Here is a 53,739-nt window from a genome sequence, read left to right as displayed (position 1 = left end):
CGCGCGGGGGGGGGCCGCCGTTTTTTTTTTCCCCCCCCGCCGCCGCCGGCCCCCCCCCCCCCCCCCCCCCCCCCCCCCGGCGGGGGGGGGGCGCCCCCCGCGGGGGGGGGGGGCCCCCCCGGCGCCGCACCCCCACCCCGCTGCTTCGCAGCGACCCTCCCCACAAGGGGGAGGGTAAGGTTCGGCGCCACCCGCTCGCATATCATCGAACTCATGGAGGGTCGGCAGTCATGACCTCCAGCCAATCCCACCGTCTCCCTTCCGGCGGTCTTGTCGACCGCTCGGCGCCACTGAACTTCCGCTTCGACGGCAAGGCTTTCTCCGGCTTCCAGGGCGACACGCTGGCCTCGGCGCTGATCGCCAATGGCGTCAAGCTGGTCGGCCGCTCGTTCAAGTACCATCGCCCGCGCGGCATCCTCACCGCCGGTTCGGAAGAGCCAAACGCGCTGGTCGAACTGCGCACGGGCGCTAGGCGCGAGCCTAACACCAAGGCGACGACGGCCGAGCTCTATGACGGGCTGGAAGCCGCGAGCCAGAACCGCTGGCCGTCGCTGCGCCACGATGTGATGTCGGTGAACCAGCTGTTCGCGCCGATCTTCGTTGCCGGCTTCTACTACAAGACCTTCATGTGGCCGGCGAAGTTTTGGGAAGCGATCTATGAGCCGGCGATCCGCCGTGCCGCCGGCCTTGGCCGCGCCGCCGGTGTTGCCGATCCGGACCACTACGACAAGGCATGGGCGCATTGCGATGTGCTGATCGCCGGTTCCGGTCCGGCCGGTTTGGCCGCGGCATTGGCGGCCGGCCGCTGTGGTGCCCGCGTCATCCTGTGCGAGGAAGATTTCACGCTCGGCGGCCGCTTGCTGTCGGACGGCGGCACGATCGACGGCCTGCCGGCAGCCGAGTGGCTGTCGCGGACGCTAGCCGAACTGGCAGATATGCCCGACGTTCGCATCATGAACCGCACAACGCTGTTTGGCGTCTATGATGGCGGCACCTATGGCGCGGTCGAGCGGGTCAACGATCATTTGCCCTCACCGCCCGAGCATCACGTGCGCCAGCGGCTGTGGCGGATCGTGGCCAAACGCTGCATCGTCGCGGCCGGCGCCATCGAACGGCCGATCGTTTTTGCCGGCAACGACACGCCCGGTGTGATGATGGCCTCCGCCGTGCGAACCTACATCGCTCGCTATGCCGCGACGCCGGCCAAACGCATCGCGCTGTTCACCAACAATGAGGATGGCTGGCGCACGGTCGAGACCGCGCTCGGTGCTGGACTTCAGATCGCAGCGGTCATCGACGCACGGCCTGATGTATCTCCAGCCCATCGTTCGCTGGCCTCCAAGGGTGGCTTCGCGGTGCTGCACGGCTCGGTCAGCGGCGTCGATGGCGGCAAGGGCGGTGTCCGGAAAATCGCGGTGTCGCTGACCGGCGGCGCGCGCGCGGAAGTCGAAGCCGACGGCCTCGCCGTTTCCGGCGGCTGGAACCCGGCGGTCGGATTGACCTCATACCATCGCGGCCGGCCGACATGGCGTGACGACATATCAGCCTTCGTGCCGGATGGCGCCCCTCCGGGCATGGTTGCCGCCGGCGCCGCCAATGGCGATTTCGGGCTCGGCGCCTGCCTGAGCCAGGGATTTGCCGCCGGCGCGGCGGCAGCACGTGATGCAGGGCACAGCGGCACGACGGGCATTGCGCCTGTCGCCGACGACGAGGCGTTTTCGCTGACGCCGCTCTGGCATGTCGCCGGCAGGGGAAAAGCCTTTGTCGATTACCAGCACGATGTCACCGCTTCCGACATCGAACTGGCGCAGCGCGAGGGCTTTGAATCGGTCGAGCACCTGAAGCGCTATACGACGCTCGGCATGGCCACCGACCAGGGCAAGACCTCGAATGTCGCCGGCCTCGCCATCATGGCTGCAGTGAGCGGCCGTTCCATTCCCGAGACCGGGACGACGATCTACCGGCCTCCTTACGTGCCGGTCGCCATCGGCGCCTTCGCCGGTCATCATCGCGACGAGACATTCCATGCCACAAGGCTGACGCCGTCGCATCACTGGGCCGTGGAACAGGGTGCGATCTTCGTCGACACCGGGCTGTGGAAGCGGGCACAGTGGTACCCCCGCGCGGGCGAGAAGGACTGGCTGGAATCGGTGACCCGCGAGGTCAAGGCGGTGCGCGGCGGCGTCGGCTTCTGCGATGTCTCGACGCTCGGCAAGATCGACGTGCACGGTCGCGATGCCGGCGCCTTCCTCGACCGCGTCTACATCAACACCTTCTCCAATCTTGCGGTGGGAAAAGCACGCTACGGGCTGATGCTGCGCGAGGACGGCATCGTCTATGACGACGGCACCACGTCGCGGCTGGCCGAGGATCATTATTTCCTGACCACCACCACCGCCAAGGCCGGGCTGGTGATGCAGCATCTCGAATTCTGCCGCCAGGTGCTGTTCCCCGAACTCGACGTACAACTGACCTCGGTCTCCGACCAGTGGGCGCAATTCTCGATTGCCGGTCCCAGGACACGCGATCTGCTCAAGGAGATCGTCGATCCGTCTGAAGACCTGTCGAACGAAGGCTTTCCGTTCATGGGCGCGCGGGAAGTCAGCTTGCGCGGCGGACTCAAGGCGCGGCTGTTCCGCATCTCGTTTTCCGGCGAAATGGCCTTCGAGATCTCCGTGCCGGCACGCTTCGGCGACGCCATGGCACGCAATCTGATGCTGGCCGGCGCGCCGTTCGGTGTGACGCCTTACGGCACCGAGGCGCTCGGCGTCATGCGCGTTGAAAAAGGTCACGTCGCCGGACCGGAACTGAGCGGCACGACGACAGCCGCCGATCTTGGCCTCGGCAAAATGATGTCGACCAAGAAGGATTTCATCGGCCGCGTGATGGCCGGACGCGAGGCACTGATCGCCCCGGATCGCCAGGTCGTGGTCGGCATCAAGCCGACCGACAAGGGCCGCCGCTTGCGCTCTGGCGCGCACATCATCCCGAAGGGTCAGACGCCCGGCCCCGGCAACGACCAGGGCTATATCACCTCGGTCTGCTTCTCGCCGACGTTGGATCAGTGGATCGGGTTGGCCTTGGTCGAGCGCGGCCGCGAGCGGATCGGCGAAATCGTTCACGCGCATGATCCGTTGCGCGGTGAGGATTATGATGTCGAACTGTGCAATCCCGTCTTCTACGATCCGGATGGAGGGCGCCAGCGTGGCTGAGTTTTCCTGGGTTCCCCGCAGTCCGCTCGAGCATGCGCTTGTCGCCGGCGCGCATGGTGCAAACAGCACCGACGCCGGCGTTTCGCTGACCGAGATTCGCAATTTTGACCTGATCCAGGTGATGGCGCGACGCGGCCGAGCGGCTGAGCTGGCGAAAGCCGCCAAGGCCCGTTTTGGCGTGGCGGCCCCTGATGCGCCCAATGCGATACAGGCCAAGGACGCCACGCTGATCTGGTCGGGACCGGATCAGTTCTTCGTGCTGTCGAAGGGCGGCAAGCACACGATGCAGACGCTGGCGCCGGCATTGTCCGGTGCCGCCTCGCTGTCCGACCAGTCGCATGCGCGGGTCCTGATCAGCATTTCCGGAGCCAATGCGCGCGCCATGCTGGCCAAGCTGTCGTCGATCGATCTGCACGCTGGAGCGTTCCCGATTGGCGCTGCTGCCGCGACGTCGATGGATCACACCAGCGCCACGCTCTGGCGCGGGGGCGATCGTCCGGATGGGCTGGCGGTGTTCAATCTTCTGGTGTTTGCGACTTTTGCCGAAAGCCTGTGGGGCACGATGCTTGATGCGGCAGCGGAATATGACGTCGACGTCAGCCATTCCGAGGAACTTTAGATCTCGGCGCTGCCCCTCATTGCCCTGCCGGGCATTTCTCCCCGTAAACGGGGAGAAAGAGGCTGGCCGCAATGCCGCGCCATCTCTTTGGCGTTGGCACTTGGCGAAATCGGAGACGATAGCGTCCTTCGCCCCGTTTACGGGAGAAGATGGCGGCAGCCAGATGAGGGGCAGCGCTGACGTTTGGAAGACAAGGCTGATCTGTGAAATTCAACCTGAACCGATCGCGTCCCGACGCCACCTTCGCCTTGCCAAACGCAACCGCACTGCTATTCTTGCTGCTAAAATAATTTCACACACAGGCAAACTTGTTTCTCGAACCGCAGGGCTGAGATGAGCCAGTCGCCCTACCCCGCAATTGCAGCCGGACCGCCCTGGCCGAGCCTGATCCTGAGGCCTGGCCAGATCGCGCTGCCGCCGGGCATGGAGCGTTATACGATCCAGGGCAACGGCGCGGTGCTGATCGACATCGAGGCCGGAGACACGATCGCTGTGCACAATGTCGAGGGTGGCCAGGCCTGCGAGTTGCTGGCCTGGGACAAGACCGGCGCAACCGACCCCGGCATTTTTGGCGCGACATCGAACAGCAATGCCACCGGCATCAAGGCCGTGTTGACTGAAGGCGACGACAGTCTGGCATCCCTGCGCCGCGGGCTTGCGCGCCGGCAGGTACAGTTGGATCAAGCCAAGGCGGTGTGCGTGTTCGGTGGCGCCACGCCGGCCGGCACCGAGCAGGCTTTCACCGTCGCACGCGACGGCGCGATGATCATCGCCGCCCCGGGTGGGCCGATGCTGGTCGACGGTCACGACACGGCGACGCCACTGACCGTCATCGTCCGGCGCGCCACGATCCGCCCGGCCGCGAAATCGCAATTGGCCGATCCGCTGGCCGATCCGGTGCTCGATTTGCGGGTCCATTCGGCGACGGCGGAATCCTATTTCGTCAAGGCGGGCGACTATCTGCAGATCATCGATGTCGACGGGCGCCAGTGCACCGACTTCCAGTGCTTTTCGGCGCGCAAGCTGGACAAGGGTCTCGACCATCCGCTCGACGTGACGACGACCCGCACGCTGATGGGGTCGAGCTACCCGATGCCCGGCCTGCATTCGAAATACTACGACCAGGACATGGAGCCGCTGGTCGAGGTGGTTCGGGACACATGCGGCCGGCACGATGCGTTCGCGCTCGCTTGCGCGGCCAAATATTACGACGACATCGGTTACCCCGGCCACACCAACTGCTCGGAGAACTTTAATCGCGCGCTGGCCGACAAGGGCGTCACGCCCCGCGCCGGCTGGATGGCGATCAACTTCTTCTTCAACACCGCGATCGACGCGCATGGCGTCATGGTGTCCGACGAGCCGTGGTCGCGACCGGGCGACTATGTGCTGTTGCGCGCGCTCACCGACATCGTCTGCGTTTCCTCCGCCTGTCCCGACGACACGACGCCGGCCAATGGCTGGAACCCGACCGACATCCATGTGCGCACCTATTCCGGCCAGCACAAATTCTCGCGAGCGATCGCCAGACGCATGACGCCCGATTCGGAACCGAAAATGACCCGCGAGACATCCTTTCATTCGAGCTTTGCCAAGCACACCCGTAACTTTCAGGAGTACAGGGGCTATTGGCTGGCCAATTCCTTCGCCAAGGACGGGCCGATCGCCGAATACTGGGCCTGCCGGCAGGATGCCGTGATCATGGACCTGTCACCGCTGCGCAAGTTCGAGGTCACCGGCCCGGATTCCGAGGCTCTGTTACAGTACACGCTGACCCGCGACGTGAAGAAGCTTGGCGTCGGCCAGGTCGTCTATTCCGCCATGTGCTACGAGCACGGCGGCATGATCGACGACGGCACGCTGCTGCGGCTCGGCAAGGACAATTTCCGCTGGGTCGGCGGCGATGATCTGTCCGGCGAATGGCTGCGCGAGACAGCGGCAAAGCTGGGGCTCAACGTGCTGGTGCGTTCCTCCACCGACCAGATGCACAATGTCGCCGTGCAGGGACCGAAGAGCCGCGACATCCTCCGAGAAGTCATCTGGACCTCGCCGCTGCAGCCGTCGATCGATGAACTCGAATGGTTCCGCTTTGCGGTGGCGCGCATCGGTGGCGGCAACGGCATTCCCGTCGTCGTCTCGCGCACCGGCTACACCGGCGAACTCGGCTACGAGATCTGGTGCCATCCGCGCGATGCCGAAAAGGTGTTCGACGCCATCTGGGAGGCCGGCCAGCCGCACGGACTGAAACCGATGGGGCTGCAGGCGCTCGACATGGTGCGCATCGAGGCCGGGCTGATCTTCGCCGGCTATGAATTTTCCGACCAGACCGACCCCTTCGAGGCCGGCATCGGCTTCACCGTGCCGCTGAAGAGCAAGACCGACGATTTCATCGGCCGCGAGGCGCTGATCCGTCGAAAAGAGCACCCGCAGACAAAACTGGTCGGGCTCGACATCGATGCCAATGTCGCTGTCCGTCACGGCGACTGCGTCCATGTCGGCCGCGCCCAGATCGGTGTGGTCACGTCAGGCATGCGCTCGCCAGTGCTGAACAAGAACATCGCGCTTGCCAGGCTCGACGTCACCCACGCCGCGATCGGTACCGAAGTCGAGATCGGCAAGCTCGACAGCCATGCCAAGCGGCTGCCAGCGCGTGTCGTCGCCTTTGCGCATTACGATCCGCAGAAGACCAAACCGCGCTCCTGAGGACCGTTTTCACGACAAACAGGTCGGCCGGTCTGTAATTTCACCGGTCACGTGGATCCTACGCTCACAAGCGTGATGTGCATGGCTTCACAAAACGCTTGACCTGAAAGCGCGCCGGATCAATCTTCACTGTTAAGAAAAAAATACGACTGAGTGGAAACACCGGCAGTCGCTCAATGCATGCGTCGATGATGAAGCCTCGCGAAGTCGCGGCCGTCACGAACGGGGAACATCAAAAAAGGGGAACCAAGACACATGAGCACAATAGTAACTGCCCTGGAGCCGCTTGCGGAAGGCAAGCTGCACCGGAATATCGACTGGCGCGGCGCCTTCTGGGTGGCGAGCGGCGTCCCTGCCCTCGTCCTGTTTTCGATCGGCGGCATTGCCGGCACGACCGGCACGCTGGCCTTCGCGATCTGGATCTTCTCCATGATCATGGGCTTCCTGCAATCCTTCACCTATGCGGAGATCGCCGGCCTGTTCCCGAACAAATCCGGCGGTGCCTCGATCTACGGCGCCACCGCCTGGCTGCGCTATTCCAAGTTCATCGCGCCGCTATCGGTGTGGTGCAACTGGTTCGCCTGGTCGCCGGTGCTTTCGCTCGGTTGCTCGATCGCCGCCGCCTATATCCTCAACGCGCTGGCGCCGGTGCCGCTGTTCACCGACGCCTCGCCGGATGTCGTCGCCTATATCGCCGCGCATGCCGGGACGAGTGCCGCCGACGCCATCACGGCGGTGACCGCCGCGGCAACCCCGGCCATCCGCAACTGGACGCTTTACAGCCACACGCTGGGACCAGTCTCGTTCACGTTCAACGCGACCTTCTTCATCGGCGCGGTGCTGATGCTGATCATCTTCGCCATCCAGCATCGCGGCATCCTCGGCACGGCCAATGTGCAGAAATATATCGGCCTGCTGGTCATCATCCCGATGCTGATCGTCGGTGTCGTGCCGATCGTCACCAGCCAGATCAACTGGGCGAATTTCTCGCCGCTGGTACCTCTGGCGGCTGCCTATGCACCTGAACCCGGCGCCTGGAACATCGCCGGCTGGACGCTGGTGCTCGGCGGCATGTTCATCGCCGCCTGGTCGACCTACGGCTTCGAGACCGCCGTCTGCTACACCTCGGAGTTCAAGAACCCCGGTACCGACACGTTCAAGGCGATCTTCTATTCCGGCCTTTTGTGCATGCTGCTGTTCATCCTGGTGCCCTTCACCTTCCAGGGCGTGCTCGGCCTCAACGGCATGCTGGCAACGCCGATCGTCGATGGTTCTGGCGTCGCCGACGCATTGGCCGGCATGGTCGGTGGCGGTGCGCTGATCCACAGCCTGCTGGTGATGCTGATGATCCTGGCGCTGGTGCTGTGCATCATGACGGCGATGGCCGGCTCCTCGCGCACGCTCTACCAGGGCTCGGTCGACGGCTGGCTGCCGCGCTATCTCAGCCACGTCAACGAGCACGGCGCGCCGACCCGCGCCATGTGGACCGATCTCGTCTTCAACCTGATCGTGCTGGCCATCGCCTCGGCCGACGCAACGAGCTTCTTCTTCATCCTCGCCGTGTCGAACTGCGGCTATATCATCTTCAACTTCCTCAACCTCAATGCCGGCTGGATCCACCGCATCGACAACGGCCATATCGCGCGGCCTTGGAAGGCACCGAGCTGGCTGCTCGGGATCGGGGCGATCTTCGCCTATGTCAACGCCATCTTCATGGGCGCCGGCGCCAAGGTGTGGAACCCGATGGCGCTGTGGGCAGGACTGATCACAGCGGCGCTGATCATCCCGGTGTTCTGCTTCCGTCACTACGTCCAGGACAAGGGCAAGTTCCCCGACCACATGCTGGCCGACCTCGGCATGACGGGAGCCGACCTCGCGGTCAAAAAGGCGGGCATGCTGCCCTATCTGACGCTGGTCGCCGGCGTGGTGGTGATGCTGCTAGCCAACTGGTTCTTCGTCATCTGACGTTCCTGAAAAGTCGGCAGCCCGCCGTAACAAAGTGGACAATCGGCCGGTCGAAACTCGACCGGCCGATTGTCGTTTACTCTGCCGCCAGAGCCAGTTGGGGCCTTTCGGCTTTTTCGCTGGCCGCCAGATCGTCTTCCTTCTCGGCAACCCTCTTGGGCTCGCGGCCGAAGAACAGCGCGTAGCCAGCCGGCAGAACCAGGATGGTCAACACGGTGGCGACGAGGATGCCGCCCATCATGGCGTAGGCGAGCGGCCCCCAGAACACGCCGCGCGAGATCGGGATCAGTGCCAGCACCGCCGTCATCGCCGTCAGCACGATCGGCCGGAAGCGGCGCACGGCCGAGCCGATGATCGCTTCGGAGCGTTCCATGCCTCTCGCGATATCCTGGTCGATCTGATCGACCAGGATGATCGAGTTGCGCATGATGATGCCGAGCAGCGCGATGACACCGAGGATGGCGACGAAGCCGAACGGCGCGCCGCTGATCAAAAGGGCGGCCGCGGCACCGATGATGCCGAGAGGACCGGTTGCCAGAACCAGCATCGCCTTGCCGAAATGCTGCAGCTGGATCATCAACAGCACGACGATGACGGCCAGCATGATCGGCGCCTTGGCTGCGATCGAGGCCTGGCTTTCCGCCGAATCCTCCGCACCGCCCTGGATTTCGATCTTGTAGCCGGGCGCCAGCCCGTTACGCAGGCCCTGCATATCCTTGTACATCTTGGTGATGACGTCGTTGGACTGCACGCCGTCGGGCAACGTCGCCCGCACGCTGATGGTCGGCAAGCGGTCGCGGCGCCATTCGATGCCTTGCTCCAGCACCGGCACAACCTTGGCCACCTGCGACAGCGGCACGGACCCGCCGAAATCGGTCGGAATATAGACGGAGTCGACCGAGGACAGCAGGCTGCGGCTGGCATCCGGCTCGCGGGCGACGATCGACACCGTCTCCTCGCCGTCGCGGAAGTCGTCGAGCGGCACGCCGGACATAGCCGCCCGCAGCGTCTGGCGGATGCGCTGCGAGGTGACGCCGAGCGCACGGGCGCGATCCTGGTCGATGTCCAGCTTCATGGCCGGCACCGGTTCGAGCCAGTCGTCATGGACTGCGCCAAGAAGCGGATCCTCACGGAACTTCGCCTTCACCTGGTCGGCGATGCGGCGTACCTCCTGGCGATCCGGCCCCATGACGCGCATCTGCACCGGCCATCCGGTCGGCGGACCGAGGAACAGACGGTCGACCTTGGCGCGGATCGACGGAAAATCCTCGGCCAGGACGGTGCGCAATTTGACGATCAGCCGTTCGCGGGCCGGTTCGTCATTGGCCATGACGAGCAGCTGGGCAAAGTTCGGGTTGCTCAGCTGCTGATCGAGCGGCAGGAAGAAGCGCGGCGCACCCTCGCCGATATAGGTGGCGATGAAGCGCTTGTCCTTGTCGTCCATCATCTTGGCTTCTAGCGCCTTGGCCTGTGCTTCGACCTCCTTGACGCTGGTGCCTTCCGGCAGCCAGAGATCGACGAGGATTTCCGGACGCGAAGACTGCGGAAAGAAGTTCTGCGGGATGAACTGGAACGCCCACAGGCTGGTGCCGAAGGTCGCCAGCGTCATCGTCAGGACGATGATGCGATGGCGCACCGCCCAGCCGACGGTTCCGCGCAGCCGGCGATAGAAGCGCGTGTCAAAGGCGTCGTGGTGGCTGCCGGCATGCTTGCGCTGCTTGAGGATCATGTTGCCGAGCCATGGCGTGAAATACACCGCGACGAACCAGGAGACGACCAGCGCGATGCCGACGACATAGAACAGGGTGCGGACATATTCGCCGGCCGTCGAGGCGGCGAAGCCGACCGGGATGAAGCCGGCCGTGGTGATCAGCGTGCCGGTCAGCATCGGGAAGGCGGTCGAGGAATAGGCGAAGCTTGCCGCCTCGATCTTGACCAGCCCCTCTTCCAGCTTGCGCTCCATCATTTCGACGACGATCATGGCGTCGTCGACGAGCAGGCCGAGCGCGATGATCAGCGCGCCGAGCGAGATGCGCTGCAGGTCGATGCCGAGTTCGTACATGATGGCGAAGGTGGCGGCGAGCACCAGCGGGATGGTGATGGCGATGATGAGGCCCGAGCGCCAGCCGATCGACAGGAACGAGACGACGAGCACGATCAGCAGCGCCTCGCCGAGCGCATGCATGAACTCGGCCACCGCATCCGTGACGACGCCCGGCTGATCGGAAATCTGGTCGACCGAAACACCATAGGGCAGCGCCTCCTCGAAGCGCTTGTAGGTGGCCTCGACGTCCTTGCCGACATCGGTAACCTTGAAGCCTTTGGCCATGACGACGCCAAGCTGCACGCTGTCATGACCGTTGAAACGGTATTTGCGCTGGAACGGATCTTCCAGCCCCGAGGTCACCGTGGCGATGTCGCCCAGCCTTGTGACCTGGCCGCCGGCGCGCAGGCGCAGGTTTCGGATGTCCTCTACCTTGGCGACGTCGCCTTCGACGGAAATGCGCACCGAATTGGTGCCGGTGTCGACGGATCCGGCCGGATCGACATTGTTCTGTCCCTTGATCGCGTTCTGCAGATCGGTCAGCGTCAGGCCGCGTTCGGCGAGCGCCTTGGACGACACGTCGATATAGAGCTTTTCCGGCTGGTCGCCGATGATCACGGCCTTCTCGACGCCGGGCGTCGTCAAAAGCATGTCGCGCGCCTGGATAGCGAACTTCTTCAGCTCGGGATAACTGAAGCCGTCACCGCTGATCGAATGCAGCGTGATGAAAGTGTCACCGAACTCATCGTTGAAATAGGGCCCGAGCAGGCCTTGCGGCAGATCGCCTGATATATCGCCGACTTTCTTGCGCACCTGATAGAAGGCGTCGGTCACCTCGGCGGTGTTGGTGTCGCCCTTGATCTGGACCGTGATGATGGCGCTGCCGGCGCGGGTGAAGGAGCGCACGAAGTCGAGATGCGGCGTTTCCTGCAGCTTGCGCTCGATCTTGTTGACGACCTGGTCTTCCATCTCCTGGATCGACGAGCCCGGCCAAATTGCCTGGACGACCATGACCCGGAAGGTGAAATCGGGATCTTCCTTCTGGCCCATACGCATCAGGCCGAGCGCGCCGGAAATGATGATCAAGCCGAACAGGAACCGCGCAATAGACGGATGGCCTATTGCCCAGCGCGACAGGTTGAAGGGCCGCTTCTCTTCCGTGGAATTGGTCATGGATGCAGATCCATCTGTTCAGCAATCGAGGTTCGGAGTGGCTTCCGGGCGGTAAGGCTCTCCGAGAGGAGAAACGCTCATCGCGGTGGGACGCGAAAATCGATGTGGGGGTTACATCAATCGAGCGTCTCGGGTGGGCGCTTGCCGCCCGGAAACCAGCGGCTGCGGGAACGCGCAGCCGGTTGTCTGTTGTCAGCGCACCTGCTTGGTGTCGCCGCCGTCACCCGCAGCGGACGCGGATTGCAGCAAGGTGTCACCGGCGAGCTTCACCTTCAGGTTCTCGGTCATGAACTGCGTGCCGGCAGCGACCACGACATCGCCAGGTTTCAAACCCTCGGCGACACGCACGCCATCGGCGGCGAATTCTGCAACCTTGACCGGGCGGGCATGAACAGTGTCGGCGCCACGATCGACGGTCCAAACGATCGATTGGGTGCCTTGCTCGGCCAGTGCGCTCAGCGGGATCGAGACGAGCTGCCGCTCATTGGCGGCCGAGGCTTCGATGCTGGCGGTCATGCCGAGAAGCACGCGCGGATCCTTGGGCAGGCTGACGCGGACGGCAAAGGTGCGCGACTGCGGATCGGCGCTGCCGGCGACTTCACGGACCTTGCCGTCTAGCGCCAGCGCGTCGTCGGACCAAAAGCCCGCCTTCACGACCTTGCCCGGCTTGAATTCGGCGATTTCCATTTCCGGGACGGCGATCAGCACTTCCTTTTCGCCGTCGACGGCGACGGTGACCACCGGCGAGCCGGAGCCGACCACTTGGCCGACATCGGCACTGACAGCCGTGACGATGCCGGCCCTGTCGGCCTTGAGATCGGTATAGCCGACCTGGTTCCTGGCTTGGGCAAGCGTCGAGCGGGCGGAATCGCGGGTGGCGACCGCCTGGTCATAGCTCAGCGTTGCCTGTTCGAGCTGCGATTTCGGCGCGAATTTCTTGTCAAACAGCTGTTCGGCGCGCTTGCGGGCAAGCTCTGATGTCTCGACCTGCCGATCGGCGGCATCAAGTGCTGCCTGCGCACTCTTGACCGAAAGATCGTAGTCAATGGGATCGATCCGGGCGAGGACGTCGCCCGAGGCCACATGCTGGCCGATGTCGACGAGGCGCTCGGTGATCTTGCCGTTGACGCGGAAAGCCAATGCGCTTTCGGTGCGAGCCCGTACCGAGCCAGAATAGGAGAGCGTGCGGGTGTCATGCGCCTGGGCGATCTCGACGACCTTGACCGGACGGATGATATCCTTGACCTCGGCTTTCTCCTGCGAGCAGCCGGCAAGCCCGAGCGCCGCGGCCATCAGGCCGGCAACTGGCAGCTTGCGGAGGATGGAACTGGACAAAGACACTTTGGCACTCCCGAACTGGAGATGAATTGTCGACACAGACGCCCGGCGGGCGGCAGCTATTTCTTTAGAGCCCTGATCGCATAGTCGATCAGGTCGTCGGGCATCGCCCGGTTGGTCTTGGCGAGGCACTGCGCCACCATCTGCGGGTGGCAGAGGATGACGGTGGCGGCGCCGAAGCATCGCGACGCAGTCACCGGATCCTGTTCCCTGAACTCACCGGCCTCGATGCCGTCGCGGATCACGTCCGCAAACAGGTCGTGAATGCTGTCGACATGCTTGTCGATGACGCCCCAGTCCCGTTCGAGCGCGACGATGACAATCTCGTGGACCTTCTGCTCGTCGAGCATGACTTCCATCGTCATCTTGTATTGGGCATGTATGTAGCGCCGAAGCCGCTCCTCGGCGCTGATCGGCAGATGGGCAATCTCGTAGGCCATCTTATAGCTTGCGCCGAGCATCCGACCGCAGACCGCCTGGTGGATTTCCACCTTGGAAGCGAAGAAGCGGTAGATGTTGGCCGGCGACATGCCGAGTTCGCGGGCGATGTCGGCGACATTGGTCTTGCCGTAGCCGTAGTGCCGGAACAGGCGCTCTGCGCAGTCGAGAACGCGCGTCACATTTTCCTGTCGGGCGGCTTCGGCGACTATGGTGGCGGCTTCGGACATGATCCTCTGTCAATTTACGAGTGACGAATTTCAATTTTCATCACTCGTAAATCGAAATGGGCGGCCTGTCAATGCGGATTCGGTGTACGCGTACGATTGGTGACAGATGGTGACATTCGATAGACGTCACGAAGCTGCCCGAGGATGCGGACTGCTGAAAATATTTTCCGCGAGAGGCCGTCGGCGTTTCAGGCGACCTTTGCCATTTCCCGCAGCCGGAACTTCTGGATCTTGCCGGTCGAGGTTTTGGGGATTTCGGCGAAGATCACCGCCTTCGGCACTTTGAAACGGGCAAGCAGCGCGCGGCAGTGGTCGATGATCTCGGCTTCGGTCGCGCTCTTGCCGGGCTTCAGCTCGACATAGGCGACGGGCACCTCGCCCCATTTGTCGTCGGGCCTGGCGACAACACCGCAAGAGGCGACGGAGGGGTGTTTGTAGAGCGCATCCTCGACCTCGATCGAAGAAATGTTCTCGCCACCCGAGATGATGATGTCCTTGGAGCGGTCCTTGAGCTGGATGTAGCCATCGGCGTGCATGACACCGAGATCGCCGGAATGGAACCAGCCGCCGGCAAAGGCCTCGTCGCTCGCCTTGCGGTTCTTCAGATAGCCCTTCATGACGATGTTGCCGCGGAACATGACCTCGCCGATGGTCTGGCCGTCGGCTGGCGTCGGCTGCATCGTCTCGGGGTCCATGACGGTCAGGCCTTCGAGTGCCGCGTAGCGTACGCCCTGCCGTGCCTTCTTGGCGCTGCGCTCGCGCTTTTCGAGATCGTCCCAGGCGCCGTGCCATTCGTTGACGACCGCCGGGCCATAGGTCTCGGTCAGGCCGTAGAGATGGGTGACGGCAAAGCCGGCATCGGCCATCCCCGACAGCACAGCTTCCGGCGGGGGTGCTGCGGCCGTGTTGAAGGTGACCGTCTGCGGGAACTCCCGCTTGTCCTCGTCCTTCGCATTGATCAGCACCGACATGACCACGGGCGCGCCGCAGAGATGCGTGACGCCGAGATCGGCAATCGCATCGTAGATCGGCTTCGGCCGCACCCAGCGCAGGCAGACATGGGTGCCGGCCTGGACGGCGAGCGTCCAGGGAAAGCACCAGCCATTGCAGTGGAACATCGGCAGCGTCCACAGATAGACGGCGTGCTTGGCCATGCCGGCATGTATGGTGTTGGTGTAGGCCATCAGGGCGGCACCGCGATGATGGTAGACGACACCCTTCGGATTGCCTGTGGTGCCGGAGGTGTAGTTGAGCGAGATGGCATCCCATTCGTCGTCGGGCATCGACCAGACGAAGTCCGCGTCGCCGCCGGCGACGAAATCCTCATAGTCGAGCGCGCCAATGCGCTCGCCTTTCGGATAGGGCGCATCGGCGGCGTATTCGGGATCGTCGTAGTCGATGACCAGCGGCTTGACCTTAGCCAACTCCAGGGCCTGCTTGACGACGCTCGAAAATTCCCGATCGACGATCAGTATCCTGGTCTCCGCGTGGTCGAGCTGGAAGGCGATGACCGCAGCATCGAGGCGGGTGTTGAGCGAGTGCAGCACCGCCTTGGTCATCGGCACGCCGAAATGCGCCTCCAGCATCGGCGGCGTGTTGGACAGCATGACGGTGACCGTGTCGCCCTTGCCGACGCCGCGCTTGTCGAGCGCCGAGGCGAGCTTCAGCGAGCGCTGCCAGAAATTGCGATAGTCGATGCGCTGGCGGCCGTGGATGATGGCGATATGGTCGGGATAGGTCCTGGCTGCGCGCTCCAGATAGGTGAGCGGTGTCAGCGGCTGGTGGTTGGCCGCGTTCTTGTCGAGATCCTGTTCGTAAGGATTGCCCATCACATGCTCCCCGCGCTTTTCTCTAGGACCTTCTAATCACAGGCTCGGGCCGCGTCACCATCAACGATGCCCCGTTGGAGCGCATTTGGCGCAATGATGATCCAGATTCGCCGGGCGGATGGGCATTGCATACCCTTGCCGAGTTTGACTTTTGTCGAGAGCCATGAATAATGTCAGCCGAGGAGACGGCATGGCGATCCGACCGGCAGAACAGCTCATCCACAAGGCCGCCTGGCTCTATTATGCCCATGGCCTGCGACAGGACCAGGTGGCGAGCCAGCTTAACATTTCCCGTGCCTCGGTCGCCATGTATCTGCGCAAGGCGCGCGAGACCGGCATCGTCAACATCTCGACCTCCACCCAGCTTTTCACCGACGACGTGCTGGCGCGCAAGCTCGAGGATGCGCTGGGCCTCGACGCCGTCTGGATCGCGCCGGAAAACGCCCATATCGCCGACCCGTCGACGGAAATCGCCGTGCTGGCGGCAAGCGTCTTTCTCGAACTGGTCAAGAAGGGCGACCGCATCGGCGTCGCCTGGGGCCGCACCGTCTACATGATCGCCGACATCATGTCTTATGCCGACCTGCAGGACGTCACGGTGGTGCAGCTCTGCGGCAATCTCGGCGCACCCTATTCCTACCGGCCCGACCAGTGCACGATGGAAATCGCGCGGCGGCTCAACGCCAAGGGGCTCAACTTCTACGCACCGCTGGTGCTGTCGACGGAAGAGCTGGCACGCGCGCTGCGCGCCGAACCGGTGATCCGCGAACAACTGTCGGGCGTGAGCGAATGCGATCTGGCGCTGTACTCGGTCGGCGCGGTCGACGCCGACAGCCATCTGGTCAAATGCGGCGCGCTGACACCAAGTGAAATGGCGGAACTGCGCAGGCAGGGTGCGGCCGGCGTCATTGCCGGGCAGATCATCGACGCCGATGGCAAGCTGCTCGACTGCAGCTACAACCGCCGGGTGATCTCCGCCGAACTGTCCTCGCTGCGCCCCATCGCCAGACGGCTGATGGTGGTGCAGGAAGACAGCAAGTTCGAACCGCTGCTCGCGGCCATCGCGGGCGGACTTTGCACGCATCTTGTGGTCGGCGCGCGCATGGCACAGCGGCTCTTGGATCATGCCCGCGCGGCAACAGAAAAGGCCTCCTAGGAACCACCATCCTCGCCGCCGGCGCATTGTCATCAAAGCGTCGCGGCATTCCTGTTTCACCATCAAAGACAGCAACCGGACGAAGCGAACATGAAGAACCTTTGGAATGACGATGCAGCCGAAAAGCTCGTTGCCGACTATGCAAAGAAGGGCGTCGGCCGCGATCTGGCCTTGCGCGTCTACACGACCCGGCTGCTGGGCGGCGAACCAAGGCTGGTTCTGCATGGCGGCGGCAATACATCCTGCAAGACGACGGCCGTCGATCTCGTCGGTGACGAGTGGGACGTGCTGTGCGTCAAGGGCAGCGGCTGGGACATGGGCGTCATCGAGCCGCAGGGTCTGCCGGCGGTCAAGCTCAAGCCGCTGCTCAAGGCGCGCGCGCTGAACAGTTTGGCCGACGAGGACATGGTTGCCCTGCAACGCGTCAACCTCATCGACCCGTCATCGCCCAACCCTTCGGTCGAGACGCTGCTGCATGCCTTCCTGCCGCACAAATTCGTCGACCACACGCACTCGACCGCCATCCTCGCCATCGTCGACCAGGAAGACTCCAAGCCGCTGGTGAAGACGGTCTTCGGGAGCAAGATGGGTTACGTGCCCTACATCATGCCCGGCTTCGACCTTGCCAAGGCGGCGGCCGATATCTTCGACGCCGACCCCACGGTTGAGGGCCTGATCCTCGACAAGCATGGCATCTTCACCTTCGGCGACGATGCCAGGCAGGCCTACGACCGGATGATCCACTATGTGAACGTCGCCGAGGACTACATTGCCGTAAGCGGCAAGCCCAAGGCGGCAAAGGCGGCCTTGCCGGCAAAACTCGCGACACCGGCCTCCATCGCGCCGACGCTTCGCGGCGCCGTCGCCGTGGCGCGCGGCGAAGGCCGCTTCGACCGCATGATCAGCGACTTCCGCACTTCGCCGGACATCGCCGATTTCATCAATTCGGCCGAGATTGCCGATTATGCTGGACGCGGGGTGTCGACGCCCGATCTGTCGATCCGCATCAAGACCGGGCCGATGGCGCTGCCGGCGCCCGATGCAGACAAGGCCGGCGACTACAGGGCTGTGATCCAGAGCCACGTTGACGCTTTCGCCAAGGATTACCGCGCCTATTTCGAGACCAATGACGCGCTCGACGACGTCAAGCGCACCATGCTCGACCAGATGCCACGGCTGACGCTGGTGCCGGGCCTCGGCATGTTTGGCCATGGCCGCACGCTGAAGGATGCGAAGATCGCGTCGGATGTCGGCGAGATGTGGATCGAGGCGGTGCGCGGCGCCGAAGCCGTCGGCCGGTTCCATCCGCTCTCCAAGGCCGATCTGTTCCCGCTCGAATACTGGTCGCTCGAGCAGGCCAAGCTCGCCTCCAACAAGCCGAAGCCGCTGACCGGCCAGGTGGTGCTGATCACCGGCGGTGCCGGCGCAATCGGTGCAGCGACGGCAAAACTGTTCGCCGACAATGGCGCCCATGCCGTCGTCGTCGATCTCGACGCCGAAAAGGCCGCCGAGGCGGCGAAGAAAGCCGGCAACAATTCGATCGGTGTCGCCGCCGACATTACCGATCCGGCACAGGTGCGTGCCGCCTTCGACAGAGCGATCGCCGTGTTCGGCGGTGTCGACATCCTGGTGTCCAATGCCGGTGCTGCCTGGGAAGGCCGGATCGGCGAACTCGACGATGCGCTTTTGCGCAGGAGTTTCGAGCTCAACTTCTTCGCCCACCAGTCGGTGGCGCAGAACGCCGTGCGCATCATGCTCGAACAGGGCACAGGCGGCGTGTTGTTGTTCAACACCTCCAAACAAGCAGTCAATCCGGGCCCGAAGTTCGGCGCCTATGGAGTGCCGAAGGCGGCGACCCTGTTCCTGTCCAGGCAATACGCGCTCGACTATGGCGCGCACGGCATCCGCTCCAACGCCGTCAATGCCGACCGCATCCGCTCGGGGCTTTTGACCGACGCCATGATCGCCAGCCGTTCGGGCGCGCGCGGCGTGTCGGAGAAGGACTACATGTCCGGCAATCTGCTCGGCCAGGAAGTGACGGCGCAGGACGTGGCGCAGGCGTTCCTGCACCACGCGCTGGCCGACCGGACCACCGCCGACGTGACGACGGTGGATGGCGGCAACATCGCGGCGGCACTGCGGTAGACGAAAGTCTCAACAGGCTTGCGTAGTTGGTAGTCTGTAGCTACATTGTGGCTCAACTAGAGGAGTCATAGCATGGCAACAGATACCGTAGTTCGCGCTCGGATCGATACGGCGACAAAAGATCAGGCAACAGAAGCCTTGGCGGCAATGGGCCTGTCGGTTTCTGACGCCATCCGCCTGCTTTTGGTTCGCGTCGCTGCCGACAAGGAATTTCCCTTTCCGGTGAAGGTGCCTAACGCAACCACTCGAAAGGCCATGGCCGAATTGGAACAGGGCAAGGGCAAGCGTTTCGCTTCGGCCGATGAGCTGTTCAAGGATTTGGGCATCTGATGTGCTGACGCCTGTTCGCTCCGGGCAATTCCGTCGCGACGTGAAACGTATGGAGAAGCGTGGCAAAGACCTTGGCAAATTGCGCGAACTGCTCGGCCGGCTGATCGCCGGAAACGAGCTACCGGCGAGTTATAAGGATCACCCCATGAAAGGCGACTGGAAAGGCTATCGTGACGCGCACATAGAACCGGACTGGCTCTTGATCTATCGGGTGGCCAGCGACGAATTACAGCTTGCTCGCACCGGCTCTCACTCCGATCTGTTCAACGAGTAGCCCGAAACCGGTCTGCTACAGCAGTTCCTGGATGCCTTCCCAAGCCTTTCTGCCAAGCCTTGAATCAGCCTCGTCATTGCCGCCATGCGCATGCAGTGCCGAGCGTGGAGTGTTTTCGCCTGGCAGGAGAATGCGGTGACCCGCCTCCGGCGATGAAACGAGACGGGTGACCTTACCAGCTCCACCGCGCCGCCGAACAATGTCCGTCGCGAACCATAGGGAGGGCCACAGCGCGTCGTCGCCACCTGCGACAAGCAGAATCTCGGCCGATGCGGTCTCGACGGGGATGGTCGCCGCCTTTGCTTCCCGTTCGAAGGCTTTCAAGCAATGCTCGAAGTGTCCCCGGTAGGACACAAGGCCATCCACATACTCTCGGCCCCAATTCGGGTCCGTCGGCACGAACGGCAGGGGAATACCGTCGAGCGACCATGAAGATCGCTCAGGCCAGCTGACACCATCCCGGCCCGCACCGATATTTCCCCAAACCACCGATGACGGGCTGATTGCGACCACGACGTTGATTCTCGGGTCATGGACCGCCGCGAGCAATGATGCCTCGGCACCCTTGGATGTGCCGACGTAGACGACGCGGCGGCATCCTGTTTCAATGAGATAATCGGTTGCCGCAAAGAAGGTTTCGAGGGGAATTTCGCATATTCCTGGAGCCTGGCCGTCACCGCCAAACCATTGCAAAGCCAGGGCCGACGAGCCCTCGTTTGCAAAGAGACGTGCGCGCCCGACATCGACGCGGCCGCTCGATCCACCCAGCACCACGACGCCGGTGGTAGCGTGCGGGCATCGAAGCAATGTTCCAGCGACGGCGCCGGACAGGTCTTCCTCGATTACCGCCTGTGCTTCCATATACGCACCGAACCTTGGGCCGGCACCTACGAGCCAGCTCTACAAATATTCGGCAAGAAGGCCGCCTGCAACAAGCTGCTGCAAGCGGCCTTCGATAGCGACGCCTACTTGACGTTCGGGTTCGGCATCCAGGCTGGCATCGCGACATCGGCATGGGCGAACTGCGGCAGCTTGGCCGACAGGTCTTCCATGTTCTTGATGTCCTTGTCGATGAGGTCCTTCTGGGTGATCAGCGTCGGCGGCACGACGACGTTGTGGCCGGGGTCTTCACCGGCCAGCAGCTGTGCCAGCGCACGCACCGAGACCTGGCCGACGACGGCCGGATTGGTGGCGGCGGTCGCCGCCCAGGCACTGTCGGGCTCGCGCATCGCTGATATATCCGAGGTCGAAATGTCGGCCGAATAGATCTTGATGCCCTTGTTGAGGCCGGCTTCGTCGACAGCGATCTTCACGCCCTTGGCGAATTCGTCATAGGGCGCGAACATCACCTTGATATCGGGATGGGCCGACAGCACCGACCGCGCCTGATTGGCGACGGAGTTGGCGATCGGGTTGTCGAGCGTGCCGAACATCGCGACTTCCTTGACGCCCGCATATTTCTTCTTCACGTCGACCCAGGTCTCGTTGCGGCGGTCGAGCGGCGCGATGCCGGCGACATAGACATAGCCGGCATTCCAGCTCTCGCCATTGTCCTTGACCGCCTGCTCGAGCGCGAGGCGCGCCAAGTCACGGTCGGATTGCTCGACCTGCGGGATCTTGGGGTTTTCGACATTGACGTCGAAGGCCACCACCTTGATGCCGGCGTCGACCGCGCGCTGGGCTGCGTCCTTCATCGATTCCGTCAGGCCGTGCTGGATGATGATGCCCTGCACGCCGAGCGCGATGGCCTGGTCGACCATATCGGACTGAAGCGCGGCGTCCTGGCGGCTGTCGAGCACGCGCAGGTCGATGCCGAGAGCCTTCGACTGCGCCTCGACGCCCGAGAGATAGGCCTGGAAGAAGTCGCCGGTCGAGAGATAACGCACCAGCGCGATCTTGACCCCAGGCTTATCGAAAGGCGCCGGCTTGTCCGCGGCAAAAGCCGGGACCTGCATCAGCATGGTTGCGCCGGCCAATCCGAGCGCCATCTTCCCCAGAAGTCTTCTTGTAATGCTCATTTTGTTTTCCTCCACTCTTGTTGAACCCAAAATCCTGTTCCGGTCGAAAGCTACCTCCTGCCCCTGCCCGAAAGGGCAAAGGTGAAGACAAGGGCGACGACCAGAACCACGCCCTTGACGAAATCCTGCGTGTAGTAAGGCGCGTTCATCATCGTCAGGCCTTGCAGCAAGATGCCGACGAACAGCGCGCCGATGGCGGTGCCGAAGGCGTTCGGCTTTGCGGCGCCGAGCACCGCGTAGCCGATCAGCGCCGCGGCAACAGCATCGAGCAGCAGATTATTACCCGAGGCGATGTCGCCGCGCCCGAGCCGGGCAGCGAGCAAAATGCCGCCGATCGAGGCAAAAACTCCTGAAATGACGTAGGCCCAGATCTTGTATGCCTTGACAGGCGCGCCGGCGAGTTCGGCGGCGCGCTCGTTGCTGCCGACCGCATACATCATGCGGCCGAAGCGGGTGTATTCGAGGAAGAACCAGATCAGCACGGCGAGCACGAGCAGCACCACGACCGACACCGGAATGAGGTTGGGGATGAAGAAATCGAAGCGGTGGCGGCCGAGCGCCAGGAAGGCGTCAGAGAATTTGCCGTTGGCGACCGAACCGTCCGGCATGGTCATGCCGGTGGCAATCGAACGGCCTTCGGTCGGAATGCGCTGCAGGCCGACGAGCAGGAACATCATGCCGAGCGTCGCCAGCAGATCGGGCACGCGCATGTAGACGATCAGCCAGCCGTTGATCAGGCCGACAATGGCGCCGATCAGGAGGCAGACGACGACCGCGATGAAAGCGTTCTGCTCCAGCACCACCATGACATAGGCGGCCGCCATCATGGCCGATGTGGCGACCGAGCCGATCGACAGGTCGAAGCCGCCGACGACGAGCGTCGCGGTGACGCCGAGCGCCAGCACGCCGGTGATGGCGACCGACTGGAAGATGAAGACGGCACTTTGCGGCGAGACGAAACCGTCGGCGGCGATCGCGAAATAGGCGACGAGCCCGAACAGGAGCACGATAAACCCATAGCGGATGGCATGGTCGCGCAACGTCATTCAGCGCTCCCGCGCGCCGCTGCCGTCTTTACCCAACTCGAACCCATGGTCTCTCCGTTCCAATTCCTATTCATCGCTGCCTTCATGCGGCACTGTGCAGCGGACCGCCGGCGACCTCGGCCAGCAGACGATCGAGATCCACATCGGCATTGCGGTGCTCGCCGACGAGGGTCTGCTCAGACATCACCAGGATGCGGTCGGCGGTTTCCAGCGCCTCGTCGAGCTCTGTGACGAACAACAGCGTGGCGCGGCCGTTTGCACTCGCTCTCAGCTTGGCGGCAATGTCGCGCCGGGCGGAAATGTCGACGCCCTGAAACGGCTCGTCCAGAATGAACAGTCTTGCATCCTGAGCCATCCAGCGGGCGACCATCACCTTCTGCTGGTTGCCGCCGGACAGCTCCGACATCTCGTCCTTCTCGGAGCGGCAGACGATGCCCAGTTCCTGAATCTGCCGGCGGGCGGTGGCGCGTTCGAGACGGCGCTTGAGAACAGCGAAACGTGACATGCGCTTGTGAAACGGCAGGCTGATATTTTCCTGGATGTTGAAGCCGCCGACGATGCCGTTTTCGCCGCGGTCCTTGGCGACGAGGAACACGCCGGCGGCGATCGCCTCACCCGTTGATCGCGGCGCATAAGGCTTGCCGTTCATCGTCATGGTGCCGGACAATGGCTGGCGCACGCCAAACAACGTCTCGGCGAGCGCCGTTTTGCCAACACCGACGAGCCCGGTGATCGCAACGACCTCGCCGTCGCCGAGCGTCAGCGAGATCGGCTTGGCGCCCGGCGCGATGCGCAGGCCTTCGATCGTCAGGATTGCCTTGGCCGAATTCCTGACAACGATCTGGTCGAGATGGATCTTGCGGCCGAGCATGGCGTTGACCGCGCCTTCATAGTCGAGCGGCTTCATGTCGAAGATGCCCGAGATGATCCCGTCGCGCATGGAGACGATCCGGTCGGCCAACCGCCTGATATCCGACATGCGATGCGAGATGTAGAGGATCGCCACGCCTTGCTCGCGCAGCCTGTCGATCAGCGTAAACAGCCGATCAGCCTCGGTGCTGGAGAGCGATGAGGTCGGCTCATCGAGGATCAGCACTTTCGGCTGGTGCGCCAGTGCGCGGGCAATCGCCACCATCTGGCGATCGGCCAGCGAAAGATCGCTGACGCGGGCTTTCAAATCGATGGCCAGCCCCATGCGGTCGGCGACCGCCTTGGCCTCCCGGCGCACTCGGACCGGATTGAACAGGGTCGGCGCACCGCCGCCGCTCAGCCTGTCCAGGGTCAGATTGGTGGCGACGTCGAGATCGGCGACGACACCGTCATTGATGTTCTGGTGAACGGTGACGACACCGGCGCGGATCGCCTCAGCCGGGGTTTTCGGCGCAAAATCCTGGTTGGCGAGCGCCATCGTGCCGCCACCGCGTTCGTAGACGCCGGAGATGATCTTGACGAGGGTGGATTTGCCGGCGCCGTTGGCGCCCATCAGCACGGTCGCTTCGCCCGCATGCAATTCAAGCGAGACGCCGCCAAGCACCTCGTTGTGGCCAAAGGATTTCCTCAGTCCCTCTACGCGGAACACGGCATTGCCGACCATGCGTTCCTCCCTGACATGACGCTATGGGCTGTACCGGCAATTGTCAACACGATTGACAATTGCCAGATCGCTTCCTAGCTTGGCCCAGCCGCCATGCCTCAATTATGTTGGGAGCGCATATGCGGGAGGATGACGATGACTGAAAATTTACCGTTCGAAGCCCTGTCGGTCGAGACCCTGGCTGCCCGCCTTGCCACAAACGACGCGCTGTGCGCGAAGATCGGCAATGACACCGCACGCTGGAAGGTCCGCGAGGTCGGTGACGGCAATCTCAACCTCGTCTTCATCGTCGAGGGCGCCAGCGGTGCGGCGGTGGTCAAGCAGGCCCTGCCCTATGTCCGTCTGGTCGGCGACAGCTGGCCGCTGCCTTTAAAACGCTCCTTCTTCGAATATCATGCGCTGACAAGGCAAGAGGCGCGCGCGCCGGGTTCGGTGCCGGCGATCCATTATTTCGATGAACGCCAGGCGCTGATCATCATGGAGTATTTGGCGCCGCCGCACATCATCCTGCGCCGCGCGCTGATCGAAGGCCGGCAATTGCCGAACATTGCCCGGGATATCGGCCTGTTCATGGCCCGCACGCTGTTTCGTGGCTCCGACCTGCATATGGCGGCCAAGGACCGCAAGGCCGACCTGGCGCTGTTCGCCGACAATGTCGAGCTTTGCGACATCACCGAGAGCCTGGTGTTCTCCGACCCCTATTTCGACGCCAAGATGAACCGGCACACCAGCCCGCAACTGGACGGCATCGTCGCCGAATTGCGCGCCGACCGCGACCTCAAGGTCGAGGCGCAGCGGCTGAAGCACATCTTTGCCGCCAATGCCGAAACGCTGCTGCATGGCGATTTGCATTCCGGCTCGATCATGGTCACCGACACCGAAACCCGGATGATCGATCCGGAGTTCGCCTTCTACGGCCCGATGGCCTTCGATGTCGGCATGCTGCTCGCCAATTTCTGGATGTCGTTCTTCTCGCAGCGCGGGCATGAGCAGGAAGGAAAGCGCGATGCCATGCGCGCCTATCTGCTCGGCGTGACGGTCGAGACCTGGTCAGTGTTCCGCGCCGAATTCTCGCATCTGTGGCGCACCGAACGCACCGGCATGCTCTATCAGAAGAGCCTGTTCGAGGCTCAGGGCGACAGGCTTGGCGCCGAGCAGGCGCTCGACCATGTGCTGCACCAGATCTGGACCGATCTGCTCGGCTTTGCCGGCATCGAGGTTCACCGGCGCATCCTCGGCCTTGCCCACAATGCCGATTTCGAGACCATTGCCGACGAGGATCTGCGCGCCAGTTGTGAAGCAAAGGCGCTGAAATTCGGTCGTCACATCGCCGTCAACCGGCGCCATATCCACAGCATCGACGAGGTCAACCAACTGGCCGCGCTGATCGAACAGGAGAGCAGCATTTGAACGTCGGCGACCGCCACTATCGCACCATCTGGCTGAGCGACGACGGGCGTTCGGTGGAGATCATCGACCAGCGCTGGCTGCCGCATGATTTCCGCATCGAGACGATCGGCACGGTTGCCGGCATCGCCACCGCGATCCGCGACATGTGGGTGCGCGGCGCGCCGCTGATCGGCGTCACCGCTGCCTATGGCGTCGCCATGCAGATGGCCGACGATGCGTCCGATGTAGCGCTCGACGCCGTCTGGGAGACGTTGCACGAGACGCGCCCGACCGCGATCAATCTGCGCTGGGCGCTGGATGAAATGCGGCGCTTTCTGCGCCCGCTGCCGGCAGAACAACGCGCCGAAGCCGCCTATCGGCGGGCCCGTGAGATCGCCGACGAGGATGTCGGGCTCAACCGCGCCATCGGCGAGAACGGCCTCGCCATCATCAAGGCGATCGCGGCGCGCAAGCAGAAGGGCGAGCCGGTCAACATCCTGACGCACTGCAATGCCGGCTGGCTGGCCACCGTCGACTACGGCACCGCCACCGCGCCGATCTATCTGGCGACAGAGGCCGGCATTCCGGTCCACGTCTATGTCGACGAGACGCGGCCGCGCAACCAGGGCGCCCAGTTGACCGCCTGGGAGATGGCGGGGCACGGTGTGCCGCATACGCTGATCGTCGACAATGCCGGCGGCCATCTGATGCAGCGCGGCGAGATCGACATGGTCATCGTCGGCACCGACCGCACGACTGCCAATGGGGATGTCTGCAACAAGATCGGCACCTACCTCAAGGCGCTCGCCGCCGCCGACAATGATGTGCCGTTCTATGTCGCACTGCCGTCGCCGACCATCGACTGGATGGTGCATGACGGGCTGACCGAAATCCCGATCGAGCAGCGCTCGGCCGATGAGGTCTCGCTGGTCTGGGGCAAGACCGCTGCCGGCGAGATTGCCCAGGTGCGCATTTCGCCGGAGACGACGCCCGCGGCAAACCCGGCTTTCGACGTGACGCCGGCGCGGCTGGTGACCGGCCTGATCACCGAACGCGGCGTCGCCAAGGCATCGCGCGAAGGCTTGAAGGCCATGTTTCCCGAGCGCGGGTAGGAGCCGGTCGTCGAACCCTCAATACAGCGGCTTGGCCATGTGCCGCGGCGTTGGCCACTCGGTGGTGGTGCCGGGCTGCACCGGCCGCTCGAGATAGGTCGACAGCACCACATAGCTGCGTGTCGAGGTGACGCCAGGCGTTTCGTAAAGGCGCGACAGCAATCCCTCGAGCGCCCTGGTGTCCTCGGTGCGGACCTTGAGCAGCATGCAGCTGTCACCGGCGACCGAATGGATCTCCTCAACTTCCGGATACTCCGAGACCGCCATCAGTTCCGGAGTCTTTCCCCAGCCTTTGGTATCAATATGCACGAAAGCCAGCAGCGGCTTTTTTACCGCCCGGGGATCGATGATCGCTGCGGTGTTGCGGATGGCGCCGGTGCGCCGAAGGCGTTTGACCCGCTCGTGCGCGGCAGGAGGCGACAAGCCCACGCGATCGCCCAGTTCGGCGTAGCTGATCGTGGCGTCGTCGACCAGGACGCCTAATATTCTTCGGTCTATCGCGTCGAGGTCGCGGGCCGCAGCCTTGTTCTGCGGAATACCATCTGTTTCTTCATCCATGACGACTTTCCCGATTGCAGCTGAATAAAATACGGCGATTATGACGATATGGCGAACGCAGATCAAGTTGCACCATTGGCGCCAAGCGCCCGAGCCCCTATCCCGGCGCTGGCTTACCTGCTGACCGGATGCATTGCGGTCATCGGCTCGAATTCGCTTGTGTTGGGTCCGATTGCACCTGCCGTGGCCTCGTCGTTCGGCACCAGTGTGCCGGCCGTGATGATTGCGGCGGCCGCGTTCGGCCTTGGCACCTCCGCAAGCGCGCTGTTCCTGGCCCGCTATATCGACCGGCTCGGCGCGCGCCGGATGCTGCAGGGCGCACTGTTGCTGCTGGCGATCGCGCTGGTCGCAAGTGCGATAGCGCCCACGGTGGTTATGCTGGTCGCGGCACAGTTGCTGGCGGGCATCGCTGCAGGCATAGCCATGCCGGCGATCTATGCCAGTGCGGCCGCCATCGCGCCGCCCGGCCGTGAAAGCGGCACGATCGGCGTCGTGCTGACCGGATGGACGCTCAGCATGGTGGCCGGTGTTTCGCTTTCGGCGGTGCTTGCCGATCTCGTACATTGGCGCGCCGTTTTCGCGGCGGTCGCGCTGCTGGCAATGCTGGCATTGGCCTGGCTCACACTGTCGTCGCTGAGCGACGTCAGGAAGAGCGGCCCGGCGCCGACGCCGCTGGACGCGCTCGGCATTCCCGGCATCGTGCCGCTGCTCATTGCCTGCGCCGCCTTCATGACCGCCTTCTACGGTGTCTATGGCTATCTCGGCGACCACCTTCACGTTGGACTTGGACAGCCGGTCAGCGCCAACGGCCTGGCGGCACTCGCCTATGGCATCGGCTTCGGCACGGCTGCTCTCCTCGATGGCGTCATCGACCGGCTTGGTGCGCGCCGAGTCATGCCATTCGCCTATCTTCTGGTCGCCGTCGTCTACGTCGCCATGGCCGCGACGAGCGGCAGTTTCGGGCTGACCTTGACCATGGTGGCGGTCTGGGGACTGGCCAATCATTTCGGGCTGAATGTCCTGGTGATGCGCCTGTCGGCACTTGATCCGTCGCGGCGCGGTACGATCATGGGCCTGAACAGCGCGGTGACCTATCTCGCCGTCTTTGTCGGCACAACCAGCTTCGGACCGCTTTACTCCAGCTTCGGCTTTGCCACTTGCGCAATGGTCGCGGCATTGCTGATGCTGGTTGCCGCTTCGGCGGCGGCTTGGCGCACGAGGTAGTCGACAGAACGTGACTGGCCTAACCTTCTCACGGTTGACAGCGGCACTCCTGCCCTTCCATAAAAAGCCGTTAAAGTTCTCAGGGCGGGGTGAAAGTCCCCACCGGCGGTAAGGGTCTCGGCCCAAGCCCGCGAGCGCTTTCCGGTAAAATCGGAAAGGTCAGCAGATCCGGTATGATTCCGGAGCCGACGGTTAGAGTCCGGATGGAAGAGAACGAAACGGAAAACGGACCGCTCACGCGAGCCGGAATTCGTATCGTGCGTCCTGATTCTGGTTCGAAACGGAAGGATGGACCCATGAATCAGCATTCCCATAAAGACTATGAAACTGTTCGCATCGCCGTCATTCGCGCGCGCTGGCATGCGGATATCGTCGACCAATGCGTGCAAGCCTTCGAGGCGGAGCTTTCCGCGCTTGGGGAGAAACGCTTCGCCGTCGATGTCTTCGATGTGCCGGGCGCCTATGAAATTCCGTTGCACGCCAAGACCCTGGCCCAAACCGGCCGCTATGCCGCGATCCTCGGCACCGCCTTTGTCGTCAATGGCGGCATCTACCGGCATGAGTTCGTCGCCAGCGCGGTGATCGACGGCATGATGAACGTGCAGTTGTCGACCGGCGTGCCGGTGCTGTCGGCGGTGCTCACCCCGCACAACTACCACGACAGCGCCGAGCACCACCGCTTCTTCTTCGAGCACTTCGCCGTCAAGGGCAAGGAAGCGGCCAACGCCTGCGTGCAACTCCTGGCGGCGCGGGAATTGATCGCGGCGTAAGGTCGCCAGATGTAGCACTAGATCGGAAGAGATCGATCACGAGCGGGGCGCATCATAATCGGGCGGATATTCATCTCCAGTGGCTTCGCCCCCCTCGCCAAGCCCGCTCTCCTCAAAGCGGTGAGGCCTTTTATTGGGGATTAATGGCCGCGCACGATGCGCTTCGCTACCCTGCCAACGACGCGGCCGAACAGAAAGAAAGCCATGATCGGAACGATATCTGTAGGGAGCAGAACGAGGCATATGAGTGCGGGGACATCTAAGCCGCCACCGATACCATGTTGTAGAAAACGGTCAGAATCTCGAAATACCAGAGCCACGAGAAGAACGAAAAATGCAGAAATCCAGCCCAGGATCGACGCGATGAGGCTCGCACGCGTGTCCCTTATAGGGAGGATTAGCCACGTCATAAATCCAACCGCCGCAACAAGGCAATAGAACGCAAGAAGGGCCTGCGGACCACCATAATCAAGTAGGGTCTTGTACATACTCGCAGACCTGTCCCGTCTAATAAACTCAAACATAGTGCCGCCGATCATAGGCATGATCTGCGGGGTAGGTAAATGCTGGAAGCCACGTGGGAGAAACCGAGACGCTCTATCCGACGATGTTGATGCGATCGTTTATCACAAGCCTAGCATTCCTGAGTGAGGGCATCGGCCTAACCGGGTGAAATTGCGCAGAGGTGCCACTTGATTTTGTGCGCCAAAACAGCCGGATTTCAGCCCTGCAACAAGAATTGCGATCGAGAAGACCTCTGAAGGTTGCGGTTGGGCTGAAATCCGGCCAGAAGCATCAAGGGCCGGCCGGCGAATGGCTGGCCCGCGACGTTGCGCTTGAAACCAGATACGGGAGACTATTGGGTGGCTCGCATAACACTGAGACAATTGCTCGACCACGCCGCCGAATACGGCTACGGCGTACCCGCCTTCAACATGAACAATATGGAACAGGGCCTCGCCATCATGGAGGCCGCCGAGGAGACCAAATCACCGGTCATCCTGCAGGCAAGCCGCGGGGCGCGGGCCTATGCCAATGACGTGGTGCTGGCCAAGCTGATCGATGCGCTGGTCGAAATCCATCCCGACATTCCGGTCTGCATGCATCTCGACCATGGCAACAACGAAGCCACCTGTGTCACCGCGATCCAGTACGGCTTCACCTCGGTCATGATGGACGGATCGCTGAAGGAAGACGGCAAGACGCCTGCCGACTACGCCTACAATTCCGGCATCACCAAACGCGTCGTCGACATGGCGCATTGGGGCGGCGTGTCCGTGGAAGGCGAGATCGGCGTGCTCGGTTCGCTGGAGAGCGGCGGCGGCGAGCAGGAAGACGGTCACGGCGTCGAAGGCGCGATCAGCCACGACCAGTTGCTGACCGATCCGGAACAGGCGGTGGAGTTCGCCAGGGATACCCATGTCGATGCGCTGGCGGTTGCCATGGGCACCAGCCATGGCGCCTACAAATTCTCGCGCAAGCCTGACGGCGCGGTGCTGGCCATGAACGTCATCGAGGAAATCCACCGCCGCCTGCCCAACATGCATCTGGTCATGCACGGTTCGTCCTCGGTGCCGGAGGACCTGCAGGAGATCATCAACAAATATGGCGGCCAGATGAAGCCAACCTGGGGCGTGCCGGTCGAGGAGATCCAGCGCGGCATCAAGCATGGCGTGCGCAAGATCAACATCGACACCGACAACCGCATGGCGCTGACCGGCGCGATCCGCAAGGTGCTGACCGAGAACCCGAGCGAGTTCGACCCGCGCAAATATCTGACACCGGCAATGGCGGCCATGCGCAAGCTCTGCAAGGAGCGCTTCGAACAGTTCGGCACCGCCGGCAACGCGCAGAAGATCAAGCCGCTGCCGGTCGCGGAGATGGCCAAGCGGTATAAGTCAGGCAGTCTCGACCCGAAGTTTGGCTGAGCTCCAGCGATCTCTCCCAGAGCTGCCATGAGCATCCTGGCAGCTCTTGACCAGCTGTTTCACTCCGGCGCTTCGGCTTCGGCACGAACAAGCTTGATGTCGGCGCCGGCCGCCCATGTGCCGATATCCTCGCGTCGCAATGCCGCCGCCATCATGTCTGGAAACAGATCCGGCGTGCAGGCAAAGACCGGAATGCCGAGCGCGGCTACCGAGCCCGCCATCTTCGGATCATAACCAGGCCTGCCCTGGTCTGTCAGCGCCAGAAGCACCACGAGGTTGACGCCGGAGCGAACGAGTGCTGCAAGCCGCTGCAGCAATTCCTGAGCGTTGCCGCCTTCATAAAGATCGGTGATCAGCACCATATGCGACTTGGTCGGCCGTTCGATGCGGTCCGCGCAATAGGCGACGGCCTGGTTGATATCGGTGCCGCCGCCAAGCTGCACGCCGAACAGGACTTCGACAGGATCGCTAAGCTCCTCGGTCAGGTCGACGATGGCGGTGTCGAAACAGACAAGCTTGGTGCGCACCACCGGCAGCGAGGCCATCACCGCGGCGAATATCGAAGCATAGATCACCGAGCTTGCCATCGAACCCGACTGGTCGACGCACAGCACGACCTCATCCAGGTCGACCAGCCTTCGCTGTTTGCGCATGAAGCCGACCAGCTTCTCCGGCACGATGGTTTTGTGCTCGGGCTGGTAATGGCGAAGGTTGGCCGAGATCGTACGCGGCCAGTCGATATCGCGCTGGCGTGGGCGGTTGGTGCGTTGTGACCGGTCGACCGCGCCGCGTATCGCCTCGGTCGTCTTCTGCTCCAGCCGCTGCATCAACTTGGCGACGATATCGGCGATGATCGTACGTGCAATGTCCTTGGTCTTGGCCGGCATGACCGAGCGCAGCGAAATCAGGTCGGCGACGAGATTGACGTCCGCCTCGATCGCCTTGAGGAACTCCGGCTCCATCAGCATCTGCTTCAGGTTGAGCCGCTCGAAGGCATCCTTCTGGACGATCTGCACGACCTGCGCGGGAAAGAACGACCTGATGTCGCCCATCCATTGCGCCACCCGGGGCGCCGAGCGACCGAGCCCGCCGCGCCGCTTGCGCGGATCGGCAGCGGCGTCGCCTGCACCATCGCCATAGAGTGCATCGAGTGCCGCCGAGAGCCGCTTGTCATTGTCGGAAAGCGCTGACGAGGCCTCGTCACCGGCGCCGATCGCCAGACGCCAGCGGCGCTCGCGTCCGTCGCCGGCCGGCTCGGTTTCGCTGGTCTTGGCTTCGTCATCCATTGCCGGTCTCGCTCATCAGTAGGGGGCCAAGCCGTTCTAGGTGGCGGCGCCAGGCTTCACCGCCATCCGGCGTCGGCGTCAGCCCCGCCGGCAAGCGCCTGGCGCGGCCGAGGACCGCTTCGATCAACCGCCGCCGCTCCATCGAGTCCAGATGCGAAAAGACCCGGCGCAGCAGCGGCAGATGCGCGATGAAGGCCTCTTCATCGAGGGAATTGAGCCAGGTGTCGACCGCGCCGCGCAGGCTCTCGTCATAGATCAAGCGCTGACCGGCGGTGCTGAAGAAGCCCTCGAAGAACCCTGCCGCCTCTGTGACCGGCGTACCCGGCGACAGGCGCCGTGCGATCAGGGCCGCCGCGGCTTCAGCGGACAAGTGGCCAGCCTCGTAAAGCAGATGCGCGGCACAGCCTGCCACCAGCGCTGTCGATCGCGATCCATCGAGCACCGCAGCCAGTCCATGGCGCCAGGCGTCCAGCACGTCCTGTCCAGGCTCGACCAACCTGATCGCCTCGTCGGCCTTGCGCATGGCGCCGACCAGCGTCGTGGAGGCCTGGGCGTCGAGGTCGCGGGCGGCGTAGGGGAGCGCGATGCCGCCTTCGATGATCAGCCGCTCCAGCAGGCCCGACAGGCGGGCCGTTTGCGTCTTGCGCGCCTCGCCATAGCGGATGATGTCGGCGAGCGGCGGCACCGATGCCAGGATTTCCAGGCATTCGCTGCTGCGCGCCGCCCGTTCCTCCAATGTCGCGAGACCGGCGGTCGACGCTTCCGACAGGTCTGCCGTGATGGCGCCCTGAACCAATCCCGCCAGCGTGTCGAGAGATGTCGCCGCGCGGATCATCTGGATCAGCCGGCCATTGGCGGCCTTTTCGATGGTCGGCCCGTAGACGAGGTTCTCAACCAGGCGAACGGCATATTCCGGCTCCCAGGCGAGCGCCCAGCGCTCGCGAAACGTTCCGCGGCTGCGACCGCTGTCGGTCAGTTTGCCCCACTGCACGCCAAGCACGTTCAGACGGTGCAGCAAGGTCGACCTGAACAGCCCGCTTTCGCTGCGCAGATCAACCGACAGTTCGCGCTCCAGCGCCTCGGGCTTCAGCCGCGCTGCTTTCTGGTTGCGTTGCAGATCCTCGATCAACGGCGCCAGCGGGGTGTCGGGCGGAATTTCACCGACATCCGCGCCCAGAAGCAGTTCGGCCTCGACTAGCGCCCACAACAGCGCTTCGCCGTTGAACAGGGCGGCGATCGCGGCATCGCGCAATTCCTCGAAGCCGGGCTTTGGCCGCTCGCGGATCACAGCCAGCGTGCGGGCCAGCCGTTCGGCCTCGATCAGCGAGGCGGTCGAGATCAGGTGCCCCTTCGCTCTCAGGACTATGGCGATGCGCGCGAGCCACAAGACCGAGGCGTCGCCTTGCCCACGCGTCTGCCACAGATGCTTGCACCAGCCGGGGGCGACGACGCCGGCGCCATAGCCGAAGCCCAGCGCCAGACGCGGCCCTGTCCATGGCGCCCAGGTCATCATGCTTTTGCGCCGGGCGAGCCCCTTAAGCAGCGCCTGGTCCTCTTTCTGCGGTCGCGTCGCCTGTAGTGCCGGCACGTGGAAAGCACCGCAGACGACAGCGATCGGCCCCTCGAATTCCTTGCGCGCGGCAGCGATTTCAAGTCGCATATGCGCTTCGCGCTTTGCCTCGAATTCGGCAAGCGGACCTTCACCTTCGCGCAAGGTCGTCATCGCGTCGGCTATTGCCGCGAAGATGGGACCGGGCTCAGGGTTCTGCTCGATGATATCGGCCCACCAGCTCTCGCCATCCTCATAGCCGGCGGCTTGTGCCAGCGTGCCGATCGGGTCCCGCAAATGCGGCGCCAAGTCAGCCTCGACGTTGGCTTCAGTTCCATCGGTATCGGCCTCCTCGACGATCTCAACCGGCGCAGCCCGCGCTGATGACGGCAGGTCGATGAACCGCACCGTCGCGTTGTTGGCGACGGCCCACAGGGTCGCCTGGTATTCCGGCGAAAACTCGGCGAACGGCCAGAAACTCGTCGAGGCCGGATCGTCCTCCGGATAGCAGAGCAGCGCTACCGGCGGTTGCATTTGCGGGCTGGCGAGCAACGGCAACAGCGCCGAAGCGTCAGCCGGCCCTTCGATCAGTACGGCGACCGGTTTCAAGTCCCGCAACGCCTGCACCAGGCTCTCGGCGGAGCCCGGCCCGTGATGGCGTATGCCGAAATAGGAAACGTCGCCTGATGCCATGGCTTCAGATCGCTGCGTTCAAGGCCGCGTAGTAGCCGGCATAGTCGGGCCGCTTCTTGAGCACGGTCTCCAGATATTCCTCCAGCACCAGCTTGTCCTGCACCGGATCCTTTATGATCGCGCCGACGAGACTGGCAGCCAGGCCTTCGGCACCGAGCTTGCCGCTGTCGAACCAGGCCGCCTGGCTGAGGCCGCCGACCATGGTGGCGATCGCTTCGGCCGTGGACAACGAGCCGGACGGGGTCTTCAACGTCACCTTGCCATCAGCTGTCGCACCGGAGCGCAACTCGCGAAAGATGGTCAGCACGCGAGCGATCTCCTCGCCGACATTCTTCGGCACCGGCAGGTCGAGACCGCCGGCCATCTCGCCGACGCGCTTGGAGACGATCGCCACCTCCTCCGCCATGTCTTCGGGCAAGGGCAGCACGACGACGTTGAAGCGGCGTTTCAGCGCCGAGGACAATTCGTTGACGCCCTTGTCGCGGTTGTTGGCGGTGGCGATGATGTTGAAACCGCGCTGGGCATAGATCGACGTGTTGAGTTCAGGGATCGGCATCATCTTTTCGGACAGCACGGTGATCAGCGTGTCCTGCACGTCCGAGCCCATGCGCGTCAGCTCTTCGAGACGGCAGAGCTTGCCATCCCGCATGGCGCGGTAGAGCGGCGTCGGCACCAGCGCGTCCTGGCTGGGGCCCTTGGCCAGAAGCTGCGCGTAGTTCCAGCCATAGCGGATCTGGTTCTCGTCGGTGCCGGCCGTGCACTGCACGATCAGCGTCGAATCGCCCATGATGGCGGCGGCGAGATGTTCCGACACCCAGGATTTCGCCGTGCCCGGCACGCCGAGCAGCAACAGCGCGCGATCGGTGGCGAGCGTCGCCACGGCGGTCTCCATCAGCCGGCGGCGGCCGACGTATTTGGGCGTTATCGATGTCCCGTCGTCGGCTTTTCCGCCGAGCAGGTAAGTCAGGACCGCCTTTGGCGACAGGCTCCATCCGGCAGGTCGTTGCTGGTCGTCGTTGCGTGCGAGCGCCTGCAACTCGGCGGCATAGGCCTGCTCGACCGGAAGACGGATGGCTGCGTTCATTTGCTGTTCTCCGGATTGATCATGTGTCGGTTCAAGGCGCGGCCATCGAGGCGTTGAGGCGCAGAAGACCGAGCGAAGGCGCCGCCGGAGCCATACCGGCCGCGACAACATCCCCAATCAGTTTTTCCGCTGTCGCCGCCGTGGCGAGAAAGCCCAGCGTTTCCAGAAGCTGGTCGACGCCGCGCTTCACAGCGTCATCGTTTCCCGCGACAGCGGCGCGCAGCGCCGGCAGCGTCTTGCCGTTTGTCAGGTCGGCCCAGTCCAACCAGCTTGCTTCGATGCCCTCGGCCAGGCTGAGCGCGCCAAGATGTTGCGTGTCCTTCAGGATCAGCCTTATCAGGACACGCTGCCGCCGGCTGTCCAGGCGCGGCATCAAATGGAGGACGAAAAGCGCCGGCTTGCCGCCTTCGGCGACAAGGGTATCCGCCATGTGCGTCACCGCGGCTTCGCTGCCCGATGCAGCGACCATTCGAGCGACAAGGATATCGGCGTTGTTGTCGGCGCCGAATTGCCACGCCCCGATAAAATCGGATTCGGTGACGCCGAAGCGCGCGGCAAGATCGACCAGGTTACAGGTCTCGAACAGTTCGGCGCGACGTCTTTCCTGCGCCGGCGATTTGAGTTTTGCCGGCGTGTAGGTGGTGCGGCGGCGGATGAAGCCGGATTGGCCTTCCGCGATGAAGGCTGCGAGTTCGGTTCCCGGATCTTCCGGCCCACCAACGCCTGGAGAGTCGTGCTCCCCCAATCTTGCCAGCAACCGGCCAGCGAGGTCGCGCAGCTTGCCGGAACGATCAGCGGTGAGGCGCTTCAGGAACGGCACGTCATCGGACCCAAGGCCGAAGCGCAGCAGGTCGACGAGTGCAATCCTGATCTCCGCCGGCTCGCCGGATGCCTTGGTCTCGATCAGTTGCCGAGCCGAAGCCGGCGCGATGCGGCGCATATCGGCGAGGGCGGCGCGGCGTGCGGCGGGATAGAATTCATCCCAGTTTTCCGCCGTCAGATGCTCCGGGCTTGCAGGTTTTTCACCGTCCGCACCTGCCTGCCAGTCGACCCACGGCGCATAAACGTCGGGACTTTCCTGATACGACGCGGCGGGCATCCAATCCATTGGATGCAGCACGAAGCCGCGGCTGGCAACGAGCGCTGCCACGCGTGTCTTGTATCTTGCGTCGGCCGCATGCTTCAGCGCGGCTCGCAAAGACGGCCGCAGCTTCTCCGGCAGCATGGGCAAGGCAAGTTCAGGCAGCGGTGGGCGGCGTTTCAGTGTCTGCGGCGCGGCCGGCCGCAAGGCAATGTCGAGAGCTTGTGCGGCGATTGCCAACAGGCGACGCTCGCGTTCGTCGGGGCTTGCGCTGCCGGCAATCTCCTTCCATGCGGCCGGAGCCAGATCGAAGCCGGTGCCGCCGGTGATCCAGCAGTCGCGCATGGTCGCCAGGCTTGTCTGTTCGATCTCGTTCACGACAGATCAAGCCTCCCGAACCCGCTTTGCGCCGCCAGAAGGTCCAGCCGGCTGCCATTCCAAAGTGCGGCCGTTGCTTTGAGGTCCAGCCCAAGCAGCGTTGGATTGACCGTGTCGACGATCGGCAAGGCGATACCGTGCGACTCGCCGGCGGCTTGCCACCAGGAGGCGCCCCGGTCGTCCAGCAGAATCGCGCCGGGCGGCAGCATGACAGGACAGTCGGTGAGCCAGGGGGCTGTGTCCTGGTGAGCGGCATGGGCCGCGAGCGGATCCGCAGCGCCAACGGTAAAGTCGGGCCACTCACCGGACGAGACGTCGCCCTTGCGATCGGCCACCAGTGCCCGCAGCGGCTGACGTGCCGGATAGAAGACCAGACGGGCGTCGAACCGGTCGCCCGGTGTGAAGGCGTTCGACCGGCGACCGGCCGAGGCCGGAAAATAGTCGAGCAGGAGAGCAAATTGCGGGCGAGCGCTGTTCAGGTCAAGCAGCCAGGTCGAATGGCTGACGAGACCGTCACGGCGGGACTCGATCTTCTCGCCAAGCACCTCCCAGACGCTTTCAACCTGTGTCGCATCCGGATTGGCCAGAACCTGTTCGCGGCTTTCGGAGGTGGATACGAGCCGCCTCAGCTCAGGATCGTCCGGGATCGATCGCCAGGCCTTGGCCAGCAGCACAAGCTTGCCGAGTTCGCGAATCGCGGCGTCCGGGCGCTCCTCGCTGCGCAGCCCCATCAGCCGTGACGGAATCTCGTCGATGCGGCCGGCAAGCGCTGTCGCCTTCATGTCGACCAGCCGTGCGGCAATACGGCGGCAACGATCGCTGCTGTTGTCGACAAAGGCGGCAAGACCAAGCCGCAGCTGATCGGCGATCCATTGGTCCAGCTCATCCAGCGCTGCCGACACCGCGGATTGCGTATCCAGCGTCCGCTTGCGCTGCGCGGCCTCGCGGCGCTGGACCGCGGCTGCGTCCTCGATATCTGCGCTTTCGTCGTCGCGGGAGGCCTCGCCGATGCTCTTGCCTCCCGCACCGGATGCTGGCGCCGCCGGCTGCGGCGAGGCCTTCCTGCGGCGGCCGAGCCAATCATTCACCCATTCCGGGGTCGAGCCTGCGGCGACAAAGCTGGCAGGCGCGGCAGCGGCGATCCACATCAGCGCCAAAGTGTGCTTGCAGGGAAATTTTCGCGACGGGCAGCTGCATTTGTAGCCATGGTCGCCAGTGTCGACGACCACGCGGTAGGGATTGGAGCCGGAACCCTGGCATTCCCCCCAGATGAGAGCCAGCTGTTCGTTCTTTTCAAGCCGTGGCCAGTTCGATTGCTTGGTCAACTTGGAAGCGGCGCTCAACGACGCCTGGTCGGGCGCAAGCGCCTCGATGGTTTTCAAGTCGAATTCCAAGCCGCCTCCCCGTCGCTCGAACGAATTCCGGTTGCCAGTATAGATGGCCTGATGTGACGGATTCTTGTAGCAACAGAGGGATAGGGATAGAGATCGATCCACAAGACCGCAAGTGCTCAACGCGCGTTGCGCAAGAACTCTATCACCATCGCCGCCGTCCAGGTGAAGCGGCCGCCGCCGAGCGGGTCGCCGGTGAGCGGGTCGTAATATTCGGCAAAGCCGCTTTCCCGGATCAGATCCAGGCTGGATTGCGTGATGCGCTGTGCCGCGTCGTTGTGGCCGGCCGCGGCAAGGCCGTCTGATATCATGTAGTTGACCACCAGCCAGACCGGGCCGCGCCAGTAGCGCTTGGCGTCGAAACGTGGATCGCCGGGATCATGCGACGGCACGACATAGCGCGCCTTGGCGGCTAGGCGTTCGACGGTGGCGGCCAGCGCAGCGATGCGAGCCTCCGGTATCGCCGCGAAGGCCGGCAGGATGCCGCCGACGGAGGCGCTGTCGATCAGTCTGCCGGTGACGCGGTCGAGGCAGAGATACTGGCCGTGCGCATCGCTCCACAGCCGCTCCATCGCCACCAGGCCCTTTTCAGCGCGGGCACGATTGGCGCTGGCAATCCCGGTTTCGCCCAGCGCCTCCGCAAGATCGGCAAGATCGGTTGAGGCGCGGATCAGGATGGCGTTGAAGCCGGGATCGACGACCTGGAAGGGCGAGGCGTCATGCAGCCTGGCATTGTCCCAGCCAAGCCCGCGAAAAAGCTGCAGCAGCCAGATGTAGCGGTCATACTGCCCTTGTGTCGGACGGTGCGCAGGGTCGGCATGCAGGATGTCGCGGCGCGTGTAGGGCTCGACGCCTTCGGTCGGTACGCGCTCGAAGGCATCGTCCCAGTCGATGGAATTGTCGCGCCCGGACTCCCAGGGATGGATGATGGCGACCAGCCCCTCGCCTCTGGGGTCGCGGTTTTCGTAGAACCAGCGGTGCCAGGCGTCGATCTTCGGCAGCAGCGCGCGGGCCCGCTCCGCAGCCAGTTTCTTGTCCTTGGCCCGGTCGAACAGACGCCGTATGGCAAAGCCTGCAACGGCCGGCTGGGTGATGCCGGAGGTGGCCGTCGGGCGGCCGGTGCGCCAGACTTCCGGCCCGGGAAAATAGCCGTCGCTCCAGACGTGGAAGACGATGTGCGGCACCATGCCGTCCGGCCATTGATGCGCGAACAATGTCTCGATCTCGGTCCAGGCGCGGGCTTTGTCATAGTGGGCAAGACCGATCGCGGTGAGACAGGAATCCCAGTTCCACTGGAACGGATAAAGGCCCTTTGTCGGGATGGTGTAGGCGCCCTGGTCGTTTTCTCTCAGCACCTCGACGGCGCGGGCGATGATGTCGCTGGTGGCAGAAGCAGTCATGGAAGTTCAAAGCTTTCGGCATCAAAGGGCATTGGTGGTTTCGGGATCGAACCAGCGGATGCGGTCGGGTTTGGGCGCAAGGCGCAGATGATCACCGACCTGGACGCCGGCATTCGAGTCTAGGATGGCGCGGAACAGGCCGCCCTCGACATCGCAGGTGACCAGCGTATGCGGTCCGAGCGGCTCGATGACGCGGACAGTGGCGTGCAGACCCGCGTCGCCGGCGTCGACGTCTTCGGGACGGATGGCGAACTCTATTCTCTCCCTGTCCGATTTGGGGCCGGGCAGCGTCAGTCCGGCAACGGTCCAGCTGCCATTCGCGGCCTTGGTCGCCGGGATAAAATTCATCGGCGGATTGCCGATGAAGGAGCCGACGAAACGCGCGGCCGGATTGCGGTAGACCTCGACCGGCGACGCGGCCTGGACGATGCGGCCCTGATGCATGACGGCGATGCGGTCGGCGAGGCTCATCGCCTCGACCTGGTCGTGGGTGACATAGATGGTGGTGGTCTTCGAGGCGGCGAGCACACCCTTGAGCTCGGCACGCATCTCCAGCCGCAACAGCGCATCGAGGTTCGACAGCGGTTCGTCCATCAGGATGACGTCGGGCTCCATGGCGAGCGCCCGGGCGACGGCGACACGCTGGCGCTGGCCGCCGGACAGCTGGCCCGAATAGCGTTTCAGCAGTTGCTCGATGTGCATCAGCTCGGCGGTGCGGGTGACACGACGCTCGACATCGGCCTGCGGCAATTTCTTCATGCGCAGGCCGAAGGCGATGTTCTCGAACACGGTCAGATGCGGAAAAACGGCGTAGTTCTGGAACACCATGGCGATGCCGCGGTCGCGTGGCGGCAGATGATCGATGCGACGGCCGCCGATCCAGACCTCGCCCTGGCTTGGTGTTTCCAGCCCGGCGACGATGCGCAGCAGGGTGGTCTTGCCGCAGCCAGAGGCGCCGAGCAGCACCATGAATTCCTGGTCTGATATGGTGAGGTCGACCTGATGCAGGGCGGTGAAGCCGCCGAAGCGTTTTGCCACCCCCTTGATCGCGATTTCAGCCATGTGCGGTCTCCGTGCCCTGCGTCATCGGTTGGCGATCCCCCACATGGCAAACAGGTATTTTCGAACGGCGAAGATGAAGACCAGCGCCGGCACGACCAGTGCCGCACCGCCAGCGAATTTGAGATAGAGCGGCGATTCACCGAGGCTCTGCAGCAGGAAGGCGGTCAGCGTGCGGTTCTCGATGGTGAGCACGGCGGCGGCAAACACCTCGTTCCAGGAGATGGTGAAGGCAAATACCGCCGAGGCCGCGATGCCCGGCAGCGCCAGCGGAAGGATGACCTTGCGAAAGGCCTGCCATCGTGTGCAGCCGAGCGTCCAGGCTGCCTCCTCGAGTTCGACGGGAATGCCCGAGAAGAGCGAGAAAGTGACCAGCACGGCGAAGGGCAGCGCCAGCGTGGTGTGGACCAGCGCCAGCCCGATGGCGGTGTCGTCGAGGCCGGTGCGGATGAACATGACCGCCAGCGGCAATGCCAGCAGCGGCAACGGGAAGGCGCGCGTCATCAGCACCAGGAAGCGGAAGGTTTCCTTGCCGAGAAAGTCGAAGCGCGACAGCGCGTAGCCGGCCGGAGCGCCGAAGCCGATGGACAGGATCATCGTCAGGGTGGCGACGAGGACCGAGTTCCATAGCGCCCTGGCGACACCGGCGAAATTGATGAAGAAGGACAGGCTGCCGGGATCAAAGGACGGAAAGAAACGCTTGGGGAAGGCCGTGACCTCATCCGGCGACGACAGCGCGTTGACGATCAACAGGTAGATCGGCAGCAGCACCCAGACGCAGAGCAGGATGGCAGTGGCTATCAGCAGCCAGTCGCCAGCCTTGCGCGCATCGGCGGTCGCCGTGGCCGGTACTTCGGCGATGGCGCTCATATCCGCGCCTCCTTTGGCACCCGCAGCACCCTGAGGAAAAACAGCGTGAAGGCGATCGAGATGGCGAGGATGAGCAGCGCCGAAGCGGCGGCAACATTGCGGTCCTGCAGCGTGAATTGCCAATTGTAGGTCTCGCCCATCAGCACCGGCAGATTTGTACCACCAAGCGCTGCGACGACGGCAAAGACCTCGAAGGCGAGGATGACGCGCAGGATGATCGCCGTCTGCAGGCTGGGGCGCAGCAATGGCAGCGTGATGCGCACAAAGCGCTGCCATGGGTTGGCGCCAAACACCTCCGCTGCCTCGTAGTATTCCTTGGGGATCAGGCCCATGCCGGCGACGAGGATGACCATCATGATCGCCGTGGCCCGCCAGATCTCGGCCAGCGCCACGGCGATGAAGATGGTCAGCTTGCTCTGGTAGCCGAGGAACATGATCGGCCTGTCGACAACGCCCAGGCTGGAAAGCAGCGTGTTGAGGAAGCCCGACTGGTCGAAGATGGCGAGCCAGATCAGCCCGGCGGCGAGATCGGAAATGCCGAGCGGAATGGCGAAGACATAGAGCGCCGCGCTGCGTCCGGTCTCCAGCCGCGCCACCACGCTCGCCATCAGCAACGCCATGGCGAGCTGGATCGGCACGACGATGACCGCAAGCAGCAGCGTGTTGCGGACCGTGACCGGGAATTTCCAGCTGCCGGCCATGGTGCGGAAATTGTCGAGGGTGAAGGCACCGTCGCGGGTGACCGCCTCGAAGGCGACCAGCGCGAACGGGTAGAGGAAGAAGATGCAGAGGAACACAGTCGCCGGCATCAGCAGCAGATATGGCAGAGCCTTGCCGGGCATGGTGGTGTCCTTTGCGGTCAAGTGCTGCGGTCTGGGCGCCGGAGTGCAACAAACTCCGGGCGCCCCCTCGGGAGGATTTAGTCGACGGGGCAAGCGCCAGTGGATGGCTTGTCAGGTGCCCAGCATGGCGCCTTGGCCTGGTCGATCAGGCCCTTGAGCACCGTGGCCTCTTCGCCAAGCACGCCATGCACATCCTCACCGCCGAGCACGATGCGCTCGAAACTGTCGGTGTAGACCTGATTGAATTTGCCGCCGAGATCGCCGAGCCCCATCGGCAGCAGAGCCGGCAGCGCATCGGGCGCACCGGTCATGGTGGCGATCGCCGGGCCGAAGGCCTTGACCGAGGCCGGCATGTCGTCGGGCAGCTTGACGTCGACGACCGGGAAGAAATTGGTCGCCTTGAGCGTCGCGATCTGGGTCTCCGGCTTCAGCATGTACGCGACCAGTGCCTTGGCCTTGTCGATGTCGGGCGAGGTCTTCGGAATGGCGACGCCGGCCACGACAGGCATGAAGCCGCGACCAGCCGGGCCGGCCGGCGCCGGGAAGGCAACGAACTCATCCGGTTTCTTGTTGAAGGCATCGGCAAGCCGCGCGACATGGTCGAACGCCACCCAGACTTCACCTGAAAGCAACGGCTCCTGCATGAAGGCGTAGTTGGTCGAGTTCGGGTTGGTGTACTGCCAGAGTTCTTTGAACTTGTTCCATGCCGTCTCGGCTTCCGGCGAACGGAATTTGGTCACCATCGAGCCGGTGTACGACGGATAGAGGAAACCCTCGAAGAAGCGGTGCTTGAGCCCCTTGGGACCGGCGGGAAAGCCGAATTTCGGCGAGCCGGTTTTCTCAGCGATGTTCTTCGACCATTCGATTAGCTGGTCGTAGGTGATGGTGTTGAGATCGACGCCTGCCGGCAGATATTGCAGGGCCTGCTTGTTGGCCGCCATCAAATAAGTGGCCTGCATCCAAGGCAGGTATTTCTGCTCGCCGGTGCCGAGCATGCCAAGCTTCTTGTAGGCCTCGTTGAGCTTGACGCCGCCGACATCGACGGCGGACAGATCGACAAGGTTCGCGCCGACAGTCGAGAAATCGCCGTGCAGGCCACCCAGCAGGCCGATGGTGCCGGTGCCGGCCTGCAGTTCAGCCTGAAGGCGGGTGAGCCAGGGGCCATCCTCGGCGACCTGATAGTCGACCGGGCCGTCAAAACCTTTCAGCACCTCGCCGCGCATCTTCTGGGTTTCCTCGACCGGGCGCGCCTGTGTCGACCAGAACAAAACCTGCTGGGCCTGCACGGCCCCTGAGGCAAGCGACAATGCCAGCGCGGCACCTGCCAGTGTCTTCAAGGCTTTCATCATGGTCTTCCTCCCTGGATTAAGCGCCGTCATTGCGGCGTCAGCTTCTTGTCTGCGGCGCGGGTCCATGGCTTGCGCGCGCAACCAGCGTCGGCCGGATCAGCCGCGTCAGCGGTTCGGCAGGCTTCTCGGCGATCACGGTGAGCAGCATGTCGGCAATCTCGCGCGCGCATTGGCGGATCGAGGCATCGAACGTGGTCAGGCCCGGCGGCGCGTAGGCCGACGCGGCAATGTTGTCGAAACCGATGACGGAGAGGTCGCGCGGTACGCTGAGGCCCGCGCGGGCGGCCTCCTCCATCACGGTCAGCGCCAGTTCGTCGAACAGCCCGACGATGGCCGTCGGCCTGTCAGGCCCTTGCAGCATGCGGTTGACGGCCTGGATGCGGACTTCCTGATCGAAGCGCGGTGCCGTCACCACATCGAGCCGCACCGACGGGTCGCCCCGACGGGCGATGGCCGCGGCAAGGCCGTCTTGCCTGAGATGCCGGAAAGTCATCGGCTCGGAAATCGTCACCAGCCCGAAATGGCGGTGGCCGAGATCGTAGAGCATGTCGAAAGCCTCGCCGAAGGCATGGGCGCCGTCGGTATCAAGCCAGTTGTAGCCGAAGTCGCTATCGAGCAGCCGGCCATGGGCAACGAACGGAAAGCCACGCTCGCGCAGATAGGCGAGGCGCTCGTCGACCTCGGCGATACGCGTGACGACAACGCCATCGGCACGTCCGGATTCGACAACATGGCGCAGCACCGACAGTTCCGAATGGCCGAAGGCCGCAGTGGCCAGGATCAGGTCGGCGCCGTGCGACACCAGCCCTTCGCCGAGCCCGGTGACGAATTCGCCAAGGAAAGAATCGACAAGGTTCGGCCCGCGGATCGGGAGCACGAGGCCGACGAAACCACTGCGGCCGGAGACAAGCGTGCGCGCCGCGGTGTTGGGCACGTAGCCCGCCTGACGCGCCGCTTGCGCGACACGTTCACGCGTCTTCAGCGCGATCTGTTCATGGCCGGCAAGCGCCCGCGACACCGTCGTGATCGACAGGTCAAGGCCTGCGGCAAGCTCCTTGAGCGTGATGACGCGGGTCGTCATCATTCCTCCCTCGAACGAGTTTGAAACGTTTGTAATTGTCTTTCGCAAAATTGCAAACGTTTTAAATTTCTAGCTCGTGGATTGATCCGAGGCTAGCCTGCCTTCCACCCTGCGGCGCAGTTTCGGTCAAGTTGCAATCGAGATGAAGCTTGGCAGCGGTCACCATGCGGCGAGCCCAAGCCTCCGTGCGGTGCTACTATCGCTCCGCACTCCGAGCGGCGGATCCTACTGAAGCGTTCGCGCCGGCGGCTGGCCGGCATGGTCCCGGGCGATGCCGGCAACGCCATCCTCTGCTCCAGACGCACGGTCGAGGCCTGTCGCCACCACCGAGACCCTGAAGCGGCCTTCCATGCTCTTGTCGAAGATCGCGCCGACGATGATGTCGGCGTCCTCGTAAACCTCTTCGCGGATACGAGTGGCGGCCTCGTCGACCTCGAACAGGGTCATGTCCCTGCCGCCCGATATCGAGACCAGCACGCCCTTGGCGCCCTTCATCGACACTTCGTCGAGCAGGGGGTTGGCGATCGCGGCTTCTGCCGCCTTCATCGCCCGGCCCTCACCGGAGGCCTCGCCGGTGCCCATCATGGCGCGGCCCATGTCGCGCATCACCGATTTGACATCGGCGAAGTCGAGATTGATCAGGCCTTCCTTGACGATGAGATCGGTGATGCAGCTGACGCCGGCATAGAGCACCCGGTCGGCGATGACGAACGCATCGGCGAAGGTGGTCTTGGCATCGGCGATCCTGAACAGATTCTGATTCGGGATGACGATGACCGTGTCGGCGCTCTCGCGCAGCCGCTCGATGCCCTCTTCGGCCATCTGCATGCGGCGCCGGCCTTCGAAGGTGAACGGCTTGGTAACGACACCCACCGTCAGGATGCCGGCCTTGCGCGCCGCCTGGGCGATGATGGGAGCAGCACCGGTTCCGGTGCCGCCGCCCATTCCGGCGGTGACGAAGCACATATGCGTGCCGGCCAGATGATCCATGATCTCGTCGAGCGATTCCTCGGCTGCGGCCCGGCCGATCTCGGGAAGCGATCCGGCGCCCAATCCCTCGGTGACACGAGAGCCAAGCTGGATCAGCCGCGTTGCCTTCGACATGGTCAACGCCTGGGCGTCGGTGTTGGCGGCGATGAATTCCGTGCCCTGAAGCTGCTCCGCGATCATGTTGTTGACGGCATTGCCGCCGCCGCCGCCAATGCCGATGACGGTGATCTTGGGTCTCATCTCGGAGATTTCGGGCTTCTTGAACTCGGCCATGCCTGTTTCTCCTTCGCCAATTGCGCGCGCTTCACGACCCACCGTCGGACTGCCTTGGGAACATTGCAATCGAGCGGCATAACGCGAATCAGTCCGTTCGCATGGGTACCCCAAAAAGCCAGAGAGCGGCCAGAGGTGCAAGTGCGCGCAAGGTCAAGATTTGTGATGACGGTTTTGCACAGCGGAATCGTGGAGGCTTTCGAGAGCCGGCGCGATACGCCATACCGAATCCGATGCGGTTGCGATAGCCGCCGGAAGAACCGCGACCGTGTCTGGAAAAGTTTGCTGGCTGCAATGGCCGGCAGGGTGACGAGCTGGCTTGCCGCGTAACGATCGAAGCGTCCATCATGCGTCGATAAATCGCTGACTTGGCGTTCTCGCCGCGATCGGCCAGGCAGGATTATCCGCGGCTGTTGTCGTCAGGGTAGATTTCAGAACGAATGAAGTAGCGCCCCCGCCAATGGCCGACAAGACACAATTCGGGTTGACCGCCGTCGACACCGTTCCCCTGCATGAGAAAGTCTATCTGGAACTCGTGCGGGCGCTGATGTCGGGCCGGTTCGCGCCCGGCCAGAAGCTGACCTCACGCAAGCTCGCCAAGGAACTCGGCACCAGCGACATGCCGGTGCGCAGCGCCTTCATGCGACTTCAGGCGTTGCGGGCGCTCAGCCCGATGCCGAACGGCAGCGTCGAAGTGCCGGTCATTTCGGCCGAACGGTTTGCGCAGTTGACCGCCGTGCGCACGATCCTCGAAGGCTCGGCGACCGAGCTGGCGACGAAACGCATCAACGGCAACAATCTGCGGACGATCCGACGCCATTGCACCGACCTGACCTTGGCGGCCCGCAAGGGCGATATCGACGATTATCTGCGCAAGAACCACGACTTCAAATTCTCGATCTATCGCCATTGCGGCAACGAACAGATGATCTTCCTGATCGAGACCGTATGGATGCAGGTCGGCCCGTTTCTCAGGAACCTTGCCATGGGGTTCGAGGATGACCTCGCCTCCATTCTCGACATCGACTATCACGAGGAAGTCGTCGCGGCGATCGAGGCCCAGGATGGCGAGCGCGCTCGCACGGCCATCGTGCGTGATATCGATGAAGGCGCCGCACACATCCTGCAGCAGGCCAGGTTTCCGAAGGCTAGAGGTTAGAATGGATCACCCGAAAGGCGCCGCCCATCGTTCCTTTCAGCGGACTATCGCAAAACCTTCGCGATTGGCTGAAGCCTCCCCAACGTCGTCATCCCTGGGCGAAGCAGGAGCGAAGCTCCGTCGCGGAGACCCTGGGATCCATGCCGCGACCTTGGTCGAAGAATGCAACGGAGCAGAATTCTGCAACGCAGCAACGCTCGGACATCGCGGCATGGATCCTCGGGTCTGCGCCGCGTCGCTACGCTCCTTGCTCCGCCCGTGGATGACGAATTGACCGACGTTTCCGCCAATCGCCAAGGCATGCGGTTCGCCACCGTCAAGACTTTCTCGCCGAAGAAGCAGGCATCGGCCCAGGAGCTGGGGGGCCGACATCACAGCCTGGATGCCCTTGGCTTTCCGGCTTCTTGCCTCTATGTTGCGATCGCAGATCGCGCAAATGGTTTTGAAATGCCTCCCGACATCCCAGCTAGTGAATTGAAAAAATAAGGAAAAGCCCTTGGCGGCAGCCAGGTCTGTTTTCCAAAACTCACAAGCTATTTTTACCAGGGACAGTGCAGCCGATCAGGCTTGCGGGACCTTCAAAACCAGAGGTTATAAATTGAGCGATGCAATTGCGGACGTTTTGAACTGGCTTGAAAGCAGAACCGACATCCAGAGTCTGAGGGCGGCGGTGTGCGACCTCAACGGCATCATGCGTGGCAAGCGCATTCCGGTCGAGCAGGCAAGGAAGGCGCTGGAAGGCAAGCTGCGCATGCCTTATTCGCTGATCGGGCTCGACATCTGGGGCGAGGATATCGAAGGCAACACCCTGGTGTTCTCGACCGGCGATGCCGATGGACTGTGCCAATGGACGGGGCGCGGCATTCTGCCGGTGGCCTGGACGGCGCACCCGACTGCGCTCATCCCGCTTTGGCTTGCCGACGAAACCGGCGCGCCCTATCTCGGCGACCCGCGACGGGCGCTGGCCCGCATCCTCGATCGCTACAAGGCTTTGGGCCTAACCCCGGTCGCGGCAACGGAACTCGAATTCTACCTCGTCGATCCGCAATCGCAGCGGCCGGTTGGGCCTGTCTCACCGGTAACCGGGCGCCGTCTCGATTCCGACGCGGCGCTGTCGATCGACGAGATCGACGACTTCGAATCCTTCATCCATGACGTCTACGAGGCCTGTCGGACGCAAGGCATTCCCGTCGACACGGCCATCGCCGAGAACGGTGTCGGTCAGTTCGAGATCAATCTGAACCATGTCGCGGATGCCTTGCGGGCGGCCGACGATGCGGTGCTGTTCAAGCGCACGGTGAAGGGCATTGCCCGCAAGCACGGCTTTGCCGCCTGTTTCATGGCCAAGCCCTATGGCGACCGGGCCGGCAACGGCTTTCACGTCCATTTCAGCCTGGTCGACGGCGAAGGACGCAACGTCTTCGACGACGGCACCGATCAGGGCTCGGAGATCATGCGTCATGCGGTCGGCGGCCTGCTTGCGGCGATGGCCGAGAGCACGCTGGTGTTCGCACCGCACTTCAATTCGTACCGCAGGCTGCGCCCACGATCCTATGCGCCAACCGCCGTCGCCTGGGGTTACGAGAACCGCATGGTCGCGATCCGCATTCCCGGCGGACCGAGCGGTGCACGCCGCATCGAGCATCGCGTTTCGGGCGCGGACGCCAATCCCTATCTGGTGCTTGCGGCCATACTGGGCGCCGCACTGATAGGCATTGAAAGACAGTTGTCGCCTGGCGATCCGACGGGTAGCGATGGCCAAGAACTTCCGCCGGCAAAGCTGCCGCCGGACTGGGCGTCCGCGATCGCCGCCTTTGAAAGCGGAACGCATGTGGCGGAGATCTTTCCGGCGATCCTGCGCGACTCATTCGTTGCCTGCAAACGGCAGGAGTTGAACACGTTCGCGCTCAATGTCAGCGATTTCGAAATCGAGACCTATCTCGAAAGCGTTTAGGTCCAAGGGCTTGCACGACACGGTCGCCCTGGGCGATCATCTGGATTGTCAGAAAGTCTCGACCCAAGGCCGCAACTCGAGCTCCGAACTCCAGGCGCTACGATGCTGGCGATGGATCGCGAGATAGGCCTCGGCGACAGCGTCCGGCGACAAGCGGCGGTCCGGCCGGTCCGGGTCACCGGGCTGATCGGGCGGCTCGATCGCCCCGTCGATGATGAAGTGGGCGACGTGGATGTTCTTCGGGGCGAGTTCGCGGGCCATGGACTGCGCCAGGCCGCGCAGGCCGAACTTCGGCATGGCAAAGCCGGCCGAGCCGGAAAATCCCTTCACACTGGCGGTGGCGCCGGTGAACAGGATCGATCCGGATCCCCGGACCAGCAACCGGCGCGCCGCCTGCTGGCCGACCAGGAAGCCGCCATAGGCGCTGACCAGCAATGCCTGTTTGACCGCTTCGGCATCGAGTTCGGCGATCGGGCCGCGCGTGCGCGCGCTGGCATTAAACACCACAAGCGCCAGCGGGCCGGCCTTGTCGGCGGCATCGAACAGCTTGGCGACGGACGCAGCGTCGGCGACATCCGTGTCGACGGCAAGCGCACCGATCTCGTCGACCAGAGCGCTCAGCTTCTCAACGTTGCGGGCGGCCAGAACCACGCGAAAGCCTTCGCGGGTGAGAAGGCGCGCAAGCGAGGCGCTCAGACCAGCGCCGGCGCCTGCGATGACGGCCACATCGGATGTCATGATTTTTCTCTCCTTGCGGATTTCGGCGGAAGCGCCTGATTGGGCAGGGTCGCGCCTTCGCGGGTGACAGGCAAGAGATGGAATTGCTGCAGTCGTTGAGCCAGACGGCCGCGGGACCGGCGTTGCGCGGTCCAGTATCGCCTGTGGCGTTACGAAGACCGCTCGGCCTTCAGCACCGAAACCGCCGCTTCGCTGTTGTGGACATACTCGTTGGCGTCTGGTTGCCTCTGCACCAGCAGGATGAACAGCAAATCGGTCAGCGCCAGCTGCGCGTCGCGCGCGGTGATCGAGGACGAGCGCGCCCGCTCCTCGTCGGCGATGGTGTAGAGGCGGATGTCGGCGACGCGGCTGAGCGGATTGTCGTGCAGGCCGGTGACGGCGATCACCGTCGTGCCGCGCTTGTACGCAAGCTCGGCGATGCGCAAGGTTTCGATGCTGGCGCCGGAATAGGAGAGTGCGAACAGCACATCGCCGGGCCCGAGCGTCGAGACATTGGCCATCTGGATGTGGCTGTCGCTGTCATGCAGGACATTGCGGCCAAGCTTCATCAGCTTGTAGGAGAAATCGCGCGCCACGAGCGAGGAAGCGCCGACGCCGACCAGATGGATGCGGCGCGCGCCATCCAGCAATTCCAGCGTCCTGGAGATGATGCGCTCGCTGTTGGCGGCGACCGTGCGCTGCATCGACAGGAGCTTGCTGCCGATCAGCTTCTTCAAAATGACCTGGTAGCTGTCGCCGACCTCGATCGACCCGTGGATCATGCCCGCCGGCACCTGCCATTCCTGCGCCTTGGCTTCGCTGACCGCGAGCTTGAGTTCCTGATAGCTGGCATAGCCGAGCTTCTGGCTGAACTTGACGACGCTCGACTGGCTGCGTCCGATCTCGGCGGCAAGAGCCGCCGTCGACAGGCGCAGCATCTGGTTGGGATTGTCGACGATGTACTGGCCGATCTCACGATCGCCAGGAGCCATGCCGTCGAGCTTCGCATTGATCCTGTTCAGAACTGACACGGATTCCCTCGCGCTTTCGGGTGACGGCAAAAGGAATAAAATATTCCAATTCCGATTGACAGCCAAGAACGTAGAATTAATTCTCGACCGGATCGGGCCAACATCCGGGATTCGGAGCAGCATCTCCAGAGCGAGCGTGTGGCCGGCTTTCGTCGCACAAGGTTTCAGCCCATGGACAGATTGCGGATCGTCGGCGGACAAAGACTGGAAGGCGCGGTCACCATATCCGGCGCCAAGAACGCTGCTTTGCCGCAGATAGCAGCCGCGCTGCTCAGCCCCTACCCGCTCGAACTGACCAACCTGCCTGATGTGACCGATGTCGAAAACATGCTCGGCGTGGTGCGGCTTCATGGCGCCGAAGTAACGCGGTCAGCGCATGCAGCAATGATCGACACCAGTGCCGCCGTATCCAAGGAGACGTCCTACGACACGGTGCGAAAGATGCGGGCGACGGTGCTGGTGCTGGCCCCGCTGCTGGCCCGTTTCGGTCATGCCCGGGTTTCGCTGCCGGGCGGCTGCGCCATCGGCGCGCGGCCGGTCGACATGCATGTCGCCGCACTCGCCGCACTGGGCGCTGGGATTGCCATCGAGAACGGTTCGATCGTCGCATCGGCGCCGAACGGGCTGACCGGCACGCGCATCGTCTTGAGTTCGCCTTCGGTCGGAGCGACGGAAACCGCCATGATGGCGGCGACCACGGCCAAGGGCGAAACCGAAATCCTCAACGCAGCCCGCGAACCCGAAGTGGCTGATCTCGCCGCTTGCCTCAACGTCATGGGTGCCAGCATCGAGGGCGCCGGTACGCACCGCATCCTGATTGCCGGCGACACGAGTTGGCATGCCGCCAGGCACGACATCATCCCAGACCGAATCGAGGCCGGCACCTATGCGATTGCTGCAGCGATCACCGGCGGCCAGCTAGAGCTGACCCACGCCCGGCTCGAGCACATGGCCTCGGTGGTGCAACTGTTGGAAGCCACGGGCGTCAGCGTCTGGCCCGGCGACCGAGGGCTTATCGTCTCGCGCGATAGGCCACTCAAGGCTGTCGATCTCACCACCGAACCCTATCCGGGGTTTCCGACCGATCTCCAGGCGCAGTTCATGGCGCTGATGTGTTGCGCCGAGGGCGCATCGCTGCTGCGTGAAACCATCTTCGAGAACCGCTTCATGCATGTGCCCGAACTGATGCGGCTCGGCGCCAACATCAAGCAGCAAGGCACCACGGCGCCGGTGCGCGGCGGCGAGAAACTGCATGGCGCGCAGGTGATGGCCACCGACCTGCGCGCTTCGGTGTCGCTGGTGCTGGCGGCGCTTGTCTGCGAAGGCGAAACCATCATCAACCGGGTCTACCACCTCGACCGCGGCTATGAGCAACTGGACCATAAGCTGCGCCTGTGCGGCGCCGACATCGAGCGGCTGAGCGCATGAGCCCAGCGCGCTATTTTCTCGGCGTCGACGGCGGCGGCACCGGCTGTCGCGCCCGCATCGAGGACTCCGAAGGGACAGTGTTGGGACAAGGCCTGTCAGGACCAGCAACGACGCGGCTCGGCATCGATGCGGCCTGGGCCTCCATCGCGAAAGCGTTTGGCACGGCGATCGAGGAAGCAGGCTTCGAGGTAACGGAGATCGCCCGTATCCACGCAGGCATCGGCCTTGCCGGCATCGGCCGCAAAGGTGCGCTGGAGACGTTGCGGGCGATCGCGCATCCCTTCGCCAGCATCGATTTCGTCAGCGATGGCGTCGGCGCCTGCCTGGGCGCGCATTCGGGCCAGGACGGCGCCATCGTCATTGCCGGAACCGGCTCGATCGGCCTCGGCTTCGTCGACGGACGCGACCTGCGCGTCGGCGGCTACGGCTTTCCGATCTCCGACGAGGGCAGCGGCGCCGATCTCGGGCTGAAAGCCGTGCAGCTGGCCTTGCGCGCCCACGACGGTCGGCATGAGCGGACAGCACTTCTGGCGGAGGTGATGCAGCGTTTCGAGGGTGACCCGATGGAAGCCGTCGCCTGGATGGACCGTGCCAGCGCCACCGACTATGCGGCGCTCGCGCCGATGGTGATGCGCCATGCCGACCAGGGCGACTCCATCGGACGGCGCATCGTGCAAAGTGCGGCCGAGCAGATCGATACGCTGGTGCGGGTGCTGTTCGAAAAAGGCGCGCCGCGCGTGACCTTGCTGGGCGGCCTCGCCAGCCCCCTCGAACCCTGGCTCTCCCCCGACGTCCGGCGCCGCCTGAAGCCCGCTGACGGCGATGCCGTATCGGGCGCGATCATCCTTGCCAAAAGGTCCCTCGACGGACAGTAGCGCCCCTTGCCAGCGCAGGAATAAAATATTCCAAATTTCCGTTGACGACATGAATATCCAATTCTAAAAAGTTAACAGAGAAAACAGGGTAGCGACGACATATCCTTGGTGGTGTGTGCCGGTGCCGGTCGGCAAGCCTCGCGATTTTGGCTGT

42 protein-coding genes and 1 riboswitch are annotated in these 53,739 nt (G+C 63.6%); of the genes, 18 read left to right on the top strand and 24 right to left on the bottom strand.

Annotation, left to right across the window (positions count from 1 at the left end):
• Positions 1-230: 230 nt before the first annotated feature.
• From NKI73_RS16760 to NKI73_RS16745, 4 genes are all read left to right on the top strand, one after another.
• The gene (locus NKI73_RS16760) at positions 231-3,212 is read left to right on the top strand and encodes a sarcosine oxidase subunit alpha (protein ID WP_352631522.1); all 2,982 of its coding nucleotides are present in this window, start codon (positions 231-233) and stop codon (positions 3,210-3,212) included.
• The gene (locus NKI73_RS16755; protein ID WP_352631520.1) at positions 3,205-3,831 is read left to right on the top strand and encodes a sarcosine oxidase subunit gamma; all 627 of its coding nucleotides are present in this window, start codon (positions 3,205-3,207) and stop codon (positions 3,829-3,831) included. The genes NKI73_RS16760 and NKI73_RS16755 overlap by 8 nt, the downstream gene beginning before the upstream one ends.
• A gap of 333 nt (positions 3,832-4,164) precedes the next feature.
• Positions 4,165-6,534 (top strand): trimethylamine N-oxide demethylase, encoded by a 2,370-nt coding sequence (locus NKI73_RS16750; protein WP_352631519.1) that lies wholly within the window; start codon positions 4,165-4,167, stop codon positions 6,532-6,534.
• A 255-nt stretch (positions 6,535-6,789) separates the two neighbouring features.
• A complete protein-coding gene (locus NKI73_RS16745; RefSeq protein ID WP_352631517.1) occupies positions 6,790-8,499 on the top strand; it encodes a trimethylamine N-oxide permease in 1,710 nt (569 codons plus the stop codon).
• Between the two features lie 76 nt (positions 8,500-8,575).
• On the opposite strand, the gene NKI73_RS16740 is transcribed toward NKI73_RS16745, so the two are convergent.
• The 4 genes from NKI73_RS16740 to NKI73_RS16725 form a co-directional block, all read right to left on the bottom strand.
• Positions 8,576-11,716 carry an efflux RND transporter permease subunit gene (locus NKI73_RS16740; protein WP_352631515.1) on the bottom strand — a complete coding sequence of 1,047 codons (3,141 nt, stop codon included), beginning with the start codon at positions 11,714-11,716 and terminating at the stop codon, positions 8,576-8,578.
• A 192-nt stretch (positions 11,717-11,908) separates the two neighbouring features.
• Positions 11,909-13,057 (bottom strand): efflux RND transporter periplasmic adaptor subunit, encoded by a 1,149-nt coding sequence (locus NKI73_RS16735; protein ID WP_352631513.1) that lies wholly within the window; start codon positions 13,055-13,057, stop codon positions 11,909-11,911.
• Positions 13,058-13,113: 56 nt separating this feature from the next.
• The gene (locus tag NKI73_RS16730; protein WP_352631511.1) at positions 13,114-13,722 is read right to left on the bottom strand and encodes a TetR/AcrR family transcriptional regulator; all 609 of its coding nucleotides are present in this window, start codon (positions 13,720-13,722) and stop codon (positions 13,114-13,116) included.
• A gap of 188 nt (positions 13,723-13,910) precedes the next feature.
• Positions 13,911-15,551, bottom strand: coding sequence for an acyl-CoA synthetase (locus tag NKI73_RS16725; protein WP_352631510.1), 1,641 nt, complete (start codon positions 15,549-15,551; stop codon positions 13,911-13,913).
• A gap of 190 nt (positions 15,552-15,741) precedes the next feature.
• Between NKI73_RS16725 and NKI73_RS16720 the strand changes: the two genes are divergently transcribed.
• From NKI73_RS16720 to NKI73_RS16705, 4 genes are all read left to right on the top strand, one after another.
• Positions 15,742-16,707, top strand: a complete 966-nt coding sequence (locus NKI73_RS16720) for a sugar-binding transcriptional regulator (RefSeq protein WP_352631508.1) — start codon at positions 15,742-15,744, stop codon at positions 16,705-16,707.
• A 90-nt stretch (positions 16,708-16,797) separates the two neighbouring features.
• A complete protein-coding gene (locus tag NKI73_RS16715; RefSeq protein WP_352631507.1) occupies positions 16,798-18,852 on the top strand; it encodes a bifunctional aldolase/short-chain dehydrogenase in 2,055 nt (684 codons plus the stop codon).
• Between the two features lie 72 nt (positions 18,853-18,924).
• Complete coding sequence (locus NKI73_RS16710; protein WP_023758994.1) at positions 18,925-19,182, top strand: type II toxin-antitoxin system RelB/DinJ family antitoxin; 258 nt, start codon at positions 18,925-18,927, stop codon at positions 19,180-19,182.
• A 1-nt stretch (position 19,183) separates the two neighbouring features.
• Positions 19,184-19,456 carry a type II toxin-antitoxin system RelE/ParE family toxin gene (locus NKI73_RS16705; protein WP_352631505.1) on the top strand — a complete coding sequence of 91 codons (273 nt, stop codon included), beginning with the start codon at positions 19,184-19,186 and terminating at the stop codon, positions 19,454-19,456.
• A gap of 15 nt (positions 19,457-19,471) precedes the next feature.
• Here the strand turns inward: NKI73_RS16705 and NKI73_RS16700 are convergent, their stop codons facing one another.
• The 4 genes from NKI73_RS16700 to NKI73_RS16685 form a co-directional block, all read right to left on the bottom strand.
• Positions 19,472-20,317 (bottom strand): acyl-CoA thioester hydrolase/BAAT C-terminal domain-containing protein, encoded by an 846-nt coding sequence (locus NKI73_RS16700; protein ID WP_352631503.1) that lies wholly within the window; start codon positions 20,315-20,317, stop codon positions 19,472-19,474.
• A 104-nt stretch (positions 20,318-20,421) separates the two neighbouring features.
• On the bottom strand, positions 20,422-21,474 hold the full coding sequence (locus NKI73_RS16695) for a substrate-binding domain-containing protein (RefSeq protein WP_352631501.1): 1,053 nt from the start codon (positions 21,472-21,474) through the stop codon (positions 20,422-20,424).
• Positions 21,475-21,524: 50 nt separating this feature from the next.
• Positions 21,525-22,520 carry an ABC transporter permease gene (locus NKI73_RS16690; protein WP_352631499.1) on the bottom strand — a complete coding sequence of 332 codons (996 nt, stop codon included), beginning with the start codon at positions 22,518-22,520 and terminating at the stop codon, positions 21,525-21,527.
• 82 nt (positions 22,521-22,602) lie between these two features.
• Positions 22,603-24,114, bottom strand: a complete 1,512-nt coding sequence (locus NKI73_RS16685; protein ID WP_352631497.1) for a sugar ABC transporter ATP-binding protein — start codon at positions 24,112-24,114, stop codon at positions 22,603-22,605.
• Between the two features lie 135 nt (positions 24,115-24,249).
• Between NKI73_RS16685 and mtnK the strand changes: the two genes are divergently transcribed.
• Both mtnK and mtnA read left to right on the top strand, forming a co-directional pair.
• A complete protein-coding gene (gene mtnK, locus NKI73_RS16680) occupies positions 24,250-25,524 on the top strand; it encodes an S-methyl-5-thioribose kinase (RefSeq protein ID WP_352631495.1) in 1,275 nt (424 codons plus the stop codon).
• The gene (mtnA, locus tag NKI73_RS16675; RefSeq protein ID WP_352631493.1) at positions 25,521-26,615 is read left to right on the top strand and encodes an S-methyl-5-thioribose-1-phosphate isomerase; all 1,095 of its coding nucleotides are present in this window, start codon (positions 25,521-25,523) and stop codon (positions 26,613-26,615) included. Before mtnK ends, mtnA begins: the two co-directional genes overlap by 4 nt.
• A gap of 18 nt (positions 26,616-26,633) precedes the next feature.
• Here the strand turns inward: mtnA and NKI73_RS16670 are convergent, their stop codons facing one another.
• Positions 26,634-27,173: an Lrp/AsnC family transcriptional regulator gene (locus NKI73_RS16670; RefSeq protein ID WP_352631492.1), complete on the bottom strand. Its 540-nt coding sequence runs from the start codon at positions 27,171-27,173 to the stop codon at positions 26,634-26,636.
• A 48-nt stretch (positions 27,174-27,221) separates the two neighbouring features.
• On the opposite strand from NKI73_RS16670, the gene NKI73_RS16665 reads away from it, so the two are divergent.
• Together NKI73_RS16665 and NKI73_RS16660 are read left to right on the top strand one after the other, a co-directional pair.
• Complete coding sequence (locus tag NKI73_RS16665; RefSeq protein WP_352631491.1) at positions 27,222-28,397, top strand: MFS transporter; 1,176 nt, start codon at positions 27,222-27,224, stop codon at positions 28,395-28,397.
• 71 nt (positions 28,398-28,468) lie between these two features.
• A riboswitch (FMN riboswitch) is annotated at positions 28,469-28,616 on the top strand.
• 77 nt (positions 28,617-28,693) lie between these two features.
• Positions 28,694-29,167, top strand: a complete 474-nt coding sequence (locus NKI73_RS16660) for a 6,7-dimethyl-8-ribityllumazine synthase (RefSeq protein WP_352631532.1) — start codon at positions 28,694-28,696, stop codon at positions 29,165-29,167.
• A 140-nt stretch (positions 29,168-29,307) separates the two neighbouring features.
• Here NKI73_RS16660 and NKI73_RS16655 read toward each other — a convergent pair whose 3' ends face one another.
• Entirely contained in the window at positions 29,308-29,655 is a 348-nt protein-coding gene (locus NKI73_RS16655; protein WP_352631489.1) for a hypothetical protein, read from the bottom strand.
• Between the two features lie 375 nt (positions 29,656-30,030).
• Here NKI73_RS16655 and fba point away from each other — a divergent pair, with 375 nt between their 5' ends.
• Positions 30,031-31,095, top strand: a complete 1,065-nt coding sequence (fba, locus tag NKI73_RS16650) for a class II fructose-bisphosphate aldolase (protein ID WP_352631487.1) — start codon at positions 30,031-30,033, stop codon at positions 31,093-31,095.
• 59 nt (positions 31,096-31,154) lie between these two features.
• Here the strand turns inward: fba and NKI73_RS16645 are convergent, their stop codons facing one another.
• The 12 genes from NKI73_RS16645 to ftsZ form a co-directional block, all read right to left on the bottom strand.
• Positions 31,155-32,381: a VWA domain-containing protein gene (locus NKI73_RS16645; protein ID WP_352631485.1), complete on the bottom strand. Its 1,227-nt coding sequence runs from the start codon at positions 32,379-32,381 to the stop codon at positions 31,155-31,157.
• Positions 32,374-34,623: a DUF5682 family protein gene (locus tag NKI73_RS16640; RefSeq protein ID WP_352631483.1), complete on the bottom strand. Its 2,250-nt coding sequence runs from the start codon at positions 34,621-34,623 to the stop codon at positions 32,374-32,376. Before NKI73_RS16640 ends, NKI73_RS16645 begins: the two co-directional genes overlap by 8 nt.
• Positions 34,624-34,627: 4 nt before the next feature.
• Positions 34,628-35,707: an ATP-binding protein gene (locus tag NKI73_RS16635; protein WP_352631481.1), complete on the bottom strand. Its 1,080-nt coding sequence runs from the start codon at positions 35,705-35,707 to the stop codon at positions 34,628-34,630.
• A 31-nt stretch (positions 35,708-35,738) separates the two neighbouring features.
• Complete coding sequence (locus NKI73_RS16630) at positions 35,739-37,166, bottom strand: DUF5691 domain-containing protein (RefSeq protein ID WP_352631479.1); 1,428 nt, start codon at positions 37,164-37,166, stop codon at positions 35,739-35,741.
• The gene (locus NKI73_RS16625) at positions 37,163-38,560 is read right to left on the bottom strand and encodes an SWIM zinc finger family protein (protein WP_352631477.1); all 1,398 of its coding nucleotides are present in this window, start codon (positions 38,558-38,560) and stop codon (positions 37,163-37,165) included. The genes NKI73_RS16630 and NKI73_RS16625 overlap by 4 nt, the downstream gene beginning before the upstream one ends.
• A gap of 116 nt (positions 38,561-38,676) precedes the next feature.
• A complete protein-coding gene (locus NKI73_RS16620) occupies positions 38,677-39,957 on the bottom strand; it encodes an amylo-alpha-1,6-glucosidase (protein ID WP_352631475.1) in 1,281 nt (426 codons plus the stop codon).
• A gap of 21 nt (positions 39,958-39,978) precedes the next feature.
• Positions 39,979-41,019: an ABC transporter ATP-binding protein gene (locus tag NKI73_RS16615; protein ID WP_352631473.1), complete on the bottom strand. Its 1,041-nt coding sequence runs from the start codon at positions 41,017-41,019 to the stop codon at positions 39,979-39,981.
• 21 nt (positions 41,020-41,040) lie between these two features.
• A complete protein-coding gene (locus NKI73_RS16610; RefSeq protein WP_352631471.1) occupies positions 41,041-41,886 on the bottom strand; it encodes a carbohydrate ABC transporter permease in 846 nt (281 codons plus the stop codon).
• A complete protein-coding gene (locus NKI73_RS16605) occupies positions 41,883-42,728 on the bottom strand; it encodes a carbohydrate ABC transporter permease (protein WP_352631469.1) in 846 nt (281 codons plus the stop codon). Before NKI73_RS16605 ends, NKI73_RS16610 begins: the two co-directional genes overlap by 4 nt.
• A 77-nt stretch (positions 42,729-42,805) precedes the next feature.
• A complete protein-coding gene (locus tag NKI73_RS16600) occupies positions 42,806-44,077 on the bottom strand; it encodes an ABC transporter substrate-binding protein (protein WP_352631467.1) in 1,272 nt (423 codons plus the stop codon).
• 37 nt (positions 44,078-44,114) lie between these two features.
• Positions 44,115-45,161 carry a substrate-binding domain-containing protein gene (locus tag NKI73_RS16595; RefSeq protein ID WP_352631465.1) on the bottom strand — a complete coding sequence of 349 codons (1,047 nt, stop codon included), beginning with the start codon at positions 45,159-45,161 and terminating at the stop codon, positions 44,115-44,117.
• Between the two features lie 222 nt (positions 45,162-45,383).
• On the bottom strand, positions 45,384-46,421 hold the full coding sequence (gene ftsZ / locus NKI73_RS16590) for a cell division protein FtsZ (RefSeq protein WP_352631463.1): 1,038 nt from the start codon (positions 46,419-46,421) through the stop codon (positions 45,384-45,386).
• A 460-nt stretch (positions 46,422-46,881) separates the two neighbouring features.
• Between ftsZ and NKI73_RS16585 the strand changes: the two genes are divergently transcribed.
• The 3 genes from NKI73_RS16585 to NKI73_RS16575 all read left to right on the top strand — a co-directional run bounded on the left by NKI73_RS16585 (position 46,882) and on the right by NKI73_RS16575 (position 49,534).
• Positions 46,882-47,580: a GntR family transcriptional regulator gene (locus NKI73_RS16585; protein WP_352631461.1), complete on the top strand. Its 699-nt coding sequence runs from the start codon at positions 46,882-46,884 to the stop codon at positions 47,578-47,580.
• Positions 47,581-47,850: 270 nt separating this feature from the next.
• Entirely contained in the window at positions 47,851-48,066 is a 216-nt protein-coding gene (locus NKI73_RS16580; protein ID WP_352631459.1) for a hypothetical protein, read from the top strand.
• 112 nt (positions 48,067-48,178) lie between these two features.
• Positions 48,179-49,534 carry a glutamine synthetase family protein gene (locus NKI73_RS16575; protein WP_352631457.1) on the top strand — a complete coding sequence of 452 codons (1,356 nt, stop codon included), beginning with the start codon at positions 48,179-48,181 and terminating at the stop codon, positions 49,532-49,534.
• A gap of 48 nt (positions 49,535-49,582) precedes the next feature.
• Here NKI73_RS16575 and NKI73_RS16570 read toward each other — a convergent pair whose 3' ends face one another.
• Together NKI73_RS16570 and NKI73_RS16565 are read right to left on the bottom strand one after the other, a co-directional pair.
• Positions 49,583-50,272 (bottom strand): SDR family NAD(P)-dependent oxidoreductase, encoded by a 690-nt coding sequence (locus NKI73_RS16570; RefSeq protein WP_352631455.1) that lies wholly within the window; start codon positions 50,270-50,272, stop codon positions 49,583-49,585.
• Positions 50,273-50,421: 149 nt separating this feature from the next.
• Entirely contained in the window at positions 50,422-51,282 is an 861-nt protein-coding gene (locus NKI73_RS16565) for a MurR/RpiR family transcriptional regulator (protein WP_352631453.1), read from the bottom strand.
• A gap of 171 nt (positions 51,283-51,453) precedes the next feature.
• On the opposite strand from NKI73_RS16565, the gene murA reads away from it, so the two are divergent.
• Entirely contained in the window at positions 51,454-52,710 is a 1,257-nt protein-coding gene (gene murA, locus NKI73_RS16560; protein WP_352631451.1) for a UDP-N-acetylglucosamine 1-carboxyvinyltransferase, read from the top strand.
• Positions 52,707-53,585 (top strand): glucosamine kinase nucleotide-binding domain-containing protein, encoded by an 879-nt coding sequence (locus NKI73_RS16555; protein WP_352631449.1) that lies wholly within the window; start codon positions 52,707-52,709, stop codon positions 53,583-53,585. The genes murA and NKI73_RS16555 overlap by 4 nt, the downstream gene beginning before the upstream one ends.
• Positions 53,586-53,739: the final 154 nt, after the last annotated feature.

The organism is Mesorhizobium sp. M0496 (genome assembly GCF_040321205.1).
GTDB lineage: Bacteria > Pseudomonadota > Alphaproteobacteria > Rhizobiales > Rhizobiaceae > Mesorhizobium.
Note: the sequence above shows the minus strand (reverse complement) of the source record. Positions and strands in the feature narration are given on the sequence as shown.

Bases quoted from the DNA above. Each gene is read 5' to 3' on its own strand.
- NKI73_RS16760 (WP_352631522.1), top strand. From the start codon at position 231: ATGACCTCCAGCCAATCCCACCGTCTCCCTTCCGGCGGTCTTGTCGAC.
- NKI73_RS16730 (WP_352631511.1), bottom strand. From the start codon at position 13,722: ATGTCCGAAGCCGCCACCATAGTCGCCGAAGCCGCCCGACAGGAAAAT.
- NKI73_RS16585 (WP_352631461.1), top strand. From the start codon at position 46,882: ATGGCCGACAAGACACAATTCGGGTTGACCGCCGTCGACACCGTTCCC.
- NKI73_RS16750 (WP_352631519.1), top strand. From the start codon at position 4,165: ATGAGCCAGTCGCCCTACCCCGCAATTGCAGCCGGACCGCCCTGGCCG.
- murA (WP_352631451.1), top strand. From the start codon at position 51,454: ATGGACAGATTGCGGATCGTCGGCGGACAAAGACTGGAAGGCGCGGTC.
- mtnK (WP_352631495.1), top strand. From the start codon at position 24,250: ATGACTGAAAATTTACCGTTCGAAGCCCTGTCGGTCGAGACCCTGGCT.
- NKI73_RS16715 (WP_352631507.1), top strand. From the start codon at position 16,798: ATGAAGAACCTTTGGAATGACGATGCAGCCGAAAAGCTCGTTGCCGAC.
- NKI73_RS16695 (WP_352631501.1), bottom strand. From the start codon at position 21,474: ATGAGCATTACAAGAAGACTTCTGGGGAAGATGGCGCTCGGATTGGCC.
- NKI73_RS16685 (WP_352631497.1), bottom strand. From the start codon at position 24,114: ATGGTCGGCAATGCCGTGTTCCGCGTAGAGGGACTGAGGAAATCCTTT.
- NKI73_RS16555 (WP_352631449.1), top strand. From the start codon at position 52,707: ATGAGCCCAGCGCGCTATTTTCTCGGCGTCGACGGCGGCGGCACCGGC.
- NKI73_RS16700 (WP_352631503.1), bottom strand. From the start codon at position 20,317: ATGGAAGCACAGGCGGTAATCGAGGAAGACCTGTCCGGCGCCGTCGCT.
- NKI73_RS16690 (WP_352631499.1), bottom strand. From the start codon at position 22,520: ATGACGTTGCGCGACCATGCCATCCGCTATGGGTTTATCGTGCTCCTG.
- NKI73_RS16670 (WP_352631492.1), bottom strand. From the start codon at position 27,173: ATGGATGAAGAAACAGATGGTATTCCGCAGAACAAGGCTGCGGCCCGC.
- NKI73_RS16595 (WP_352631465.1), bottom strand. From the start codon at position 45,161: ATGATGACGACCCGCGTCATCACGCTCAAGGAGCTTGCCGCAGGCCTT.
- NKI73_RS16665 (WP_352631491.1), top strand. From the start codon at position 27,222: ATGGCGAACGCAGATCAAGTTGCACCATTGGCGCCAAGCGCCCGAGCC.
- ftsZ (WP_352631463.1), bottom strand. From the start codon at position 46,421: ATGGCCGAGTTCAAGAAGCCCGAAATCTCCGAGATGAGACCCAAGATC.
- NKI73_RS16710 (WP_023758994.1), top strand. From the start codon at position 18,925: ATGGCAACAGATACCGTAGTTCGCGCTCGGATCGATACGGCGACAAAA.
- NKI73_RS16605 (WP_352631469.1), bottom strand. From the start codon at position 42,728: ATGCCCGGCAAGGCTCTGCCATATCTGCTGCTGATGCCGGCGACTGTG.
- NKI73_RS16740 (WP_352631515.1), bottom strand. From the start codon at position 11,716: ATGACCAATTCCACGGAAGAGAAGCGGCCCTTCAACCTGTCGCGCTGG.
- NKI73_RS16660 (WP_352631532.1), top strand. From the start codon at position 28,694: ATGAATCAGCATTCCCATAAAGACTATGAAACTGTTCGCATCGCCGTC.
- NKI73_RS16615 (WP_352631473.1), bottom strand. From the start codon at position 41,019: ATGGCTGAAATCGCGATCAAGGGGGTGGCAAAACGCTTCGGCGGCTTC.
- NKI73_RS16635 (WP_352631481.1), bottom strand. From the start codon at position 35,707: ATGAACGCAGCCATCCGTCTTCCGGTCGAGCAGGCCTATGCCGCCGAG.
- NKI73_RS16745 (WP_352631517.1), top strand. From the start codon at position 6,790: ATGAGCACAATAGTAACTGCCCTGGAGCCGCTTGCGGAAGGCAAGCTG.
- NKI73_RS16645 (WP_352631485.1), bottom strand. From the start codon at position 32,381: ATGGATGACGAAGCCAAGACCAGCGAAACCGAGCCGGCCGGCGACGGA.
- NKI73_RS16610 (WP_352631471.1), bottom strand. From the start codon at position 41,886: ATGAGCGCCATCGCCGAAGTACCGGCCACGGCGACCGCCGATGCGCGC.
- NKI73_RS16725 (WP_352631510.1), bottom strand. From the start codon at position 15,551: ATGGGCAATCCTTACGAACAGGATCTCGACAAGAACGCGGCCAACCAC.
- NKI73_RS16720 (WP_352631508.1), top strand. From the start codon at position 15,742: ATGGCGATCCGACCGGCAGAACAGCTCATCCACAAGGCCGCCTGGCTC.
- NKI73_RS16620 (WP_352631475.1), bottom strand. From the start codon at position 39,957: ATGACTGCTTCTGCCACCAGCGACATCATCGCCCGCGCCGTCGAGGTG.
- NKI73_RS16655 (WP_352631489.1), bottom strand. From the start codon at position 29,655: ATGTACAAGACCCTACTTGATTATGGTGGTCCGCAGGCCCTTCTTGCG.
- NKI73_RS16640 (WP_352631483.1), bottom strand. From the start codon at position 34,623: ATGGCATCAGGCGACGTTTCCTATTTCGGCATACGCCATCACGGGCCG.
- NKI73_RS16570 (WP_352631455.1), bottom strand. From the start codon at position 50,272: ATGACATCCGATGTGGCCGTCATCGCAGGCGCCGGCGCTGGTCTGAGC.
- NKI73_RS16600 (WP_352631467.1), bottom strand. From the start codon at position 44,077: ATGATGAAAGCCTTGAAGACACTGGCAGGTGCCGCGCTGGCATTGTCG.